Source organism: Sorangium sp. So ce381 (assembly GCF_051473845.1).
In the GTDB taxonomy this organism is placed as follows: domain Bacteria; phylum Myxococcota_A; class Polyangia; order Polyangiales; family Polyangiaceae; genus Sorangium; species Sorangium atrum.
On record NZ_CP150336.1, the window covers coordinates 1383415 to 1441085 of the forward strand.

The 57671-nt window shown below is 69.6% G+C and carries 43 protein-coding genes (1 of these 43 running past the window's edge); 18 read left to right on the forward strand and 25 right to left on the reverse strand.

The genetic code is table 11. The features are described from left to right. From WMF29_RS05095 to WMF29_RS05105, 3 genes are all read left to right on the forward strand, one after another. On the forward strand, positions 1-3252 hold the 3' portion of the coding sequence (locus WMF29_RS05095; protein ID WP_437327751.1) for an RHS repeat-associated core domain-containing protein. 3144 nt of this gene lie to the left of the window's left edge; only the last 3252 of its 6396 coding nucleotides appear in the window; its start codon lies off the left edge, out of view; it ends in the stop codon at positions 3250-3252. Positions 3253-3257: 5 nt separating this feature from the next. After that, positions 3258-3527, forward strand: coding sequence for a hypothetical protein (locus WMF29_RS05100; RefSeq protein ID WP_437327752.1), 270 nt, complete (start codon positions 3258-3260; stop codon positions 3525-3527). A 269-nt stretch (positions 3528-3796) separates the two neighbouring features. Continuing rightward, positions 3797-4513: an energy transducer TonB family protein gene (locus WMF29_RS05105; protein WP_437327753.1), complete on the forward strand. Its 717-nt coding sequence runs from the start codon at positions 3797-3799 to the stop codon at positions 4511-4513. 13 nt (positions 4514-4526) lie between these two features. Here the strand turns inward: WMF29_RS05105 and WMF29_RS05110 are convergent, their stop codons facing one another. From WMF29_RS05110 to WMF29_RS05120, 3 genes are all read right to left on the reverse strand, one after another. Further along, complete coding sequence (locus WMF29_RS05110) at positions 4527-5426, reverse strand: hypothetical protein (RefSeq protein ID WP_437327754.1); 900 nt, start codon at positions 5424-5426, stop codon at positions 4527-4529. Between the two features lie 683 nt (positions 5427-6109). Then, a complete protein-coding gene (locus tag WMF29_RS05115; RefSeq protein ID WP_437327755.1) occupies positions 6110-7750 on the reverse strand; it encodes a hypothetical protein in 1641 nt (546 codons plus the stop codon). A 20-nt stretch (positions 7751-7770) separates the two neighbouring features. Further along, the gene (locus tag WMF29_RS05120) at positions 7771-8790 is read right to left on the reverse strand and encodes a hypothetical protein (RefSeq protein ID WP_437327756.1); all 1020 of its coding nucleotides are present in this window, start codon (positions 8788-8790) and stop codon (positions 7771-7773) included. A 346-nt stretch (positions 8791-9136) separates the two neighbouring features. On the opposite strand from WMF29_RS05120, the gene WMF29_RS05125 reads away from it, so the two are divergent. Together WMF29_RS05125 and WMF29_RS05130 are read left to right on the forward strand one after the other, a co-directional pair. Next, a complete protein-coding gene (locus tag WMF29_RS05125) occupies positions 9137-10228 on the forward strand; it encodes an RNA polymerase sigma factor (protein ID WP_437327757.1) in 1092 nt (363 codons plus the stop codon). Positions 10229-10356: 128 nt separating this feature from the next. Beyond that, positions 10357-11259 (forward strand): helix-turn-helix transcriptional regulator, encoded by a 903-nt coding sequence (locus tag WMF29_RS05130; RefSeq protein ID WP_437331079.1) that lies wholly within the window; start codon positions 10357-10359, stop codon positions 11257-11259. 599 nt (positions 11260-11858) lie between these two features. On the opposite strand, the gene WMF29_RS05135 is transcribed toward WMF29_RS05130, so the two are convergent. Next, on the reverse strand, positions 11859-12773 hold the full coding sequence (locus WMF29_RS05135; RefSeq protein ID WP_437327758.1) for a hypothetical protein: 915 nt from the start codon (positions 12771-12773) through the stop codon (positions 11859-11861). Continuing rightward, positions 12746-13714: a ferritin-like domain-containing protein gene (locus WMF29_RS05140; protein ID WP_437327759.1), complete on the reverse strand. Its 969-nt coding sequence runs from the start codon at positions 13712-13714 to the stop codon at positions 12746-12748. The genes WMF29_RS05135 and WMF29_RS05140 overlap by 28 nt, the downstream gene beginning before the upstream one ends. 226 nt (positions 13715-13940) lie before the next feature. On the opposite strand from WMF29_RS05140, the gene WMF29_RS05145 reads away from it, so the two are divergent. After that, the gene (locus tag WMF29_RS05145) at positions 13941-14270 is read left to right on the forward strand and encodes a DUF2325 domain-containing protein (protein ID WP_437327760.1); all 330 of its coding nucleotides are present in this window, start codon (positions 13941-13943) and stop codon (positions 14268-14270) included. Positions 14271-14332: 62 nt separating this feature from the next. Here the strand turns inward: WMF29_RS05145 and WMF29_RS05150 are convergent, their stop codons facing one another. The 8 genes from WMF29_RS05150 to WMF29_RS05185 all read right to left on the reverse strand — a co-directional run bounded on the left by WMF29_RS05150 (position 14333) and on the right by WMF29_RS05185 (position 25974). Next, a complete protein-coding gene (locus WMF29_RS05150; protein ID WP_437327761.1) occupies positions 14333-16501 on the reverse strand; it encodes a caspase family protein in 2169 nt (722 codons plus the stop codon). A gap of 46 nt (positions 16502-16547) precedes the next feature. Continuing rightward, entirely contained in the window at positions 16548-17330 is a 783-nt protein-coding gene (locus WMF29_RS05155; RefSeq protein ID WP_437327762.1) for a matrixin family metalloprotease, read from the reverse strand. 176 nt (positions 17331-17506) lie between these two features. Continuing rightward, on the reverse strand, positions 17507-21025 hold the full coding sequence (locus WMF29_RS05160; RefSeq protein ID WP_437327763.1) for a caspase family protein: 3519 nt from the start codon (positions 21023-21025) through the stop codon (positions 17507-17509). Between the two features lie 323 nt (positions 21026-21348). Beyond that, positions 21349-21567, reverse strand: coding sequence for a hypothetical protein (locus WMF29_RS05165; protein ID WP_012233609.1), 219 nt, complete (start codon positions 21565-21567; stop codon positions 21349-21351). A 34-nt stretch (positions 21568-21601) separates the two neighbouring features. Then, a complete protein-coding gene (locus tag WMF29_RS05170; RefSeq protein WP_437327764.1) occupies positions 21602-22186 on the reverse strand; it encodes a PH domain-containing protein in 585 nt (194 codons plus the stop codon). Between the two features lie 307 nt (positions 22187-22493). Further along, the gene (locus tag WMF29_RS05175) at positions 22494-22757 is read right to left on the reverse strand and encodes a GIY-YIG nuclease family protein (protein ID WP_437327765.1); all 264 of its coding nucleotides are present in this window, start codon (positions 22755-22757) and stop codon (positions 22494-22496) included. After that, entirely contained in the window at positions 22754-25114 is a 2361-nt protein-coding gene (locus tag WMF29_RS05180) for a tetratricopeptide repeat protein (RefSeq protein ID WP_437327766.1), read from the reverse strand. Before WMF29_RS05180 ends, WMF29_RS05175 begins: the two co-directional genes overlap by 4 nt. Positions 25115-25125: 11 nt before the next feature. After that, entirely contained in the window at positions 25126-25974 is an 849-nt protein-coding gene (locus tag WMF29_RS05185) for an SDR family oxidoreductase (protein ID WP_437327767.1), read from the reverse strand. 1232 nt (positions 25975-27206) lie between these two features. Here WMF29_RS05185 and WMF29_RS05190 point away from each other — a divergent pair. Beyond that, a complete protein-coding gene (locus WMF29_RS05190) occupies positions 27207-27572 on the forward strand; it encodes a VOC family protein (protein ID WP_437327768.1) in 366 nt (121 codons plus the stop codon). Between the two features lie 25 nt (positions 27573-27597). Here the strand turns inward: WMF29_RS05190 and WMF29_RS05195 are convergent, their stop codons facing one another. Further along, positions 27598-28656 carry a TetR/AcrR family transcriptional regulator C-terminal domain-containing protein gene (locus tag WMF29_RS05195; RefSeq protein ID WP_437327769.1) on the reverse strand — a complete coding sequence of 353 codons (1059 nt, stop codon included), beginning with the start codon at positions 28654-28656 and terminating at the stop codon, positions 27598-27600. A gap of 106 nt (positions 28657-28762) precedes the next feature. On the opposite strand from WMF29_RS05195, the gene WMF29_RS05200 reads away from it, so the two are divergent. After that, positions 28763-29944 (forward strand): FAD-dependent monooxygenase, encoded by a 1182-nt coding sequence (locus WMF29_RS05200; protein WP_437327770.1) that lies wholly within the window; start codon positions 28763-28765, stop codon positions 29942-29944. A gap of 80 nt (positions 29945-30024) precedes the next feature. Here the strand turns inward: WMF29_RS05200 and WMF29_RS05205 are convergent, their stop codons facing one another. Further along, positions 30025-30357: a cupin domain-containing protein gene (locus WMF29_RS05205; RefSeq protein WP_437327771.1), complete on the reverse strand. Its 333-nt coding sequence runs from the start codon at positions 30355-30357 to the stop codon at positions 30025-30027. Positions 30358-30426: 69 nt separating this feature from the next. On the opposite strand from WMF29_RS05205, the gene WMF29_RS05210 reads away from it, so the two are divergent. After that, positions 30427-31362: a LysR family transcriptional regulator gene (locus WMF29_RS05210; RefSeq protein WP_437327772.1), complete on the forward strand. Its 936-nt coding sequence runs from the start codon at positions 30427-30429 to the stop codon at positions 31360-31362. Between the two features lie 41 nt (positions 31363-31403). On the opposite strand, the gene WMF29_RS05215 is transcribed toward WMF29_RS05210, so the two are convergent. Together WMF29_RS05215 and WMF29_RS05220 are read right to left on the reverse strand one after the other, a co-directional pair. After that, positions 31404-31886, reverse strand: a complete 483-nt coding sequence (locus WMF29_RS05215) for a hypothetical protein (protein ID WP_437327773.1) — start codon at positions 31884-31886, stop codon at positions 31404-31406. A 246-nt stretch (positions 31887-32132) separates the two neighbouring features. Continuing rightward, positions 32133-33134, reverse strand: coding sequence for a hypothetical protein (locus tag WMF29_RS05220; RefSeq protein ID WP_437327774.1), 1002 nt, complete (start codon positions 33132-33134; stop codon positions 32133-32135). A 47-nt stretch (positions 33135-33181) separates the two neighbouring features. Between WMF29_RS05220 and WMF29_RS05225 the strand changes: the two genes are divergently transcribed. Continuing rightward, positions 33182-33757 carry an exonuclease domain-containing protein gene (locus WMF29_RS05225; RefSeq protein ID WP_437327775.1) on the forward strand — a complete coding sequence of 192 codons (576 nt, stop codon included), beginning with the start codon at positions 33182-33184 and terminating at the stop codon, positions 33755-33757. A gap of 120 nt (positions 33758-33877) precedes the next feature. On the opposite strand, the gene WMF29_RS05230 is transcribed toward WMF29_RS05225, so the two are convergent. Continuing rightward, positions 33878-34573, reverse strand: a complete 696-nt coding sequence (locus WMF29_RS05230) for a hypothetical protein (RefSeq protein WP_437327776.1) — start codon at positions 34571-34573, stop codon at positions 33878-33880. Positions 34574-35605: 1032 nt separating this feature from the next. On the opposite strand from WMF29_RS05230, the gene WMF29_RS05235 reads away from it, so the two are divergent. Both WMF29_RS05235 and WMF29_RS05240 read left to right on the forward strand, forming a co-directional pair. Next, positions 35606-37867, forward strand: coding sequence for an SdrD B-like domain-containing protein (locus WMF29_RS05235; protein WP_437327777.1), 2262 nt, complete (start codon positions 35606-35608; stop codon positions 37865-37867). A gap of 538 nt (positions 37868-38405) precedes the next feature. Beyond that, a complete protein-coding gene (locus tag WMF29_RS05240) occupies positions 38406-38723 on the forward strand; it encodes a hypothetical protein (RefSeq protein ID WP_437327778.1) in 318 nt (105 codons plus the stop codon). 183 nt (positions 38724-38906) lie between these two features. On the opposite strand, the gene WMF29_RS05245 is transcribed toward WMF29_RS05240, so the two are convergent. Beyond that, positions 38907-40202: a trypsin-like serine protease gene (locus WMF29_RS05245; RefSeq protein WP_437327779.1), complete on the reverse strand. Its 1296-nt coding sequence runs from the start codon at positions 40200-40202 to the stop codon at positions 38907-38909. Between the two features lie 627 nt (positions 40203-40829). Here WMF29_RS05245 and WMF29_RS05250 point away from each other — a divergent pair. Beyond that, positions 40830-41969 carry a hypothetical protein gene (locus WMF29_RS05250; protein ID WP_437327780.1) on the forward strand — a complete coding sequence of 380 codons (1140 nt, stop codon included), beginning with the start codon at positions 40830-40832 and terminating at the stop codon, positions 41967-41969. A 120-nt stretch (positions 41970-42089) separates the two neighbouring features. Here WMF29_RS05250 and WMF29_RS05255 read toward each other — a convergent pair whose 3' ends face one another. Beyond that, positions 42090-45143: a DNRLRE domain-containing protein gene (locus tag WMF29_RS05255; protein WP_437327781.1), complete on the reverse strand. Its 3054-nt coding sequence runs from the start codon at positions 45141-45143 to the stop codon at positions 42090-42092. A gap of 1008 nt (positions 45144-46151) precedes the next feature. Then, complete coding sequence (locus tag WMF29_RS05260; RefSeq protein WP_437327782.1) at positions 46152-48314, reverse strand: penicillin acylase family protein; 2163 nt, start codon at positions 48312-48314, stop codon at positions 46152-46154. A gap of 416 nt (positions 48315-48730) precedes the next feature. Here WMF29_RS05260 and WMF29_RS05265 point away from each other — a divergent pair, with 416 nt between their 5' ends. Next, positions 48731-50299: an FAD-dependent monooxygenase gene (locus WMF29_RS05265; RefSeq protein ID WP_437327783.1), complete on the forward strand. Its 1569-nt coding sequence runs from the start codon at positions 48731-48733 to the stop codon at positions 50297-50299. A 103-nt stretch (positions 50300-50402) separates the two neighbouring features. On the opposite strand, the gene WMF29_RS05270 is transcribed toward WMF29_RS05265, so the two are convergent. The 3 genes from WMF29_RS05270 to WMF29_RS05280 form a co-directional block, all read right to left on the reverse strand. Continuing rightward, positions 50403-50960, reverse strand: a complete 558-nt coding sequence (locus WMF29_RS05270; RefSeq protein WP_437327784.1) for a dihydrofolate reductase family protein — start codon at positions 50958-50960, stop codon at positions 50403-50405. Between the two features lie 330 nt (positions 50961-51290). Continuing rightward, on the reverse strand, positions 51291-51608 hold the full coding sequence (locus WMF29_RS05275; RefSeq protein WP_437327785.1) for a DUF1330 domain-containing protein: 318 nt from the start codon (positions 51606-51608) through the stop codon (positions 51291-51293). Further along, positions 51598-52329 carry an SDR family NAD(P)-dependent oxidoreductase gene (locus WMF29_RS05280; protein WP_437331080.1) on the reverse strand — a complete coding sequence of 244 codons (732 nt, stop codon included), beginning with the start codon at positions 52327-52329 and terminating at the stop codon, positions 51598-51600. Before WMF29_RS05280 ends, WMF29_RS05275 begins: the two co-directional genes overlap by 11 nt. Positions 52330-52439: 110 nt before the next feature. Here WMF29_RS05280 and WMF29_RS05285 point away from each other — a divergent pair, with 110 nt between their 5' ends. Beyond that, entirely contained in the window at positions 52440-53375 is a 936-nt protein-coding gene (locus tag WMF29_RS05285; protein WP_437327786.1) for a LysR family transcriptional regulator, read from the forward strand. Between the two features lie 97 nt (positions 53376-53472). Here the strand turns inward: WMF29_RS05285 and WMF29_RS05290 are convergent, their stop codons facing one another. Next, a complete protein-coding gene (locus tag WMF29_RS05290; protein ID WP_437327787.1) occupies positions 53473-54381 on the reverse strand; it encodes a LysR family transcriptional regulator in 909 nt (302 codons plus the stop codon). A gap of 138 nt (positions 54382-54519) precedes the next feature. On the opposite strand from WMF29_RS05290, the gene WMF29_RS05295 reads away from it, so the two are divergent. The 3 genes from WMF29_RS05295 to WMF29_RS05305 are packed head-to-tail and all read left to right on the forward strand — an operon-like array spanning position 54520 to position 56232. Next, positions 54520-55383, forward strand: a complete 864-nt coding sequence (locus tag WMF29_RS05295) for an inositol monophosphatase family protein (protein WP_437327788.1) — start codon at positions 54520-54522, stop codon at positions 55381-55383. A 28-nt stretch (positions 55384-55411) separates the two neighbouring features. Beyond that, positions 55412-56050, forward strand: coding sequence for an NADPH-dependent F420 reductase (locus WMF29_RS05300; RefSeq protein WP_437327789.1), 639 nt, complete (start codon positions 55412-55414; stop codon positions 56048-56050). 47 nt (positions 56051-56097) lie between these two features. Further along, positions 56098-56232, forward strand: a complete 135-nt coding sequence (locus WMF29_RS05305; protein WP_437331081.1) for a hypothetical protein — start codon at positions 56098-56100, stop codon at positions 56230-56232. Positions 56233-57671 lie beyond the last annotated feature (1439 nt).

Here is a 57671-nt window from a genome sequence, read left to right on the forward strand (position 1 = left end):
AAGCTCACCTATGCGCGCGACGACTTCGGGAACATCATCGGCGTCACGGCGGAGGACGCCTTCGGGCACAAGCGCACCTCCAGCGTGGACTTCGACGAGGAGGGCATCTTCCCCGAGAAGTACGTGAACGCGGCCGGGCATGCCACGCTCGTGGACTTCGACGACGCGCTCGGCATGCTCCTCAAGCAGGTTGATCCGAATCAGCTCGTGACGACGTGGGCGCACGACGGCTTCGGGCGGCTCGGCCGCGAGACGCGCCCGGATGGCACGACGACGACGGTCGCGCTCTCCCGAACCAAGGACGGTGGCCCGGCGCAGGATGCGTGGCGGGCGAGGCAGCGGAGCATTACGACCGGAGGGGCCGACGATACGGTGGAGTTCGACAGCGTCGGTCGCCCCATCCGGTGGCTAGGATACGGGCCCGAACCGGAGCCGTCGGAGGGCTCGGGCGGTGCGAAGCGCATCATGCAGGAGATCGGCTACGACGCGCTGGGCGAGCACATCGCGCGGCGCTCGGTGCCGGTCAGGGAGGAGACGCCCGAGAGCGCGATCCTGTACGATCGCTACGAGTACGATGCCGTAGGCCGCGAGGTGCGCCATACGACGCCGTGGAACGCGGTCACGACGACGGCGTACGATGGCCTGCAGGTGCGCGTCACCGACCCGCTCGATCATGTGACGGTGACCGAGCAGGACCCGCTGGGGCGCATCAAGACCATCACCGACGCGGCCGACGGGATCACCCGTTACGCGTACGGCCCATTTGGCCTGCTGCACACGGTCACCGATCCGGGCGAGGCAGTGACGCGCACGACGCGCGACGCATTCGGCCGCGTCCGGCAGCTCGACGATCCCGATCGGGGCACGACGGTCTCGATCCATGACGGCTTCGGCGAGCTGATTTCGTCGACCGATGCGCTCGAGCGAAAGGTCTCGTGGACGTACGACGCGCTCGGTCGACCCCGCTCGCGTGTGGACCAGGACGGCGGCGAGCGCCTGACGACCACGTGGACATGGGACACCGCGGCGCACGGCGTCGGCAAGCTCCACACGCTCGCGAGCCCCGACGGGGAGAAAACGTACGTGTACACCGGCCGCGGCCAGCTCGACACGATCGCGCTCCGCATCGACGGCGAGCGCTCTCCCCTGGAGGCCAGGGTGGGCTACGACGAGCTCGGCCGCGTCGAGACGGTCGCGTACCCGGCGCCGGCCGGCGCGACGCCGTTCGTCGTGGCGCACGGCCACGACGCGCACGGCCACGTGATCGCCGTGCGCGACAGCGGAACGAACCTCGCCTACTGGCGCTTGACGGACGTGGACGATGCGGGGCGCTTCCGGGAGGAGGTGTTCGGCAACGGCGCCGTCACGGAGCGGAGCTACTTCGCGGACAAGCAGCGCCTGAGGCACATGGCGACGCAGAGCGGCGCGGGGGAGGTGCAAGACCTGGACTATGGGTTCGACGATCTCCTGAATCTCACGCGCCGCACCGATGCGCTCCAGCCCGAGAACACGACGGAGCGCTTCCGGTACGATTCGCTCCATCGGCTGACGTGCGCGTACTTCGGCGATATCGAGAGCTCGGCGGCGCCCTGCGCGCTCCGCTACGACTACCGCCCGAACGGCAATCTCACCTTCAAGTCGGACGTCGGTGATCTCTCGTATGACGACCCGCTGCACCCACATGCGATCACCGGCGCGGGTACGGACACCTTCGCGCATGACGCTGTCGGTAATCAGACGGCGCGGCCCGGCGGCACCACGGTGCGCTATACGCCGTTCGACCTGCCGGAGCAGATCACGCAGGGCGCGAGCACCATCACGTTCGGCTACGACGGCGACCAGCAGCGGATCCGCAAGACCAGGCCGGAAAAGGAGACGCTCTACTTCGGCGATCTGTACGAGCGGGTCACCGAGGCGGCGTCAGGCACCGTGCAGCATCGGTATCACGTCCACTCGCCGGAGCGCGTGGTGGCGATCGTGACCCGGGGAGGATCGGACGACGGCACCCGTTACGTGCATGTCGACCATCTCGGCTCGGTCGATGCGGTCACCGACGAGGACGGCGACGTGATCGAGCGGCGGAGCTACGACCCGTTCGGGCAGCGCAGGAACCCCGTGTGGGCAGAGCGCCCGCCGGCGTCGTTCCCGAGCGAGACGACGCAGGGGTTCACCGGGCACGAGAGCGACGACGACCTCGGGCTCGTGAACATGAAGGGCAGGATCTACGATCCCAGGATCGGGCGGTTCTTGACGACCGACCCGATCGTTTCGATTCCGTCCTTCGGGCAGAGTTGGAATCCGTACAGCTACGTGCTCAACAGCCCGCTCAACTTCGTGGATCCGAGCGGGTTCGAACCGGATCCCCCGGTTCCGGCCGATCCGGAGTATACCACGGATCCCGAAGTACAGCGCATCATCGAGTCCGGTTGCATGGGCCTCGAATGCCTCAAGACGGTTCCCAACCTGGTAGAAGGTCCGCGGGAAGCTGCGGAGGTCGGCGCGGCGGCCCCGCCTGTCGATGTCAGCACGACCGGAAACTCGTCCGGGTATGTGCCCCAGCCAATGACCACGGCGCCGATCGACTGGTCGCAGAACCCCTATGTCCAGATCGAGGGAGGGTTCGTCGCCGGGTTGCTGCTCGGGTCCGTTCCTTTCGCCGGCGTGGGTCACGAGCTGCTGGACGCCGGGGGCGTGCTCTCCCACGGAACACCAGAAGCCAGGATGGGCATGGCCATCGGACAGATCGTCGGGGGAATCGCCCTCACGCTCGGGGGCTTGACGGGGGAGGTCTTCGGAGGCGTCACGAGCGCCACCGGCATCGGCGCGGCGATCGGTGTGCCTGCGATCGCGGTGTCGGCCACGCTGGTCGTTGGCGGCGTCGGCAACATCGCGGCGGGGATCCAGGGGTTGACGCAGGTGCTCATGTCGAGCGGGTCGGGCAGTACGGGCCCGCAGGGCGCACCGCCCACGGCAAGGGGCGGCGCGCCAGGGAGCCGACCTGCACAGCCATTCACGAAGGCTGGGAAGGACGAAATTTGGAGGCAGAACGCGGAAAAGCATCAGGGAGTAAACAGATGCGACAACTGTGGTGCCGACGTCGTCAAACCTCAGCAACACACGAAAGCTGTGAGCCCGCCCCATAACGAAGGACATGTCGATCACGTAACCTCCCGGGTAAATGGAGGCTCCGGCACCACCGAGAACGGACAACTCCTATGTCGACACTGCAATCTGGAGAAGGGACCTAAATGAATCTCATGAGATTCGAAGAAGATCCGCACCTTGGTGTCATCACGACGGCGCCGGTTGTAGCAGGGGCCCCGATCCTGATGATCTCTCATGACGCCGACGATGGTGGATGGCAATTTTTATGTGGAAGCACCACCGACCCGGGTGATGGTCGTATCGTCCATCTGGAAGAGATTATTGCGATGGATCCGACGGTAGAGGAGGTGGCCGACCTGCCCTTGGGGTGGGTAGCCTTTCGGAGCAAGGTGGGAGGAGCATGGACTCGAGAGCCTCAATAGGTGGGCCCGGGGCCAAGCAGTGCATGGTCGGGTTCTGATGCGTGCCTCCAAGCGTTCCCTGATAATCTCGTCGAGCAATGCACTCGGGCGAGACATCGCGTGGGCGTGCGACGAGCTCAGCCGACTGAGGGAAAACTTGGAGCAAGGCGAGCAAGATGGCATGTTTGAGTTTGAAGAAGTGTGACTTGGGCAGTCGGCGCATCCGGCGAGAGTACCATTGTGCCCGATGTCTTGACGGTCGAGTCTTACGGCGGAGCGTGTTGCGACGGATGCGCAACACGTCGTGGGCCGCACTGAACCTCTTGGTCATGGCAGCTCTCGCGGTCTCCTGCTCCAAGATCGTGCCTTCGGCGAGGCCCACCGCCCCGCATCCCCGACTGAACGTCGAAGAGTGGCGAGTCGCACAGGCGCTGTGCGATGTCTATGTTCCCGACGTGCAGGCAGGGAACACCGTCGCGCTCGGCGGGGCACGTGTTCCCTTTGCCATCTATATCGCATCCATGCACGAATACCTCCACTACGCATATGAGGAGGAGTTGGCGGCCGCGCGCGAAGCATACCCCGCGCTCCGCGACGCGACCGATCTCGCAGTGCGAGTCGAGATCGTCATAAATCAGGCGGATGGCAGCCTCGCGAAGCTGGGGGTCGTCAAGTCCAGCGGATCCGTCGTCTTCGACGTGGTCGCGCTCGCTGCATTGCGACGCGCCGTTCCCTTCGACGCACCGCCACCTTCGCTCGCATCGCCCGGCGGGAAAGTCTATGTGCACTGGATATTTCACGCCGACCCGTTCGAGGCATGTGCGCCCCGCAATGCGGTGCCCTTCGTGCTCGCCCATGAGCCTTCCTCGAAGAGCGCCACGGCCTCATGCATCGGACGCTTGTCGTCGCTGGATGTCGACCCACGCGTACGCACTCCAGCAGTCCGATGGGAGAATCCCCGAGAAACGCCGAACTGTAAAGCCAAGGCTCTCTCGTTGGACCCTTGATCGATGACCACACCTATTCGCGGAACTGAAGCGTCTTGACCGCGGTGCCGTCCTCCCCCGCGATCTCTTCGCCAGACCAATCCCAGCTCACTCCGCCCTTGCCCGGCGGTCCCAGTTCATACCTGACGCCCTCGAGCGTGAGCTGGTCCTCGTCGAGGTAGGCGATGCCGATCGAGTCGCCGCCGCGTCCAGGGCCGCCGTAGCCGCCGTCGCCTCCTCGGCCTCCCTCGCCGCCGCCACACGACCAGGTGCCGTCCCCCACGGCCCCGCCCGGTGCACCTCGACCGCCGTCGCCGCCTCGCTCGGGCGGCCCGCCGTCACCACCTCCCCCGGCGTTGTCCGTCGTGAGCAGGCTGTCGCGCACGGTCAGCTTGGCGTGAAGCACGGCGATGGCGATGCTTGGACGGCCGTTCCCGCCCGGTTGGCCGCCTCGACCTCCGCAGCCCCCCGCGCCGCCCGAACCGCCCGCTGCGCCCCCCTTGGAGGCCACGTCGCACACAGCGAGCCCGCCGCGACGCCCGCCTCCTCCGCCACCGCCCTGGCCCGGCATGCCGCGGCCCCCCTCGGCTGCCTTGTCGCCCTCCCATCCGGTCTCCGTGAGCCGCCCGATGCCCTTGCCAGCTGCGCCGGCCGCGCCCCACGTGCCGCTTTTCCCGGAGAAGCCGCTGGCGCAACCACCGTCTTCGCGGTTGCCGAGTCCTCCCTGCCCCTCGTGGCCGGGGTTCGGCGCGGGTACGGGCTCGCCGGCCTCTCCATCTCCAGCGCCGTTGGCGCGCCCGTCGCCTCCCTTGCCGCCGACGCTCGGGAGCCCGTCCTCACACGGGTTCACCACCGCGGGTCCGCCGGCGACGGTGGCTGCCGAGCACGCATCCCCCCCGTAGATTCCGTGCCGCCCGTCCGGGGCTTGATTCAACCCGGGCCACCTCTCGCCATGGCCGCCACCAACTCCGTAGGAACCGTGGATCGCGCCCCGGGTGAACTCGACCGCGGAGCCCGAACGAACGAGCATCCCGATATGGGTTCCGCCGGAGATGTCGACGTGGTCGATCGTCGAGACGCCATCGGCCGCCCCGGTGTCGCCTGCGCCTGCCGGCTCGACCGTCAGAACAATGGGAGATGGGCGCTCCCGGATGGTGATGCCGGTCGTGACACTCTCTTTGAAGCGTTCAAATGTCTGGCAATGAAGGCCTCCGTAGAGGTCCACGCCAGAGGGTAGGATGACGGACTCTTCAAAGACGTCGCTGCACACGAACACCCTTCCTCGACCGATGCGCGCCAGGGCAATCGCGCGCCGGAGCGAGCCAACCGGCCTGGCCTTGGTGCCTGGATTCGCGTCATCGCCGCCAAAGAAAAAAGTGTTGACGAATATGCCGCAGCCGTCGTCGAACCGATCGGCCGCAAGGTGCTCGAGGCAGAGGGCTTCCGGCGGTGCTTCGTCCTGGCACGACGATGTGAGCGCACACGGCGGATCATCGGCGCCGATGGGGCCTGGCGCGCTCTCGCAGCCAACCGTGGCGAGAGAGAGGGCAAGGGGCAAGACCATCGTGTCTTTTGACATCATCGGTATTCCTCGACGGCGGCGCCGCGGTGAGCGACTCAACGGGGCGGCTCGTTTGCCGCACCGAAACGATAGAGTTGACCTCGTGGGCCGCGCGCGCCGCTGCCCACCTCCTCATTGACATCGGCGTTGCCTGCGGGGCCGCCTTCTCCAGCTCCCCCAACCTCGAAGGTCGTGCCGGGCAGGATGGCCAGATGGGGGACCACGTACGCGATGCCGACGGCAGCGCCGCCGAGCCCGCCGCCCGCATCACCTCCGCGGCCGCCGTCGCCGCCGAGGCCACCAGCACACGCCTCCCACATGTTCGTGTTAGTGAAGCCCTTCCCCCCGTGGCCGCCGAACCGGCCAACGCCGCCTGGTTGACCAGTTCCGCCGACCCCGCCATTGCCGCCGTTGCCTGCGACAACCTTCGTGGCGTCGAGTTCTAGCTCCGAGTCCTCCAGTGCAACGATGGCGATGCTCGCTCCGCCATAGCCGCCGCCCCGGCCTCCCTGGCCGCCGCAACCCCCGCTCCCCCCCGAGCCGCCGGCCGCACCGCTTTGAGGGCGGTCTCCAGGACACGCAACCATGGGCCCACGCGATTTGCTGCCGCCGCCGCCGCCCCCCCCTTGGCCGGCGCCGCCCTTCTTTCCATCCTCACCCCGGACGCCCACCCATCCGTGGATGTCGAGGTAGCCTTCACCTGCCGCGCTGTCAGCGCGGCCACCGCTGGCACCGGGCGCACCGTCTCCCCCCTTCGTGCACGGATCGCTGCCCGCGCCGAGCCCCGCAATCCCGTAGCCTTGCGGATTTTCCGCAGGCTCCGGCTTTCCTGGCATGCCATCGCGGCCGACGTCGAGTCCGCCGTCGCCGCCGTATCCGCCCGTCGACTCGCTCCCATCGTCGCACATGGTCACGACGGGCAGGGCGCCCACGGCGGCGTCCGCGGTACATGCGTCCGCGCCGTGGTTCCCCTGCTCGCCGTCCTTCGCGCGGACGCTGAGCGCGTCCTTGCCCGCCTCCCCATCCTTGCCGTTGCCCGCGATGACATCGCTCGACGCCACCCTCGCCTTGGCACCCGGGCTCAAGATCATCGCGATCGACGACTTCCCGTCGCTCGCGGAGGCGTCGGCCGCCACGGCGTGCACGCCGAAGATCACGGAGGTCGCGTCGTCCCCTGCCATGCCCCCGTCGTTCCCTCCGAGGACCCGCAGCGGGATGCCCACCGCCGGAGCGATGATCGTCGGGTGATCCGGCCCGCCGAACGACCCCTCGTACGACCACCCGCCGTCTTCGCAGCGCCGCCCGCCCCAGAGATCGACGCCCGAGGGTAACGCAAGCGCCTCCTCGAACCTCCCGCCGCACGCGTACACGCGCCGGGTCGCTGCCTCGCCGTGGCCTCGCCCGTGCGCGGCGAGCCCGACCGCGTGTTGCAAGGTCTTCACGGGCGCATCCTTCGTGCCGGGGTGCTCGTCGTCGCCGTTCTCGCTGACGAACACGCCGCATTTGTCGAGCGCTGGCGCTGTGCTGGGCTCTCCCGCGCACGGGTCGAGCGGAGGCTCCGGCTCGGGAGCACACGCCAGCTTTTCCGAGCAATCATCGGAATAGCCAGCGCAAGCCGTCAGCGTACCGGCTCCCCACAAGCAGACTGCGAGGGCGATGACCGACCTCACGGCGCCTCGGCCTGTCAGCGCTCCCATTCTCTCGGCAGCCCTCGTGCTCACCATTTCCCCTCGATTCGCGCGCCGAGTTCGCTTCCATTCGCCACGGGCGAGACATTGACTCGATCCCCAGCCGGTTTGACTCCCAGGAACGAGAAGTCCGTGAGGAATGACGCGGCGGTCATGGCCCCGAGGACACCGCCCGTGATCACCGCGGCCAGCCCGGCGCGGCCGTACGTGTTGCGCGCGTCCTGAAGGCGCGCCAGCTCGCCACACGGCGAGTTTCGAGGCGCGTGCCAGCACATCGACGCGCTCGATGACGGCTCGGCCTGGAGCAGGTCACGCCGGGCGCTCAGGTCGTCATCGAGCTTGCCCGCCCGAACGATGAGGATGGTGCCCACCGCCACGCCAGCCGTCGTGACGGCGATCCCCGTGATGCGCAGCGTCCCCGGCCAGGAGGCCCACGGGCTTGGAGTCTGCGCGCGCGCGGCGGGCAACCTGCGCGTGGAGGCCGGCGCCGATGTCGCGGTCTCCTTGGCGCGGCTCGCCTCGTTGGCGCGGCTCGCCTCGTTGGCGCTGCTCGCCGCCGTACGGGACAGCTGCATCGTGATCTCATGCTCCGCGCCTGCCACGGCGAGGAACGAATGGAGCGCGTCCTCACGGCCCGGCGCGCGGGCCCGGACCATGTGTTTGCCCGGCTCGAAGAAGCGCGTGTAGGTCCGTGCAACGTGGTCGATTCGCTCGCCGTCGATGAACACCTCGGCGTCGGGGGGATCGATCCCGAGCACGAGCGTCGCGATGTGCTTCGCTGCCTCGCGCTGTCCTGCCTCGAATCGCCGCCGGAGCGCGTCCGGCAGCGCTTCGCGCTGTTCCAGGCTCCTGGCAAGGTGCTCGGCCGCGTCGCGGTACCTGTGCAGCGCGACCTCGCAAAGGCCGAGCTCGCCGACGACCTCCGCGCGCTCTCGCTCGGTGCTGGTCGTCGGGTCTGCGGCGTCGAAAGCAGCCTTGTAGGCCGCGTGCGCCTCGACCCACTGTCCGGCATTGCGCGCCCTCTGACCACGGCGAACATGGTCCTTCACCGATGAACTTTGGCTCGGTTTCGCCTTCGCTTGAATACCGTCCGCGCCGGCCGAGCGCGGGAGTCCTGTCGTGACCCCGAGCGCAAGAAAGATCGAGAGCGAATGCGCGATGCAACGCATCCAGTCACGCTAGTGATGCCGTCCTCTTGGCGTCAACCGACAGAAATCGCCAGATTAGATCCGTTTTGGTGAGAATTTTTGGCCGGATGATTGAATGCGCTCAGCCGACCGCCATGCCTGGCTGAATGGGGTTAACTATGCTACATTTGTGCACATTATCCGACCAAAATTGGTTGTCGGCTCATTTCTTTGAAGCCTTTCGACCCGCTCAAGTGTGCTGCATACCGTGGACAAGCCAGCACCCGTCTCCCCCGGCTTCGAGCTCTTCCGGCGCCTCGCGCGGCGCCACGGCGTGCCGGCGCGAAACGCCGAGGATGTCGCCCAGGAAGCGCTGCTGCGGGGGCTGGAGGCCGACAAGCGGCTCGACCCGGGGGGAGACCCAGCCCCGTACCGCGTCACGATCGCCGTCAACCAGGCGCGCAACCACGTACGTGACGCCCGCTGCCGCGGCGAGGTGCTGACGTCGTTCGATGAGTGCGAGATCCGAGACGAGTGCCCCACCCCGGAAGAGCTGCTCCGGAGACGGCAGCAGGAAGAGTTCATGCGGGAGCTGATAGACCAGCTCGATCCCAAGTACAGGGATCTCGTGATCAAGCACGATCTCCAGGACGTCCCGCTCGCCGAGATCGCCGCCGAGCAGGGACTCCCGCTGGCCACGGTGAAGACGCGACACTGGCGGGCGCACAAGGAGCTCCGGGTGCAGCGGGAGCGATGGCAGGCGCAGGAGCGCTCGCAGGGAAGGGACGACAGCGCCTTCCTGTCGCTCGCGCTGGGTTTCGGCCGTCGCGCGTCGTGGGTGGCCTCGCTGCGCCATCTGGGGGTGAGAATCCTCGTTCAGTCGGCGCTCGTCCTGCTGACCGGCGCGATCGTCTCCGCTGTGCCGCCCCTGGCCGACCTGGAATCATGGCTCGGGGGGGCGGTGGTCCGCGTCCCTGTCACCCCGCCTGAAGCGAAGGATGCTGTGGCGTCCCCTGCGCGAGACGGCGCGCACGGCGCCGCGATTCCCGCCGCGCCTATCGCGCACGAGAGCTCGTCGGTCAGGGATCAAGGAAGCGCACGCGCGCAGGCGGCGGCGAGCAGCACGCCCGCTCCCTCGACCAGGACCAACGGCCGGCCCGCATCTCCGGCGAGGGCCATTCGACCGACCGTCATCAGCGAGCACGAGAGGAGCCTGATCGACCAGGCCCGGAGGGCTATCGAGGCCGGCAATGCCATGGCCGACGTCGAGGCGCTCCAGCTGCTGCACGCCCACGCGCGGGAGTTCCCCGATGGGCTGCTCGCCGCCGAGCGCGAGGCAATGCTCCGACAGCTGCGCTGAGCCCCCGGCAGTGCTCTGACGGCAAGCAGGCGGGGACGCTCGTGATGTCTTCGGACAGCACAAGGCTTCGATCCGCCTTGTTCCCGACAAGAACGGTCACGTCCAGGAAACGAAACGCGATGACTACGATGGAGGATCTGCTCGGTGCGATGTGGCTCATCTCGCCGCTCGGGCTCGCGATGATAGCCTGCGTCGCGATCGGCTTCGCGGTCACCGCGCGCGAAGCGCTGGGCCGCGAGCGCGGGCTCCGCGAGGCGCGCGAGCACGCGCAGGATGACGAGGCGGCAGCCCTCACCGAGGCGAAGGAGCAGGCAGCGGCGGAGCGGGATCGATACCGGCGCCTGCTGGACTGTCACATCGATGCGGCGCTCGCAGAGCTGACAGACATCCGCGCGCGCCCCGTCCCCAGGCCAGGCAGGGTCCTCGAGTCGTTCTGCGCGACGAACCCTTCGTGGAGGAGAAAGCTGGCCGAGAGCACGGGGCTATCGTCGAGGGAGGTGGAGAGGTTGCTCAGGAGCGACCTTCCCATGACGCCCGGCCTTGCCCGTCAGCTGGAGGAGTTCACCGGCACACCCGCCCGGTACTGGGAGCGCCTGTGGCGGCTGCACGACGACTACCGGACCGATGCAGAGGAGACCGCGGTGATCCAGGTGGGCGAGCCCGTCACCAGGCGCGAGAGCTCGGCGCGTCCCGCGTCGGCATCGTCCCCGGCGCCGAGCTCGGCGCCGCCGCCTCCGCCCACGATGCCTCCTCGCGCGCTCGACGTTCCTCCGCCCGTGGTGCCGTCTCCCGAGCTCGCGGCCAGGAGCCCGCGGGCGAAGCTCCCGCCGCCACCGGTGCCGCGGCTTCGATCGCCGATCCCTGTCCGCGCCCCCGCAGGGGCGGAGCTCGCCGGGCGAGCTGCGACGTTGACGAGCTTCCCACTACAGCGTGATGAAGCGGGGGCGAGCTCCGCCAGCGCGTCCGATTGGGAGGACGCAGAGCGCTCTCCGCTGAACACGACACTTCCGGGAGTAGGGAGCCATGGGTGAGCGCCACCGTGCCTCGGACGCGGTGGACCTGGACATGCGCCCCGTGGCACGCGTTGCATTCGATGCCATCGTGCAGCAAAGGCCCATGATCAGGGACAGGCTGCGCCGGCTCCAGGTTCCAGCGTGCGACCGAGATGACGTGATGCAGGATATCCTGCTCTCCGTATGGAGGACAGTCGAGGCAGGAGCGGTCCCTGCGCGCGAGCACCCGTCGATGAAGCAGGCCACGAGACGCTGGTTGGATGTGGTCGTGTGGCACCACACGACGCATTACAGGGAGTTCCAGCGTCGGTGGGAGAAAGGCCGCGATTCGTATTCGCATGCGGTGAACGATGACCCTATGCCGTCGCCGTTCGGGCAGGTGGAGGCGCGGCTCAGCCTCCGCCACCTGGACCGGATCGATCCTGCGCTGCGCGACGTCGTGGTGGACGCCGCTCTGGGACATACGGTGGAGGAGATTGCGGCCGAGCTCGGTCAGGACCCCAGCACGATCCAGGAGCGTCTGGCGCGAGGAAGAGAGCAGCTCCGGAGGACGCTGCGCTCGACTGCAGGGCGCCGCTGCCAGAATTCGTGCTCGCTGCCCTGGAGGACGGCCTCGGTCACTCCAGATCAGGCCGCGCCCTGCCCATGCCGATGGCCCACGCCATCGTGTAACGCGCGTTGATCTCGCACCGCGGATTCCAGCGCAGCGCGCCGTGCTCGTCCTCCCAGCGGAAGGCGTCGATCCCGAACGGCCCGAAATAGCCCGCGCCGGCGAGCGCCTGCCCCGCCTCCCGCGCGGCCTCGACGAGCCCCCGGCGCTCGCCATCGCCGAGGTCGCCCTCGCCGGCCAGGGCGGCCCCGAGGTACGCTCCGTTCGCGTCGCAGCGCTGGATGCACGGGTCTCCGAGGCGCACCGCGCCGCCGCGGGCGACGTGCCCGTGCAGCGAGAAGTCGCCGCGGCGCTCGACCCAGGGCTCGACCTGCAGGCCGCTGTCCGGCGACGCGGGGTCGAGCGACGCGACGACCCAGGGCCGCGCGTCGGGCAGCAGGGCGCCGCGGGCGACCCGGCGCCGGCCGCGCCCCGCGAACCCGAACGGCCGCTTGAGCAGCCAGTGGCCCGTCGGCGTGGGCTCCGCGATCGCGGCCTCGAGCTCGGCCAGCGAGGCGACGTAGCGCGCGCCGGGCAGCGTCTGGCCGAGGTCCGCGCAGAACCTCCGGTGGTTGACGCGCCGGAGCACGTCGAGCGGCGGCGCCTCCGCGAGGGCGACGCCGGCGCGGTCGACGAGGCGCCGGGCGCGGGGCGTTGGGCACCACGCGCGGCCGACGAGCGGCGTTCCAGGAGGCGCCGGCGGCACGAGGGGCGAGGGGAGCTCGGGGCTGAGCACGACGTCGCCGGGGCGCAGCAGGGCCGAGACCCGGCCGGCGAGATCGGGCGCCCGGCCGGCGACCGCGGCGCGCGGGGTGTACCCCGCGGGGCGCGCCAGCTCCTCGTCGGCGTCGAAGTTCAGGACCCAGGCGCTCGCTCGGTCCATGAGGCCAGCGCGTCGAGGAACGGCTCGGAGAGGCCGGAGCGGCTGCGGTCGCGGCGGTTCATCGGCTCGCCCCGCATCAGAAGCGGCGAGAGGGGCGGAGGGATGTGGCGGACCCACGCTTCGAAGTCGCTCGGCCCGCGCTGCGCGGCGTCGTCCGGCCCACGAGGCGCGGCTTCACCCGCGGCGGCCGGATCGCCTGCGGCAGACATGGAAGGCGCCGCCTGGCCAGCGCTCCCGCTCGCCTGCGTGAAGCGGCGGAACCAGCGGACCCCGAAGCGTACGTGCGGGATCTCCTCCGCGCCGACCTGCTCCGTGAGCGCGGCGCCCTCGAGGTCGCCGATGGCGCGGAAGCGCTCGGCGAAGCGCGCGGTGTGGTCGAGGTTGCCCCCCTCGAGGCCCATGCCCATCACGGCCACGAACTGCGCGGGCGACGCGGCGGCGGGCACCCGCGTCCAGAACCAGTCGCGCACAGGGAAGTCGCCGAAGCGGTGGCCGATCGCGGCGAGGTACGCGGCGTAGAGCCGCATGTGGCGCACCTCGTCGAGGGCGATCCGGACGAGGCCGCCGCGGAAGGCGCGCGGCGTCTCGGGGAAGGCGAGCAGCGCCCAGGCCATGAGCTCCGCCGCCTGGAGCTCGTGGTGCAGGAACGCATGGAAGAGCTGCGCGCGGCGCGCCGGGTTGCGCAGCGCCTCGGGCCCCGGGCTCTTCTGCGCGCGCTCCGAGATGCGCAGCGCGGCGGGCCGTCCAGGTCGCTCGAGGCGCCGCGGCGGGGCGGGCGCGGCGCCCGGCGCCGACAGCTTGGCATCCGACTCCCAGAGGGAGGGCACGGGCGGCGGAGCGAGCTTGTGCTCGAGGTCCGTCGAGAGGACGTAATCCCAGGCCCAGCGCTCGACGGTGCCGGGCGGGGGCGCGTCGCTGGGCGGTGCGGGGGGAGACGGCATGGCGGCAGGAGAGAGCGGGCCGCTCTCGTACCACAGCGCCGGCGCGCCCGCGCGCCCTCGTGGCCAGCGCTGCGGAGCCCGCGCGGTCGCCCTGTCACGATGACAAAGGTCCCGGCGCCTCACCGACAATTTGCCCGGAAATCCCCGGGAATAGACCAGAACGACGGGTTTTGCGCCGAGATGACCGCTCGAGAAGCGTGGCTTACGCCTTGCTCTGAGACACGGCATGAAGGCGGAGCGGCGTTCCCAGGCGGTCGACAGGAAGCGCGAGGATCAGACGGTGCTCGTCATCGGGGGCAGCGGCGGCATGTCGAGCCGCTACCGCGATGTGGTCGAGAAGCACGGCTGGTCGCTGCGCCATTACGAGAACCGCGTGCCGCCGGGCGCGCGCCACGGCGTGGGGAGGATCGCGCTCATCGTGATCATGGTGACGATGGTCTCGCACGCGCTGCGCGATCAGATGCAGACCCTCGCGGCGGACGGGGCGCCTGTCGTGTACCTGCGCAGCGCCTCCGTCTCGGCGCTGCGGGCCGCGCTCGAGCAGCGGGCCGCCTGACGAGGGGCGTCGCGCGCCGAGACGAGCAGGCACTCCATGTCACGTACTCGCTCCATCGAGGCTCACTTCCGCCGCGTGACGACGCGGAGCTGTCTCGCGGTCCACTCCTCACCCGGCGCGGACCTGGGGCGCACGTCGCGCAGCGTGTTCTCCTCCGCGTCGAGCGCCTCGCGTAGCCGGAACAGCGCGTCGTATGCGGCCGTGTCCCTCGTGGCCAGCGACCGGGTCACGGGGCTGTCGATCGACGTGTGCAGGAGCCACCAGAAATCCGCATCGCCGAGGGTCGCGAAGATCTTGATGACGTCGAGCGACGAGGCGCGCCCCTGGGAAAGGAAGAACTGCAATGCAAAACGGGCCTCGCTCCTGGCGTCGACGGTGGAATATCGCCGCGTGGGGAGGATGTGCCCCTCGGGCGGCGGAGGTTCGAGGGCACGGATCCCCCAGTCATCGCCGAGATCGACGATGGCGATGTTGACAGGGCTGTCGCTCTCGTTCACGACGTGGACGAACAGCCAGTTGTCAGGCTCGATGACGCACGCGTCGCCGTCCGGCTCGATCACGGTCCCGCCCTCGGGCGGCCTGCTCTCCGACCACCCCTGCGGCGGGGCGAGAAGCTCGATGCGGATACGGTCCTTGAGCCCCGAGGTCGGATCGGCGACCTTCAGGATGGCCTGATACCGGAGGAGATGGATCAGCCGATCGACGACGACCTTGGCGGCATCCGGTGCGCCGATCGCCACCGTCCCCACATTCCGGATGGGCTCTCCCGACGGGTCCCAGATCTCGTAGCGACGATCCTTGTCGAGAGCCACCTGGTAGTGCGGTGTCCCGCCGGAGACGAGCTCGAGGAACCCTCGCCCTCTCGCCTTGATCTCCGCGCCCACGGCGCCGAGCGCCCGATCCTGATCGATCTCGGGCGGCAGGTCGTTCCGGTGAAAGAGGTTGACCGCTCGCCGCAGCTCGATGGATCCCAGGTCCTCGAGGAGCGCGGGCGCGCCCAGCGCTACAGCATCGATCGCGGCGCCCTCCTCCAGCGACGCCCAGCTCTCCACGGCCATCACCTTGAAGACGGTGGCGACCCCCGCGCGCAGGTTGACCTGCGTGAAGTCCGTGGTCCCCGGGGGGTAGATCCCGAATTTCGCGCCCACGGGGGTGCCCATCACGAGACCGGCGCTCAGCTTCACGTTCCGGTTCGGAGCGTCGATCCCGTCGACCCTCGCCGTGTGCACGACCGGCCGCAGCTCGGCCCCGAGGACCTGCCGCTCCTCCTGACCCAGGAGCTGGGGAGTCTGCGACGGATACTTGCCGTGCACGCTCGCGAGCACGCCCTCGTAGAGCGCCTTCCAGGTCTGGTCCTTGCTGAGCCCCTCGAGCGCCTCGAGGAACGCCGCGGTCAGCACGCCCGTCGACTGGCCACCTTGCGAGCGCACCTCGAGCGCGGTCTCCACGTCGCGGCACGCCGCGAGGAGCACGTAGTCCCTGGCCTCGGGGAGCCAGGTCGTGGCGATCGCCGCGCGCCGCCCGCTGCCCGTCGCTGCGAGCCGCGTCCACGCGGCGAACAGCTCGTCGTCGGGGGCTACGCCGTCCGTCGGGCGCTCCGCGGTGTCGAGCGTGGGATCCGTGCCCTCGCGGGCGCCCGTCGCGCAGCGCGTCGCGATGCTGACTCCACGCGTCGCGCCGCCGGAGTGGCAGCTGTCGAGCACGATGGTCACGGTCGCCTGGTTGTTCCTCGTGAGCTGGTCGAGGTAATACGCGAGGTCGAGGTCGCGCAGGTAGCGCGAGCCGTCGCCGATGTCCGTCGGCACGAGCGTCTCGTCAAACCCGCCGGGCTTCAGGTCGGTGAACTTCGTGAGCACGCGGCCGCCGTGGCCGGAGTAGTGGATGTACACGTGGTCGCCCGGCTGCGTACGGGCGAGCAGCCCATCCAGCGCCGCCTTCATGTTCTTGTAGGTAGGCCAAGCGCTCTCCGGCCCACCGGGCACCTCGTCCCCGACGTTTGACGAGAGGAGCGTCCTGATGTCGTGCGGCATGGTCACCCGTGCGCGCAGGGCCTTCTCGACGCGGTCGACGTCGCTCACGCAGCCGTGCAGCGACAAGTACGTCGCGCCGTTCGGGAGAGAGTTCCGAAAATAGAAGTCGATGCCGATGAGCAACGCCCGGAACGTCGGGCTCGACGTCCGCGGTTCGCTCATCCTCGCGTCGTGGGGGCCGGAGCTGCGTTGGTCGTTCATGAGGTTTCTCGAACGGGTGGTTATCGATGTCGGGCTTCGGCGCAGATCACCTGGGGTAGGCGATCTTGATGAAGTCGATGTCCCGTTGCGACAGCCTGGTGTTCGACCTGGTTTCCACGCCGTTCCGGGTGAGGGTCGCGGGGAAGGCGTAGAGCATGATCGAGTCCGGATCGAACCGCGTCCCGATCAGCAGGTTTACCGAGTATTTGGCGATGACGTTGCGGTAGGTCGTCGCCCGGGGCCAATAGTTCGGCGGGCCGGAGAAGTACCTGTAGACGGCCTCCTCGTTCCACTGGATGCCGCCCTGCGGGTTCTGGTGCTCGTGGATGGCGCCGAGCGCGTGGCCAAACTCGTGGAGCGCGACGCGCGAGTACTCCTCGTCGTCGGTGTCGTCGCGCAGCCACCCGAAGTTCATCGTCGGCTGGTGGAGCGGAAAATACTCCTGCACAAGCGCGTCCGTGCCGATCGCCGACCATGAGCCCGAGTCGGCATAAAAGGAGATCCGGATCTCCGCGAACTCCGACTCGCCGAAGTCGAATTGGATGTTCGCGTGCTGCGTCCACTCCATCGCGTTTCGAGCGAGCTTTGCCTGCATCGCGGGCGTACCGTCGAGGAAACGGATCCTCAGGCGCTTGCCGGGGCGCCACCGCTTTTGCGCGATGAGCGCGATGCGCTCCGCCGGCGGGAGGTTCGGATCGTTCACGTCGATGTTCGGGTCGACGTCGTTCGCCGGATTCTCCTGCACGGCGATCCGCCTCGCGGTCTCTTCCAGCGCGAGCGGCAGTATCCGATCGTGGCAGATGTGGATCGGTTCTTCTCTCGTTTCCATGGGCGTTCGTCTACCCTTCTTGGAGGGCGGCGCGTGGCGGTCGTACAACGCGACACCCTTCGGACCATCATTTCGAACTGCGTACGCCACGGGTCAAGGGAGGCTCGTCGCCAATCTCGTTATCGCCGTCGAGCTTGGCGACATGATCGCGCTTCGACCGTCCAGATCCAGGCGCGCTACTCTTCTCTCGCTGTCAGGAAACTCCATGCCTCGTTCTCGTAGCCGGGAGGCGCGCCGGACTCGAGGTATTTGGCGTAGGCCATCGCCGCCTCCCCTCGGATGTCGCTCCTGGCGCGGGCACGGAGCGCCCTGCCCAGATAAAGAAACGCGGCGGAGTCCGTGGGATCCTGCTGCGTCACCCATCGCAGCTCGCTCACGGCGCGGTCCAGGTCACGCCTGCTCCTGAAGAGCACGCGGCCAAGGTGATAGTGCGCCGCGGTCGACAGCTTCCCCTCCTTTTCCTGGATGAACGCTTCGAGCGCCTCGATGCTGTCCTTGTAGTTCTCAAGCATGGAGTAGGCGATCCCACGCCACAGGAGTCGGTTGGGTATGTCAGCGCGCTCGAGCACGGCGAGCGCACGGCGGGCCGGCTCGCGATCGAGGTTCGTGAGGCACGCGCGGGCGCTGTCCAGGAGCCTGTCGTCGAACGCGATCTCCTCCATTCCCTCTCCGGTGATGTCCACGTTAAGGGTCGCCGGGATCATCCCGAACAGCCCTCGCCACGTCAGCGCGGTCGGCTGGGCTGCTCTCAGCACCTTGACCATCTCGTAGGTCAAGAGACCGTGAACCGCGTCGCCGGAGCCGGGCGGCGACAGGGGCATGAGCTTCTCGACCATCGGCCAGTCGTCGCTCGTGCTTGCCATGTTGATGGATCCATTGAGCGCGGTCAGCCTGCCGACGCGGGGGGGAACCTCGAAGCCCCGGGGCCCGATCAGGACGCGTCGAAGCGGGACCGGCCGCGGATCCGCCTCGACGTACCTCGCCCCTTCAGCGGATGTCCTGCTCGTCCAGCCGGCGTCCATGATGGTGACGAGCCGTGCCGAGCCCCGACCGGCGAGCTCGTCGAGCTCGCGCAGCGCGATGTCGAGCACGCCTTCGCTCCGCCCGTCCGCGCTCACGATCGTCGGATCACCTTTCGCGTCGAAGGAGCCGTTGCCGGCAAAATAGAAGAGCGCGGCAGCGTCCTCCGGCCTCGCGGCGAGGTCCTTGAACGCCGCGACGATCGCGGCGCGGCTCGCGGCGCCGTCGAGGAGCAAGCGCACGTTCTCCGACAGGAACCCGTACCGATCGATGAGCACCTGAACCAGCGCGTGCGCGTCGTTGACCGCGCCCCGCGGGCGGGGCACGCCCGGATGGCCATACGCGTCGATTCCGACGATGACAGCGAAGCGGTTGCCTTGCTCGAGCCGCGCGATGAGCGTGGTCACGTCCTTTGCCAGCGGCGCCTGCTCCGTCGGGGTAAAGGCGCCGAGGTATCCATGGAGCGAGCCGGCCGCGGCCTCCCGCTGTCCAGCGCCGATCTGGGCGACGCCGACCGCCATGAGCGCCTCCGGCTCGGTGGGTGCGCGCGCCCTCGCCGACGCGGCCAGCGCCTCCGCTGCCCGAGCGTACGCTCCTTGCTCGAGGAAGCCGCGACCGGCGGCGTAGTGCAGCTCGGGCGGCGGCGCGGGGAACGTGCGAAGGACCGCAGCGTAGCGCGCCTCGAGCTCGTGGCGCGCGAACCCGTCGAAGCGTCGGCGCCGGCTCAGCTCGAAGAGGGTGAGATGGTCGATGCTCACCGGCTCGAGGCGGTGGGACAGAGGTCCTGTCCCGCTCACGTGCGGATCTTGCTGACGCTTGCTCCAAAGGGTGTGCATGGTCGCCGCGATTCTGTCCCTGAGCTCTTCCAGCGTGGTGCTAGGTAGCGCCGTCTTGAGCTGCTCGACCAGCGCCCATGAAAAGAGCCCGCGGCGGCCGTAGCGCTCATCGATGGGCACGGTGATGGCATACTGTCCGGCGCCGGCTCCGAACAGGGCGGCGTAGGATGCACCGCGGGCGAGCTCGATCAGCTTCGGCGATATGTTCGTGTCCAGGATGAGCGTCTTGCGCCGTGAGCGGATGCGCTGGAGGCTCCTATGAACCTCGTCCTGCGCGATCGACGCGTCGGGGGGCCCGGCGTCCGCTGCTGCGCCGCCGCTGCTGACGCGGTAGGGAAGGATCATGGAGGCTCCGGCGGGCGAGGGGCCGCTCATGCCGCTGTAGAAGACGACCACCGCGTCATCCTCGGCCGCTGAATCGACGAGCTTCTGCAGCGCGCTCAGGATGCCGTCACGCGTTGCCTGGGGCCCGCAGAGCAAGGTCGCGTCGCCGGCGGCGAAGCCCCACCGGTCGATCAAGACCTCGCGGAGCGAGCGCGCGTCTTTCTCCTCCGCCACGTCTTCGCTCGTCCCCCGGGCATCGTGGTTGACGCCGATCAGCAGCGCGCGCCGGGTGCCCGCGCTCGCGCGGCGCTCCGGATTCGTCAAGAGATCGCGCGCAAAGGTCGCTCGCGGGTCGTCGGGGGCCTTCGCGAGGAAGAGCTCGAGAGCTTGCCTTGCCGCGCCCTCGCCGTGCGCCTTCGCGAGCGCGAGGCCCAGGTAGTACGCCGACTCGACGGCGCCCTCTCCGCCCTGGCTCACCACGGCCTGGAAGATCGGGATGGCGCGGTCGACGTCCCCGGCATCGAGGCGCGCGAGGCCGAGGTCGACCGTGTTTTCGACGAAGAGCGCGCTGGCCAGGTCCATGCTGACCCGATCGGCCAGGAGCCGCGCGATGTCGGCGAGATGGCGGCCGAGCACCAGCCGCTCCTCGATGTCGAGCGTCGACCTCCAGGCGAGTGGCAGGCTGTTGTCGAAGCCGTTTCCGCTGATCCAGGGGTGTTGCGGCGCGGGCTCCGTGGCCTCCGTCACGTTCTTGCTCACGTAATCGTAGAGGCTGCTCACGGTCACCTTGCCGGTGTCGTCCTCGGCGGCCTCGCCGCTCAGCCCTTTGAGGAGAAAGTACGTGAAGACGCCGTGGCCGCCGTCCCACTGCGCGCCTTCTTGCGCCGTCTCGTTCGCTCGCGTGGACGAGATCGTCGCGATCCCCGCCTGTGCCTTGCTGAGCGCCTCCGCCTGCTGGTTCATCACGTCGCCCGCGTTGACGCTCCGCGCCCGCGTCGAGCCGCCGATCGGCGAGCCGTGGCAGGTATCGACCAGGATGAGCCCTCGCTCGGCCAGCACGTAGTCGTTCAGGGCGTTCTGCACCTCCCGCATCGGCAGGGCCGTGGACCCGACGTCTCCGGGGTCGGTGTCCCATGTGATCAGATAGAAGATGTTGCCTCGAGCCCCTACGTCCGGCTGGCCGTGGCACGCGAAGTAGAGAACGATGATATCGTCCTTGGCAGTTTTCTTGAGGAAGCTCCGGAGCGCCCAGGTGATCCTGCCTGTCGTCGCCTGCTCATCGAGCAGGAGCTGGACATTGGCGCTCTTGAAGCCGCAGCTCGTCCTGAGGAGCTTGTCCAGATCCTCCGCGTCGCGAGCCGCATATCTCAAGTTGAGGCCCGCATCCTTGTACCTGGATATCCCCACGATCACGGCCCACTTCTCCGCGTAGGTGCCATAGAAGGAAGGGCTGATCGGCCGCACGTTTCGGCCGCCCGGAGGCTCGTTCGCGTCGCTTTCCTTGGGATCCGCCATTGTTCCCGGGGATTCTCGCCGCGCGTTCGGAGGTTGCGTGGCCATGCAGCCTCCGATGACCCGGCGCCCGCGCGCGTCGCGCTCCACCGCGGCCTCGCGCAGCTTGCTCCGCCGCGCCGTCGCGCTGCGCCGGCATCGAGGAGCGCGCGCCACCGCACGTCCAGCCGGCTCACGGCCGGCGGCCCGGCGTGAGCGACCGCAAGGTCCGCCGCGCGGCGCTCGGGGTCGCCCGGCGGCAGCGCCCGGCGAGCTCTCCGCGGTCGTCCGTCAGGACGTGGTGCGCGCTGCGAGCTCGCCGAGGGGCGTGACGCGCCGTGGCGCCCTCAGCGCACGCCGACGAGGCGCTGCATGAGCCGCTGGAACTCGGGGACCGAGAGGTCGATGTGCTCGACGACGCGGCCGTAGAGCGTGGCCGTGGGCACGTTGCGGCCGTTGAACTCCTTCTCGAGCTCGGAGAGCTTCCAGAGGATGATGCGCTCGGCGCGGGTCAGGCCGTCGCGCACGTCCGGGAGCTCGTCGAGAGGGGATCGCCTCGGGGGCATGGTCGGGCTCCGATCTAGGCTTCGTGGGGCGGGCTCACTGCACGACGCCGAGCACGCGCTGCTGGCGCGCGAGCTCCGCCGCGTTCTTGAGCGCCTCGAACAGCTCGCGCGACGCCGGCAGCCCCCGGATGACGAGCTCCGGGTCGCTCGCGTCCTTCGTGAACACGCGGATCTCGGCGACGTCGAGCAGCCGCTGCATGAACGTCTGGCGGAGGTCGATGTCGAGGACCCGCCAGAGCTGCAGGGTCTCGATCCGGCGCGTGAGCAGGCCGGCCTCGTAGTCGATCGTGCGATCGGTGATCTTGTAGCGGAGGCTCTTGCGCTTCCAGTGCAGGATGCCGAGCCAGATGAGGCCCACCAGCACGAGCGAGAGCACGCCCGCCGCCAGGTAGGACCAGAACCACGCCTTCCAGCTCGGAGTCCCCTCGAAGAGGACGCGCGCCGCGCCCGGCGCGGGGGCGAGCGCGCCGCCGGCGTGGGCGGGCGCGCTGCCAGCGTGGGCGAGCGGCGCGGCGGGGGCTGCGGCTACCGGCGCTCGCTCGTCGAGCATGCTGCCGCAGAATCGGCACTTGATCGCGGCGTCCTGGATCTGCTCCGCGCAGAAGGGGCAGGGCTTCACCCCGACGATTGTAGTCTACATCCCGGGCGTGAGATCCACGGCAACCACAAAGCCTCGCGCCGCGTTCTCCTACATCCGAACATTTACGCGGTCGTGGTCGTGGTCGTGGTCGTGGTCGTGGTCGTGGTCGTGGTCGTGGTCGTTCACGGCCTACCGTTGACGACCACGACCACGACCACGTTCACGGCCTACCGTTGACGACCACGACCACGACCACGTTCACGGCCTACCGTTGACGACCACGACCACGACCACGTTCACGGCCTACCGTTGACGACCACGACCACGTTCACGACCACGTAAACGTTCACGTTGCCCCCCGGCCCCCGGCGGCGAGAGCCTCTTTGCCCGCGCGTCCCAGCCTCCGGATCGCGGCCTCCCGCCGCTGCGCCTCCCCCCTGTCGGCCGCCGCCTCGACGTGGACCACCGCGAGCGGCCCCCGGCCGCGCGTGTACCGCGCCCCGCGCCCTGCCGCGTGCTGCGCGACGCGCGCCTCCACGTCGCGGGCGATCCCCGTGTAGAACGACCCGTCGCCGCAGCGCAGGATGTAGACGTGCCAGGCCGCGGTCACTCCTTCGGCCCCTCGTTGTAGCCGCGCGGCCGGTACTTCGGGTCCACGCCGCCGTGCGTCGCCCCGTTGTCGAGCGTGTCGATCGCGAGGTACGCGAGCCACGTCCCGGGGTGCTCCTCCGCGAGCCGCCGGAGCTCCGCGTCGTGCGCCGTGAGCCGCTGCTCGTCGTGCAGGCACTGCAGCGCGAGCGCGATCAGGCTCAGCTCGTTCGGGCCGAGCTCCATGCCGCGCTGGTAATGCGGGAAGGCCTCGTCGGGGCGGTGCATCCGGCACAGCGTGTCGCCCGTGTACACGTGCGCCATCGGCCACGTCGGGGCGAGATCCATCGCGATCTTGCTCTCGGAGAGGCGGGTCTCCAGGTCGCCGCGGGCGCCCTTCATCACCGAGTAGTTGAGGTGCGCCTTGGCGCTGTTCGGGACCGCCTCCTTCGTCGCCGCCCAGAAGTCGAGGTCGTTGCGGTAGTCCATCGCGTGCCGGTAGGCCTGCGCGCACTGGAAGCCGAAGAAGAGCACGAACAGCGCCGGCGTCACCCACGCCCTCCACGACCAGCGCGCGCGCGGCGTGAGGGTCGAGCCCGCGAGCGCCTCGTGGAGCCACGAGAAGGCGACGGCGAGGACGAGCGACGAGCCGATGGCCGGGAAGTACCAGAAGCGCTCGGCGCGCACCGTCGGCAGGACGACCGGGATGTTCGAGTGGGGGAAGTAGCTGACCACGACCCAGGTCAGCCCGATCGCCGCGATGCACAGCCCCGCGTAGCCGCGGCGCAGCGGCACCCAGGCGCTCCGGTCCGCCGTCGCCGGGCAGGGCAGGGGGCGCGCGCCCTCGACAAGCAGCCCGAGCCCGAGGAGGAACGCGGGCAGGAACGGCAGCGGCCAGAGCACGAGCGGCAGCGCCCGGAGCAGCGGCACGCGCTCCGCCGGGCGGAGCACGTGCCAGTCGTACGCGGCGAGCGCCGCCGCCGCGATCGCGAGGAGCGCCCCCGCGAGGAGCAGCGGCCACCTCCGCGACGTCGCCTGGCCGCCGTCGACGAGGAAGGCGGCGCGCACCGAGCGCCGCTCGCGCCGCTCCAGGTGCTCGCGGCGGAGGGCCGCGATCCAGAGCGCGAGCGAGCCGAGCGGGGGCAGCACCATCATCGCGGCGCCGGCGACGCTGCCGAAGAAGACGAGCCTGTCCGGCACCGGCTCCTGCGGGTACGAGTAGTCGCCGCTCAGCGTCCACGGGAACACGATCTGGGTGAGGCCCCGCCAGTAGACGCGCAGCGCGCCGGCGATCCGGTGCGGCATGTCCGCGGCGCCGAGCGGGTTGTTGAGCGGATCGCGCGGCAGGGGCGCCTGGTGGAACCAGACGAGCGCTTCGTGGAGCGCGCGCTTCACGAGCGGCGCGCCCTCGGGGAGCGGCGCGGCGAGCTCGGCAGGCATGGGCGCGGGGAACCAGCGCCGCCGGAGCTCGACGTAGAGCACGAACGCCGCGCCCGCGGCGAGCAGCGCGAGCAGCGCCCGGACGAACCGCGCCGGCCGCGTGGGGTGGGTGAGCGGCGCGGCGATCAGCGCGGCGAACGGGACGAGCGGCACGCAGACGAGCGCGCTCTCCTTGGAGAAGAGGCCGAAGAGCACGGCCGCGAACACGCCGAACGGCATCGCCCACGCGGGCAGCGCGAGGGCGGCGAGGGCGGCGATCGCCCCCATGCCCCCGAGCACGTCGGCGATGCCCACGATGCCGCTCACCGCCTCGGTGAGCACCGCGCAGCCGACGAAGAGGAGCCCGGTGAGATAGGCGAGCCCGCGCCGCCGCGTCAGCCAGAACGTGACGCACGTGAGCAGCGCGCCGTTCACGGCGTGGAAGAGGACGTTGTAGAAGTGGTGGAAGAACGGCTGCTTCGTGACCGCCCAGATCGTGCGCCAGAGGAAGTTCGGCAGCGGGCGGTAGGAGCCGACGCTCCGGTCGGGCGGCAGCCCCCAGAAATCGCGGTGGATCGCGTCGAGGAAGCCGATCCCGCCCTTCGCGTTCACGTACGGGTTGGCGAGGAGCGCCTCCTGCTCGTCGAAGATGTAGTTCGTCGACGGGGCGCGCGTGAAGAGGATGACGGCGATCAGCGCGAGCGGCGCGATCGCGGACAGGAAGGTCGGGTCGAGCGCGAGGAAGTAGTCGCGCACGCGCCGCGCGGCGTCCCCGAGGAACGACGGCTCGGCGGGCGGCCCTGCGGACGGCGGCATCCCGGAGGACGGCGGCGGCCCTGCGGACGGCGGCATCCCGGAGGACGGCGGCCCGTACGGCGTCGTCGTGTCGTCGTCGAGCGCGTCGGGCATGAGCTCCGGCACGTCGTGCTCGGCGGAAGGGGACGGGGGCGGATAGGTCACGCCGCGCCCTCTCAGCCCTTCGCGTCCGGTGGAGCGCTCGGCGCGCCGTCCGGCTCGGGGACGGACCAGATGTCGCCCCAGAGCGGCTGGCCGCCGTCGATGCCGTAGACCGCGCCCGTGATGAAGTCGTTCTGGTCGCTGGCGAGGAAGACGATGAGCCGCGAGACCTCCTCGGGGGTGGCGAGGCGCTTGAGCGGGGTGGCGCGCCGCGCGAGCTCGAGCAGCTCGTCGCCGTACTGCGACGTGCCGCTCGACCGGATGTTGCTGCCGGGCGCGACCGCGTTGACGCGGATGCCGAGCGCCGCCCACTCGACGGCGAGCGAGCGGGTCAGGTTCTCCACGCCCGCGCGCGCGGCGCCCGTGTGCGCCATGCCCGGGAAGCCGCGGCTCACCGACGCGGTGACGTTCACGATCCGGCCGCGGCGCGCCGGGAGCATCGCGCGCCTCGCGACCTCGCGCGTCATGTAGAAGGTGCCGTTCAGGTTGTTGCGCACGACTGCCTCCCAGCCCTTCGGCGTCATATCCATGGCCGGACTCGGGAACTGGCCGCCGGCATTGTTCACGAGGACGTCGACGCGGCCGAATTTCCCGAGGACCTGGCCCACGAAGGCGGCGATCTGCTCCGGCTCGCGGATATCGCACGGCGCGGCGAGCACGTCGTCGCCGGAGACGCCGTCGCCCGCGAGCGTCTTCGCCGCGGCCTCGAGCTTGTCGGCCCGGCGGCCGCAGAGGGCGACCTTCGCGCCGAGGTAGGCTAGCTCACGCGCGCACGCGAGGCCGATGCCGCTGCCCCCGCCGGTGACGATCGCTACCTGGTGTCCGAAGAGTCCTGGGGCGAAGATCGAGCGCACCTGGGTCACGCCCCGCGTTTACAACGGCTCAGCGGGCGCCGCCACACGCCGGGCGATCCGGGGTGGCTCCGGCGTCCCAGGCAGAAAGGCCCCGGCGTTCGAGGGCGCTCGCCCGTCCGGCTCCGGCGGCTGGCGCAGATGGCTCCACGGCTCGGCGATCGCCCGGCGCGTCTGCCAGGCTCCTCGCGATCAGCGCTTGGTCGGACCACCGATCCCGCTGCGCGATGTCGGCGCTGCTCACGTGAGCGACAGGGCCTCTCGTTCGAGGCATTGTTGAACGAATTGGCTCATTTGCGTGTACTCACGTCGTGCCTGGGCCCCGGAGCTGCCCTCGCCCAAAACCGGCCGCCGCCACCCGCCGATTGGCCGCCGCCATCCGCCGATTGGCCGCCACCACCCGCCGATTGGCCGCCACCATCCGCCGACTGGCCGCCACCACCCGCCGACTGGCCGCCACCACCCGCCGATTGGCCGCCGCCACCCGCCGATTGGCCGCCACCATCCGCCGATTGGCCGCCGCCACCCGCCGATTGGCCGCCACCACCCGCCGACTGGCCGCCACCGCCGTCTAGCCGACCACCAGTGCCTTCCGACGGGCCACCACGGCCACCTCCGCCCGCCGTGTGGCAGCTATGGGACACTTCGGTGGAGATCACCTCATAGCAGCACGCGCCATCTCGCTGCTTCGCGTCGCTCTCTACCGACAGGATCAATTCAGAGCAACGTTCCTTGATCAGGTTGAGCTCCTCCCACGCCTGGTCGCGGTCCAGGCACGCCCCGAGCTCCTCGGGCCACTCGAAGCAGCGAATGTCGTTCCCGGCGCAGCTCGGCGCTGCGATGAGGAGCGCGGCTGCGGTTGACGGACCGGCGCTCAGCAGGAGACCAGCAAGGAGCGTTCGTCGAAAGGATCGGTCGAGCAGCATGAGGTGCACCTCCAGCCCATACCCCGCCGCCTCATCAGCACAGCGGCAAGGTCGAAACAGGGTGCCTGGTGCCGGCTGCCATCGCAACCATGGATCACCCGCCGCGGCCGAGGAAGTCCATCCAGCACCCTCGGCTGCCGATGGGCCGACTTCCACGGTGCTGCGGGCTGTCTTCGCATGCCCCGCCGCGCGAACGTGCCAACCTTGGAAGGTTCGACGGAAGAACTCCCGGAAACGGCAGCGAGCATGGAAGAGGACGCGCGCGCCGCTTGACGATCCACGCTCCGGATCGAATGGCAAAAGGGGAGGGGATCACCGATGTCGATCGAGCTCAACCACACCATCGTACCCGCGCACGACAAGGAGGCTGCCGCGCAGTTCTTCGCGCGCATGTTCGGACTCGCGGTCGACGCGCCGTTCGGGCCGTTCTCCCCCGTGCGCATCAACGACGCGCTCACGCTCGACTTCGCCGACCGGGAGACGTTCGAGCCGCACCACTACGCGTTCTTCGTGGACGACGCGGAGTTCGACCGGATCTTCGAGCGCGTCCAGCGCGCCGGCATCCCCTTCAGCGCCGATCCGCACGCGAAGGAGATGGGCCGGATCAACCACCGGAAGGGCGGCCGCGGCTTCTACTTCCGCGATCTCGACGGGCACATCCTCGAGGTGCTGACGCGCGCGTGAGCTCGGCTTCGCGCCGCGGGCCCGCTCATTCGCGCGGCCGCAGCGTCTTCATGAGGCCGTCGATCATCGGCTGGAGGCCGAACTCGAACACGCGATCGAGGTTGAAATCGTACCCGCCCGAGAGCTCGTTCAGCAGCCTGGCGAAGCTCGGATACGGCCCCGACGTCGCGATCGCCAGGAACGCGGCCCCCTGCGATTCGTTCCACTGCGCTTCGGTCATCCCCGTGGTCGCCTCGGCCTCGCGCTCCGACTCCAGGTTCACGGCGACGCCGCGAACGTAGCTGTAGAGCGTCATGTGCGCCTCGATCCGGGTCACCGCGTCGAGCCCGGGGGCTTCCATGGCTCGCAGGATCCACTCGGCGTGCGCGATCACGTTGCGCAGCGCGACCGGCCGCGCGAGCGGCATCACGTGCGCGAGCCATCCATGCCGCCGGTACAGCGCCCACTGCGCGCGGGCCGCGCGGATCAGTGCCTCGCGCAGATCGCGAGGAGGCGACCTCGGCAGCGGGTGTTCGCCGAACACCTCGTCGATCATGAGGAGCACGAGCGCGTCTTTCCCCTCCACATACCGGTAGAGCGACATCGTCGGCACGCCGAGCTTCGCGGCGACACCGCGCATGGAGAGGGCGTCGAGCCCCTCGTCGTCGGCGAGCCGGATGGCGACCTGCACGATCCGCTCGCGCGTCAGGGCGCCGCCTCGTTCGGACGGCTCGCGCGCCGCGCGATCGCCCTCGGCCACCACGTGGCCCGAGCGCGGGATCGATCGGATGAGCCCCTCGTGGCGCAGGGTCGACAGCGCCTTGGTGGCGGTGGCGTGCGCGACGGCGAAGGAGCGGACGATCTGGCGCGTCGATGGGATGCGATCGCCCGCACGGAGGCGCCCGGACGCGATGCGGGCGCGCAATTCGTTCACGATCTGCACGTAGGGCGGTCCTTCGCCCGACTTGCGACGGTTCGTCGGCGCACCGCGCTTCACCGGAGGCATGGTGACTGTACTAGCACAGATGGCCCGTTGAAAGAACGCGCGATGCCGCCGGGATACAGCGCGCAGCCGCAGCTGTTCTAGCCTAGAATATTCGGCCATCGCGCCCTAGGGGGGGTGCCGGACGCCGACGTCGTCGCCATGCTCGTGCGTACGACGTACGCGACAGGTTGCGTACGACGTACGCAACCTTCCCCCCGAGGTCCCCATGTCGAACGGCACCGTCCTCGTCTCCGGCGCAGGCATCGCAGGCCCCGCGCTCGCCTACTGGCTCTCGCGTCGCGGGTTCACCCCCACCGTGGTGGAGCGCGCCCCCGCCCTGCGGGCAGGAGGCAACGCCGTGGACTTCCGCGGGCCGACGCACCTGCGCGTCCTCGGCGAGATGGGGGTGCTCGACGCGATTCGACAGCATCAGACCCACATGCGGGATCTCGCCATGGTGGACGAGGCCGGCCGCCGAATCGTCACGCTCCCCGCGGCGTTCGCGAGCGGCGACGTCGAGATCGAGCGCGGCGATCTCAGCCGCATCCTCCACGAGGCCGCGAAGGACGCGGCCGAGTTCGTGTTCGACGACAGCATCGCCTCGCTCACCGAGACGCCCGGCGGCGTCGACGTCACGTTCGAACGCGGCCGGCCGCGGCGCTTCGACTTGGTCGTGGGCGCCGACGGGCTGCACTCCCGCGTGCGCGCGCTCGCGTTCGGCGACGAGCCGAGGTTCCTGCGCTTCCACGGCCATTACGTGGCGACGTTCGCCGCGCCGAACCACCTCGGCCTCGATCACCAGGGCCTCATCTTCAGCGAGCCGGGGCGGGCCGCCAGCATCGCGAGCGCCCGCCGCCCCGAGGAGGCAACGGCGCTCCTGATGTTCGCCTCCAGGCCGCTCGACCACGATCCGCGCGACGTGGCGCAGCACAAGGCGATCCTCGCCGAGCGGTTTGCGGGGATGGGGTGGGAGGTGCCGCGTCTGCTCGAGGCGATGAGGCAGAGTCCGAGTCTGTATTTCGACGCCGTGGGGCGGATCGACATGGATAGCTATTCCCGCGGTCGCGTCGTTCTCCTGGGCGACGCCGGCTACGGCGGCACCCTCGGCGGACAGGGGACCGGCCTCGCCGTGGTCTGCGCGTACGTGCTCGCGGGTGAGCTCGCCGTCGCGAAGGGAGACCATCGCGCCGCGTTCCAGAGCTACGAGGCGCGGATCCGCCGGTATGCCCGGCGCTGCCAGCAGGGGGCGAAGCACGTCGGCTCGTTCTACGCACCGCCGACCCGCGTGCAGCTCGCGCTGCGCAACGCGATGTACCGGGCGCTCACCTCGCGCCCGCTCTCCCGCTGGTTCGAGAAGATGGTCACGAGCGCCGCCAGCGATCTCGTGCTCCCCGCGTACCCGGCGTGACCTCCTCCAGGTGCTGACGCGCGCGTGAGACACCTCGGCGGGGACGCGCTCACCGCAGTACTTCCCCCGAGGGCCGTCGCTCAGCGCGCGTCGATGACGTCGAGGCCGCCTGGGAGGACGACGAAGAAGACGCTCTCCTCCTCGGCGTATCCGTCGTGGCGCTCGCCCGGCGCCGTCCAGAGGTAGTCGCCTGGCGAGAGCACCCGCTCGCCGATCCGGAGCCTCCCCGAGACGAGGTATGTCTCTTCGCCGCCGGGGTGGTCGTGGCGGCGCGCGTGCGCCCCCTTCTCCATGCGAACGAGCACCGTCAGCCCGCTGCCGCTGTCGTGGCGGCGCAGGAAGCTGAACTGGATGCCAGGCGCGACGGTCTCGAAGGACTGAGCTTGCTGAGGGCGGAAGGTCGTCGTGTTCATGAATCCACTATGATCGTCGTATCGGCATGTGAGAAACTCATGTTTCGCATGGCTTCATGAGGGCAGCTCATGTCCCAGATGCTCGAGATCCGCCACCTCCGCCTCGTCCGCGCCATCGCCGAAGAGGGCGGGCCCACGCGCGCCGCGGCGCGCCTTCACCTGACGCAGTCCGCCGTGAGCCATCAGCTCGCCGAGCTCGAAGGCCGCCTCGGGGTCGTCCTGTTCACGCGTGTCCGGCGCCAGCTCAAGCTCACCCCGGCCGGCGCGCGGCTGCTCGACGCCGCGCGCATGATGCTCGTCGATCTGGCGCGTATCGAGCGGGACCTGCAGTACGCCGGATCGCGCAGGCACGAGGTGTTCCGCATCGCCGTTGAATGCTTCACCACGTACTACTGGCTCCCACCGGTCCTCTCGGCGCTCGCGAAGGACCATCCGCACGTCGACGTGCGCATCGTGATCGAGGCGCGGCGCGAGCCCGTCGCCGCGCTCCTCCGCGGCGAGATCGAGCTCGCCATCGTGAGCTCGCCGGTGCGCGATCGCGCGCTCGTCGTCGAGCCGCTCTTCGACGACGAGTGGACGGTCATCGTCTCACCGTCCCACCCGCTCGCTGCGCGTCCGTACATCACAGCGAGCGAGCTCGGTCACGAGAAGCTCCTCACCCACGACGCCCCGCGGAGCGACGTCGAGCGCCTTCGCGAGCTCATCGCCAGCGAGCGCGCGCCGATGCCGCTCGCCGCGCGCGTGCCGCTCACCGACGCGCTCGTGGATCTGGTCAAGGCCGGCCTCGGCGTCGGGCTCGTCTCCCGGTGGGCCGTCGCGCCGGACATCGCGCGCGGCGAGGTCGCTGCGCGCCGCCTCACCCGCGACGGCCTCCCGGAGCAGTGGGCGGCCGTCTACAGGCGCGACGCGGCTGCGCGCTTTCCGCTCGCGCGCTTCGTCGAGCTCCTTCGCGCGCCGTCTTCCCTCATCACGTCTTCACGCGCGCGCCGGCGACGGTCCCGCTGACGCAAGGCGCTTGGGGACGCCGCGTAGCCGCGCGGGCTGACTCAACCATCGCGCGCCACGCGGATCGCCTCCGCGAGGCCGGCGGCGGTGAGCTCGGGGTCCTTCAGGAGCGTCGCCGCCCAGGTCGCGAGCTCGCCGGTCGTCCGGAAGACGTTCGGCGCCCGCCCCGTGGTCAGCGCCATCATGATGGAGCGGACCGAGGAGGCGATGAACCCCTCCGACTCGACGAGCGTGGCCGTGCCCCTGAGGTGCCGGGAAGGGGAGCGCACCGCCCGCTGCATCGCGGCCCGGCTCTCCTCGTCCGGCGGTCCGGTGAGATGACGGGGGAGGACGACGACGAAGACCGCGCCGCCCGGCTGGCTCGCCGACCAGCGGGCGAAGAGCTCCCGCGAGCGATCGATCCCGACCGCGCTGGCCTTGTCCCGCCAGACCAGCAGCATGAGCCGCCGCCACACCGCCACCACGTACCCGTCCGTGCGCTCGAGCAGCTCGGCCGTCATCGGAGGAGGACGGGCCGTTATCATCGTGGAGGATTGTCCTTCCGCCGGGGGGATGGTCGTCAAGCCCATGCCGCTACTCCGACGCTCGCGATCCCGCCACTTCGGTTCGCCGCGTCACACTCTCTCGCGCAGCGATCCGGCTTCTTTTTCCTGCGCGCTCCGGGGGATCGAGGGGAAGCTGCGCGACGACCAGAAGCTGCTCCCCGGGGGCCGCCGGTGCCGAGAAGGAATAAGAATAAGGAGAAGGTCGAGCAGGCGGCATGATCCGCCTCACCCCTTGTTTCCCGCTCGCCGCTCGAAACGCAGCCTGAGCACCTCGTCCTCGAGCTCGTTCGCGATCGCCATCGCCCGCCGCCTCGCCTCCGCGCCCTCCTCGCCGGCCACGATTCGCGCCAGCATGTTCAGCGCCATCGCGCGCATCCGCATGTGCCCGCCGTCCCCCGCGTGCCGGCACGCCTCGCGCGCGAGCGCCGCGCCTTCCTCGGGGAAACCCTGCTTCCACCGCGCATACGCCAGCCCGTTCGCCCGCCGCGCCCGCGCGAAGGCCGGACCGTCCTCCGGGATGCGCCGGTAAAGCGCCTCCGCAGCCGCCGGATCCGGCTGCTTGCCGCCCCAGGAGCGGTTCCGCTCGAAGGCGCGTTGATCGATCCACCGGGCGAACAGGCAGGCTCGGTCGTGGGCGGGCATCGGCAGCTCGAAGAGCGGCTCGAGCTCGTCGAGCAGGCCGGCCACGCGCGCGACGTCATCACGGCTCGCCAGGAAGGCCTCCGTGAGCAGAGCCTCCACCCGCGCCTCGGGCGGGGCCTTTCCGAGCAGCGGCCGGATGCGGGCGAGGTGCGTCTTTCCGGCCTCGCGGTCGTCGCCGCGCAGCACGCAGGTGGCGTGGGCGAGGGCGAGGAAGACATGGGAGGTCGGATCCTCGCTCACCGGCGGCCGATCCCAGAGGCGCAAGAGGTCCTGGGCGAGGGGCAGGGGCAGGTCGGTGAACCGCGAGTGATAGGCGCCCATCCAGCGGGCGCGCTCGGTGAGCGCGTCCGGCAAGCCGAAGGCCGCGAGCGCGCGCGCCCCCCACGTCCCGCCGTCCCGCTGGCCACGCGTCCGCAGCCGGCGCAGGGCGCGCTCGATCGAGGTGACGTCGTCCTCGTAGCCACGCAGGGAGGAGAGCCGCTCGGCGACCGCGGTCAACGAGCCGTGCTGCGCGACGAGCCAGGCGACGTAATCCTCCCAGGAAAAGCCTGCGGGAGCGGCCTGTCCGGTTTCGTGTCCGGGCATTTTCTGAGAGCGGATCGTATCAAGGTTCAGCAGAAAGGAGGACGGACATGGGAAAGGATCCTGCATTTTTCCTGGTGATCGATCTGGAGGCGACATGTGACGAGGAGGGCCGCATCCCCGAGCGCATCATGGAGATCATCGAGATCGGCGCGGTCCTCGTGGACGGCGCGACGCTCGAGCCCGTGAGCGAGCTCGCCACCTTCGTGCGCCCGGTCATCCGGCCGAAGCTCACCGAGTTCTGCACGAAGCTCACCACGATCACGCAAGCAGACGTCGATTCCGCGCCCACGTTCCCCGAAGCCATCGCGGCGCTCGGGCGCTTCGTCGGCCAGCGGGAGGCGCTCTTCTGCTCGTGGGGCGATTACGATCGCAAGCAGTTCGAGATCGACGCGGCCCGCTGGGGCGTGCCCCTGCCGCTGCAGGGGCACATGAACATCAAGAAGCGCTTCTCCGCGGCGCTCGGGGTGACCCAGCGCTACGGCATGGCGAGCGCGCTCGAGCGGCTCGGACTCCCGCTCCACGGGACACACCACCGCGGGATCGACGACGCGCGCAACATCGCACGAATCCTGCCTTACGCGATCGGCCGCGTGCCGATCCCGGCGGCGGGGCCCGCGGGGTGAGCGCCTATCCGGATGCGACTGCGTGAGTTGCTCCACGACGAAGCGGGTGCGGTCGAAGGCCTCGAGAAGGTCAGCGCGCTCGACCGGAACGACGAAGTCGCGTGAAGCGCTGAAGCGGATCTACGCGGCCTTCGCCGGCTTCGGGTTCAGCTCGAGGAAGCGGCGCTGATAGGCGTACGAGCGAAAGCGGATTTGCAGCGGCGGCTTGTTGTTGCTCTGGATCTCGACCTTCGCGCCGTCGTCGTGCTCGGCGCAGTGCGGGATACGCAGCGTGTAGGTCGTGCCGCCGCCGGTGCGCACGGCGATGCTCCCGAGCGCGAGCCCGGCCGCGGCGACGGCCGCGTTGGTCCCTGTCTCGCCGTCGTGCGCCTTCGCCTCGATGCCGCGGGTCGCCGGCTTCGCGCACACGCAGCAGCCTTCCGGCCAGCGGATCGTCTCGCTCGTCACCGGCACCGGAAAGCCCGGCTTCGGATGGACGTAGTCGCCGGCGAGCACGGTGAGGACGCGCTTGTCGACGAGGTACGCGGCCTGGCACTTGTCGCAGAACGCCGGGTCGTCGGTATGGTTGAGCTCGATCTCCACGAGCGTCGCCTGGCAGCGCGGGCACGTCGCTGTGCCGGCCAGGTCCTTGGCGGCCAGGAGCGACCCGAGCGCGAACACCGCGAGCCCGAGGCCGCCGACGAGACAGAGCAGCCACAGCGGACCGGAGCGACCGATCATCGCGTGGAAACAGAGGAACGAGAGGCCGGCGAGCACCGCCGTGATCACGGCGTACTTGATGGTGGAGCCGGTGTTGCGGGTCACGGTGGACGTCATGAGCGCGACCTTAGCGCCGGTCGACCCTCGAGCGCGCGCCGAACGCTGTCGGGGAGAGAGGGCAGAGGGTAGGAGGGTATCGCGTCCAAACGCCTTCCGGCGGTCCAGTACCATCCTGCCCCACGTGCCCGTGGGCGTGATGCCCGGACCGCGACTCCGTCGGGTACTTCATCCGGTAGGCCACCTCACCGCTCCGCAGCATGCAGACGATCTCAGCAAAGCCCGCGGCCGCCGGCGGGCGGCCCGATGCGCACGTCCCCGGGCGCGATGGGCGCGGTGGGCGCGGTGGGCGATGAACGTGGGAGACGTGCGAGACGAACGATGTGCGATGAGCTGCGCCTGGCCCCCAACACCCACCCGCACGCGAGATCAAGAGCCACACAAAAAGCTCACGCCGCAAAAAAAAGGATCTAGACAGGCGACGCGAAGACTCGTTATCTTGAAAAATGGTCCCGTGCGCATTCTGCATCAAATCTCGTCAGGCACTCCCGCGTACCTGATCCGATCCTGTTCATCCCTCGGCTCCTGCGAAGGGTCGGAGAGGGCCGCTGGGCCCGCTGAGCGCGCCGCCCGCGCGGAGCGGGGCACGCGGCGACCCGCGGACCGCGAGCCGCGCACTGGCCATCGAACTCGATGCGACATCGACGCGGCAGACCGCGCTCTTCTCCGCGTTCCTCCCCACGGGTCGCGCGAAGACGCGAGCAGACGCGAGAGGACGCGGGACGACGAAAAACGTCACCACACGACCCAAAATTGTCACTTCGCAACTCGATGCATTTTTCTCGTCCGCCTTCAAAAAGATCTGGACATCTTCATCTCTGAGTTGCTAACTTAAACACTGTCACCTTGCGCATCCGCTCTCCGATCGAAGCAAAAGCACCCGCGTACTTGATCCGATCCTGATCAGCCCGCGGGGGCCCATTCCGACCGGAGCCCGCGAAACCGACCTCGCCTGACCCGTGTGTCATGGTGCCTGCTATTCGGATGACGCTCCAGCAATGGTTCACCTGTGAGGACCTCAAGGAGCTACCAATGAAGCAGATCGTAATCGCATCTTCTGCCGCGCTCGCCACGCTGTTCATCACCGCCACCAGCCTCGCCAACACCACCGCTCCGTCTCCCACGTGCACCGTGATCAAGCGGGGTGTCCTGGGTGACATCTACAACGCGGAGATATGGAGCCTCGCTCCGAGCTACCACGTCCCGTCCCCCTTCGAGGTCAACACCGGGTACTCCAGCTCGGTCGGAGAGAAGCGCGCCCTGTTCCGCTTCGATCTGAGCCCCATCCCCGCCGGCTCTCTCGTCACGTCGGCCAAATTTTACGCCCTGTCGTACACGAGCACCGCGAAGACCGTGTACGTCCACCAGGTGCTTGCCCCCTGGAGCGAGGCGCTCGTCACGTGGAACAACTTCGGCGGCATGGACCCCGCCGCGTTCACCTCGTTCGTGCCCAACGTCACGGGGTGGACCACCGTCGACCTCACCGGGATGGTGCAGAGCTGGGTGAGCGGGACGGCGCCGAGCTACGGGATCCTCCTCGAGGAGGGCGCCAGCGGAAAGACGTCATACAAGGGCAGCGCCCACACCGACCTGGGTTACCGGCCTCTCCTCGAGGTCTGTTACACGGTGCCGAAGGGCTCGATCGGCGACAAGGTGTGGTTCGACGCGAACGCGGACGGCATCGAGGACGCCTCCGAGCTCGGCATCTCCGGCGTCGTCGTCGACCTCTTCGGTGACACGAACTGCGACGGTGTCGCCGAGGGCGCCGCGCTCCAGACGACCGTGACCGGCGCAAACGGCATCTACCGGTTCTCCGAGCTCAACGCGGGCTGTTATGTCGTCGACGTCGACGACACGACGCTCCCGCTCGGCCACCTCCTGACGAGCGACGACGAGCCGCTCGGCGTGTCCCTCGGCGTGGGTGAGAACGTCGCCAACGCCGACTTCGGCTACGTGACCTACTCGTCGATCGGCGACACGGTCTGGCTCGACAGCGACGCCGACGGGCTCTACGAGCCGGAGACCGGCGAGCTCGGCGTCAACGGCGTCCGTGTCGAGCTGTTCCAGGGGAACCAGCTGATCGACTTCACCATCACCGGCACGAGCCCCTACACCGGCCAGCCCGGCTTCTACCTCTTCGACACGCTCCCGGCGGGCACCTACTCGGTGGTCATCACGCCCGACAACTTCATGGCGAGCGGTCCGCTCGCAGGGCAGGAGCCGACGGCCGACCCCGACGGCGGGCTCGACAACGTGGGCGTGGTCTCGCTCGGCTGGGCACAAGACCTCCTCGACGCGGACTTCGGCTACCAGCTCTCCTGCGGCAACGGCGTCTGCGGCGGCGACGAGAGCTGTTCCACCTGTGCCGTCGACTGCGGCGTCTGCCCGCCCCAGTGCGGCAACGGCACCTGCGAGGCCGGCGAGGACTGCGGCAGCTGCAGCGCCGACTGCGACGTCTGCCCGCCCGCCTGCGGCGACGGCACCTGCAACGGCAGCGAGAGCTGCAGCACCTGCGCGGCCGACTGCGGCACCTGCCCGCCGGTCTGCGGCAACGGCACCTGCGAGGCCGGCGAGGACTGCGGCTCCTGCTCGGACGACTGCGGCGCCTGCCCCGCGGTCTGCGGCAACAACGTCTGCGAGAACGGCGAGGACTGCGCGACCTGCACCGGCGACTGCGGCGCTTGCCCCGCGGTCCCCGGCAACGGCGTCTGCGAGGCCGGCGAGAACTGCTTCGAGGTCCCGAGCGACTGCGGCATCTGCCCGCCGGTCTGCGGCGACAAGGTCTGCGCGGTCGGTGAGACCTGCTCGAGCTGCGCGGCCGACTGCGGCGCGTGCCCGCCGGTCTGCGGCGATGGCGTCTGCAAGGCCGGCTCCGAGGACTGCTCGAGCTGCGCGGCCGACTGCGGCGCCTGCCAGTGCGCCTCTCCGGGCACCGGCTCCCCGGGTTACTGGAAGAACCACGAGAGCGCCTGGAAGGTCTCGCAGCTGACCATCGGCGGCAAGACGTACACGAAGTCCCAGCTGCTCGACATCATCAGCCGTCCGACGAAGGGCGACGTCACCTACATCATCGCGAAGCACCTCATCGTCGCCAAGCTCAACGTCGGTATCGGCAACCAGTCGAGCTGCATCGAGGACACCATCGCCGCGGCCGACGCCTGGCTCAAGAAGAACCCGCTCGGCAGCAACGTGAAGGAGGGTGGCAAGAACTCGCCCTGGTCGACCGGCGAGCCGCTCGCCACGAAGCTCGACGACTACAACAACGGCCTCCTCTGCGCGCCGCACCGTGACTGACCGATGATCGGACGATAACCGGCAATCGGCCAGCAAGCCGAGAGCTCTCCGAGGCCAGCGCCCGCTCCGAGCGGACCGCCTCAAGCGCGACCTGCGCTGGCCCCTCCTCCCCCTCTCCGGTCTCGCCTCGATCCCCAGGGCCGTTCTGGCCGTTCCGTGTCAACCCCCTCTACAGCCAACCGTGCGCCGGCGGATCACCGCCCTGGACGCGCGGCCCCAGCCGGCTCCCGTTGAGAGTGGAACGACGCCGCGCGCGGCTCCGAAAGGCAATCTCCTCCTAGTTGCCGTCCCACCGTACAGCCACGCTGGACGCGCTGGTGGAGCTGGAGAACCCTACGCGATCCGCATTCCTCCCGGAAAAGTGACGCTGTATCAGCAACTTATCCGTGCATCGGGGGCAACGTCCACTCCACGGCCTGCGGGGCGAGCGCCGCGCTGCAACGGAGAGTCTTCGCCTGCGCCACCGTTCTGTCACGAGCGCGGGTCACGCTGCAGGAACATGCTGATCGATCCACCAGCCACAGTGGGACGACACACCGTGACCCTGTACCTCGGGCCCGTGGAGGACGAAGGCCCCGAGGCCAGCGAGTCGCTTGGCGAAGCCATCTGGTTCGACCGCCGGGATCCACGATCCATTCGCCGTGCTCAGGAGATCATCCAGGACCGGCTGGGACTCTCAACCGCGCCGACGCTGTGCGACGAGCCTTCGCCCGGACTCGGGGCAGCGCTGGGCCGGATCCACGCGGCCCTGGTCAACGTGATCGAGCGCTGGCATCGGCGCAACGCCGGCGAAAATCATCTTGAGCTCGAGCCTCGAAGGACGGGATCCAGCCGCAAGGCATCTCCATCCTGTTAGGGCGTGTCGGCAAACGCGGGCCGGGCGGTCTGGTTCCGACGAGCTCTGTTGAGAATCGGGAGCGTCGACAGCTCGGCTCCAGGGGGCGACAGTGGCGTATTCATGCCTCGCGCGGCCGGCGCGGGGGCGATTCGGCGCTCAGCTCGCGGCGCGAGGAGCGCTGGCCGCTCCGCGCGCTCGCTCCTACAAGCGCTCGATGAGGAAGCTCCGGGTCTGGTTGTCGAAGTTCTGGGGGGCGAGGTTCGCGTCTGCCGTGAGGACGCGCCACTCGGCCGAGTAGCGCCAGAGCCCGTTGTAGAGCGTCAGCCTGAAGCCCGAGGGGACGCGGACGGAGCTGGCCCTCTGGTCCCATGGGGTGCTGTAGAAGAGGGAGGAGCCGACGCCGTACACGACCGAGGCGCCCGAGAAGTTGGCGTTCTCGTAGAAGGTGACCACGTCCGGCTGCGGGTCCGAGGCGTTCGCGACGACGATGCTCGAGATGGTGTTGTCGAAGCCCGCGGCCACGAGATCCGTGTCCGAGGTGAAGACGCGCGCCTCGCCCCCGAAGTCGCCGTGCATGAAGGCCGTGACCCGGAGCCCGGCGGGGACCCTGATGGCGCTCACGCGGTTGTCTCCGATGATCGTCATGTTCGGCAGGTCGTAGCGACCGATCCCGAAGCCCTGCGAGATACCGGAGAAGTTCGAGAGATCGTGGAGCACCACCTGGCCGCTGGGGTGGACGGTGGGGCCGCCGGCGATCGTGGCGTCGATCCAAGCGCGGTGGCGCGCGACGTCGACGCCGAGCTGCCTCGCGTGCAGGTTCGTGCCGTCCTGCCCGTTCGAGGCCGTGAACACGGCGACCTGACGCCCGTCGACGAACCACGGGCCGCCGGAGTCGCCGCTCCAGCCCGCGCCCGTCACGCCCGTCGCAATGAGCTCCTCGGCGGAGTACCAGCCGTCGATGTGGATGGTCGCCTTCTTGAGCGACGGCGCCATCACCAGCGGCGTGCCCTCGCTCCCCCAGCCGTAGGCCGTGGCGTCCCTGCCGGTCGCGACCGACGTCGCCTGGGCCAGCTGGACGAACGGTCCATCGGCGTTCTCGGTCAGGTGGAGCAGCGCGATGTCGGCGTCGGCCGAGTGCACCTCGACGGCGTCGACCGCGATGCGCCGGCCCTCGCGGTACGTGTTGCTGCCGACGCGCACAGCCGACGTCTCGCCCTCGTCCGCGATGCAGTGCTGCGCGGTGAGCACCCAGCGCGCCGCGACGAGGGTGCCGGTGCATTGGTAGAAGTCGCCGGTGCTCCCGCGCACGTCGAAGACCTGGACGGCCCAGGGGCTCGCCTCGGCGACCTGGCCGCCGACGATCGCGGACGAATGCGACTCGAACTCCTCGAGCGGCTCGTCCGACGCGCCTTCAATCGAGCAGCCCGTGGAGAGGCCGAGCGCGGCGCCCGCGCACACCGCGAGACCAAGCTGATGACCAAGTTCTCTCTTCTTCATTCTGCCTCCACATCATGATTCTGTTCAGACGATCGTTCGCGCCGACGGAGTCCGCCTCCGCCAGGAGCCAGCGTTCGTCAGCAATCAACGTGACGGGGCCTGTGATGGCGGCGCGCCAGGCTCGGCGACGGCGTCTCCGAGCAGACCCATGGGGCACCTGGCTGAAACCGGTGAAGGGACGGCCGGAGCGGCAGGCCCGAAGGCGGGCGTACGAAATCCGCCCGCGACGGCTCAAGAATCACGTCCAGAGTATGCTGCGCTACTCCGAGCGGCGCCAGGCGACGATCTGGAACAGCCGCGTTCGAGGCGTGGAACGAGGCGGCGTCCCGCTGTTCGCACCGAATTGCATTTTTATGCTGGGCGCGCCGACTCGGTCAGCGCCGTCCACGGCCGACAGGGATCCCCTTTCACGTCGCCTCAAGGCGCCGGGCGTTGATGAATTCGATCGACGCCGCCCTCGATACGCGGCACGTTCACCGACCGTCGTTTCGGCCCGTCCTCCGGATCCCATGACCCCGAAAACGAGTGGCCCATGAGGCTGAGGACCGGCGTGCAGCAGGCCGTAGACTGCTCGGCTGCAACCCCGATCACGAGCGACGCGACGTCCCCGAAAGCGAAGGGGATCTCATGAAGAGAGCGACCAATCGTCCTGCAGCAGGCCTCGGACCGAGCTTGCCGGGGGTGGTCTTGCTGTGCGCCCTCCTCGCAGGGTGCGGTGACGACGAGATGAAGTCGAGCTCCTCATCCATGTCTTCAGGCGCCGGAGGCAGCGGCGGCTGCATCGCCTGCAGCGGCGGCGGAGGCACGAGCGGCGGAAGCGGCGGCGGAGCAGGAGGCGGCGACGCGCCAAGCGCCAAGGGCTACCCCGATCGCTTCACCGTCGGCGCGCCCGGCGTGGGCACCTACGCCCAATCCGATCCCCAGCTCCCGGTGCCGCCCGGGTACACGGAAGTGTGGCCCAGCGACGACCAGAGCAAAGAGTGGGATCTGTACGATTGCGACGGCACTGTCAATCTGGACCACATGTATTTCCACGCGTTCATTTACATCGGCACCGGCTGCCACGGCACGGTCAACATCACCAACTCGATCATCGCGCCGCCGCCCGGCTCCACGAGCCGCAGCATCCTGGTCAACGCCGACGAGTCCGCGCCGCTCACCTTGAACATCAGCGATACAACCATTCGCCCCGAGCCGGTCGGCCTCGGAGGTACGAACGCCGCCCTCACCGAGCATGCCGTGAACGCCTGCGCGACGTGCACCATCCGCTTGACCCGGGTGGACGTGGCCAATACCGGTGGCATGTGCCTTTGCAGCCAAAACACGACCGTCGAGCAGAGCTGGTTGCACGACAACTACATCGCGCACCTGGCGGACCCCTCTCTCTCGCATACGGGCGGTATCTTCCCGTACGGGGGCAGCGGGCCGCTCGAGATCAGCCACAACCGACTCGAGCCCGGCGTCGACGCCGCCACGGGCAACGAAGTGCCGAACTATTGGCAAGCCATCACTGCCGTGCTCTTCACCCAGGGCGTCGATGGCTCGACGCTGCAGAACTACGATGTCCACGACAACTTCGTCTCGCTCGGCGCCTACGACTTCTACCCCGAGAACGGCAAGGACATGATCCTGCGCGACAACGTCTTCGGCCCGAGCCACTGGGGCTACACGACGTCGTGCGCGACGTGTACGTACGCTGATTGGTCCAACAACGTGGTCGGTGACATCGACGGCAACCCCACGAACGAGGTCGTCCCCCGGCCTTGACCTCAGGGCTGCCTCATCGTCGATGTATGGATAATTGATGACGCGCGGGAGTCCGGAGCAGGGCGGGGGAGCCGAAATGCGATTCTCGCACGACTCACCCCTGTGCTCGGCTGCGCGGTGCTATTGGAAGGTCACCGAGAGCGTCGGACGCCTCGCGGCATTGGCCACCTCGCTCGAGCAGATGCGCAGATCCTTGCCGGTCGCGGCGTTGGCGAGCACGAGGCCTTGATTGGCGGCGCTGCTCCGGACCCACCTCTGCACGCTGCCGGGGTCGAGCGCGATCGATTTGCGCTGATAGCCGCTGGCGTCGATGTTCAGGAACTGAAAGGTCGGCCCCTGCACGTCGCCCGAGCCGATGCCCGGCGCGGTCCAGTCGCTGCCCGCGCCCCCGCTGGTGAAGCCCAGCGTCGCGGAGCTGTAGCTCCACGGCGTCTTCATGAAGTTGCCGTTCAGGGCTTGCGGCCCAACCCAGCTCTCGAAGGTCACGTCGAGCGTGGCGGCCGTCACCGTGGCGGTTGTGGGGATCTGCGATACGTCGAAGCGAATGAGCGCCTTGGTGGTGTAGCTGCGCGTGTCGGCGAGGAGCACGTCGTAAATCTTGTAGACCGTACCGACAGGGTTGCTGGACGAGTAATTCAGACTGGAGATGCTCAGATCTTGCACGCCGGTGTAGCCATTGACGCCCTGAGTGAAGGTCAACGTCTGCGCTGTACCGCTGGGCGTCGGCGTCGTCGGCTGCGTCGGCTCGGTCGGCGTCGGCGGCGTCGGCTCGGTCGGCTCGGTCGGCGTCGGCGGCGTCGGCTCGGTCGGCGTCGGCTCGGTCGGCGTCGGCTCGGTCGGCGTCGGGGGCGTCGAGGAGCCCGCCGTGACAGCGCCGGTGGCGCTGACCTTGAAGCTCAAGGTCTTGCTGGCGCCCGACACCTGCAGCGCGCCGCCCGCGCTCACGCGGATGCGCCATTTTCCGCCGGAGGCGACGGCCGTGACCGCATATCCGGAGCTGGAGGGCGCAACGTCGACCAGCACGTGCTCGGCTGCCGTTTGCGAGACGAGGTACTCCGCGCTCGACACGGCGCCGGTCGCGGCCTGATCGGCCGAGAACAGCACGACCTGATTCTGCGGCGCCGAGAGCTCGACGCCCACCACGTTGCCGGCGATGACGTTGCCGTCCGCGGACGACAGCCGCGTTTGCTCGCCGAGCGTCGCGCCCGCCGAGACGACGGTCAGCCACTGCTGCGCCGCCGCGCGCACCGGAGCGTGCACCTCGAGCCGCGCCGTCGAAGCCGGAAGAGCCGTCGTCGTCGTGCTCGCGCTCTTCGGCAGCAGCGTGCGCACGCTTCCGACCAGCGTCGTACCCACCACGACGTCGAAGCGCTTCTGTGTCGCATCGGCGGTGGTCACCTGACGCGGCGCCACGGGCGTGTGAAAGCTCATCCACTGGTCCGCGCTGGCCTTCGCCACCGTCGTGCGGTCGAACAGCACGAAGCTGCCTGGACGGAAGAACACCACGTCGCGCGTGAACTGCGAGACCGGCTTGACCGTGGGGCTGCCGTACTGGTCTCCGAGGCCCGTGGCGCGCGCGCGCACGAACGCGCCGCGGTCCTCGTACCGCTCTACATGGGCGTTCGAATCGACCGGTGAGAGCGAGTTTTGTCCGGGGTTGTACCGGTTCGTGGCGTCGTCGACGAAGAAGGTGTTGTGCAGCCGGCGCTGGCTCGTGCCGTAGCTGTCGTCGTTCACCAGGTTCTCGCAGGCGTTGCCGCAGTTTTGGGGCAACCAGCCGGTCGCGTTCATCAGTACCGGCTGATCGCCGACCACCACGCTCAGACCGCCGGCGTTGAACATCTGCTCACCGGAGTAGGCGGCGTTGATGTACGCGCCGCCGGACAGCGCCCCCCACACGGCCGTCTTGTCCCAAGACGAGCGCATGCCGACGTGGCCAGGGCCGGCCGCGAAGTGCGACAAGGCGCTCGACTGGTACCCGCTCCTGGCGGCGCCCGTATCGCCATACAAGAACTTGGACCACGGCGCCGAGTCGTCGCCTGCCGCCGCGATCACGTCGGCGGCGAAGCCGCGCGCGACGGCGGCCGAGGTGTCACCCTGCTGCTCGAGCATGGTCGCCAGACCGAGGAACAGCGCCGCAGAAGGACGCATGTCGATGCCCGCGCGAATCGTGCCCTGGTCGTCCATATGCTTGAGTGAGGGCCACGTGAAGTACCGGGCATAGGTCGCCTCCTCGCGGGCCAGCGGCAGCTCCTTCCACCAGTCGAGGCCGGTCGCCGTCTTGGTCGCCCACAGCGCCTCGACCATGTACAAGACGGCCCGGCTGCCGTAGCCCCAGCCCTCCGGCCAGCCTCCGCCGCCCATCATGCTCGTGAACTTCGGCTTCACGAGCTGTCCCCACATGCGCGTTACGACGTCGCTCCAGTACACGCTGGCCTTGGCGTTCTCGCCCTCGGTCGCCAGCGCCGCCGCGGTCTTGGCCAGGTAGTAGCCGGCGAAGTAGTTGCCGATCGGGTCGTTCTTGATCAACCCGCTCTCGTCGTACCAATCGATCCACGTGTTCATCGAAGCTACCAGGCGCGTCTTGGTCGCGGCCGGCAGCGCCGGGTAGAGCCAGTCGTAGCCGAACGCCATACCGACCACGTAGTTTCTGATGCCGTAACCCAGGTCCGTCGACGGCTTCTGCCCCCCGGACGCGACCGGGGTGCTCATGGCCTCCAGCAGGCGAACGCCGGCCTCGCCGTAGCGAGCCTGCGCGGCCGTGTCGGTCGTCACGCGATAGCAGATGCCCAGCGCGCGCACGACCGGCGGATACTCGTCACCTTGATAGCCTTGCCCGACGTTCGGGTAACCCGGGTAGGAACTGCCGCTCGGCGGGTGCATCGTGCCGGTCGTGTAATCGTCGCAGCGCTTCTTCAACGCCGTCCAAGCGGCGTCGCCAGCCGCGGCGCGCGCCTTCAGGCGCGCGATGACGGGGTCGGTCAAAATGAGCCGCGCGGCGGGGCGCGCTACCAGCATTTCCTCGCTCGCGCCCACGTCTTCTTCTGCCAGTTCAACCGGTTCGTCCGAATCGGGGCCGCCCAAGCAGCCGAGCGCGCCGGAGATTCCGGCCAAGAAGGTCAAGGCAAGGAAGTGGCTGATTTTACGCATTGAGTCTCCTTTGACTGAAGGCACACACGTGCCCCGTCGCAGACTTGCTTCGTCTGTGGGGTTACCCGTTCAGCGACTGACTTCGAATCGAGGCCTGGGCGGCCCCTCCGCAGTCACGTCCTTATCGAGCGGCGCTCGACGATCGTCATCGCCACGAGCGCGGCGATGAGCTTCCCGGCGGCAAACGACCGCGACCCGAAGCCTCGAGAAATCGAATGCATGGCTTTTTCTCCCCCGGCGTCGTCGAACCGCTGTGGTGGACAGGACCGTGACGGGCGAAGGCACCAGGGGGCAGAAGAGGAGCCTCCCGCTGCATGCCTTCGCGCCGCGAACCATCGGTGCAGACCATCCAGCACCAGAGGGTGCGGATACCGGCGCTCTCGTACAACGACTTATTCTCGGATCGATACGTCCGGTCAAGACGAAACACTTTCGAAGATCGAGCGACCGCCCAATTAGGTCGCATACTTCGGTCGTTCTTCACATCAGGGTTGCAAATTTCGATGCAGAGCTGAAGTGATCAGCCCGCCCGCCGATGTGAAGTAAGGTGTAGAGAAGCGATCGTTCGCTCGCTTGGATGTATGGATATAGACGAAATCCACAGAAATGTTGGTGAGCACCCAGCGTGACTTGGTTATCCATGTCAGCCAACGATCTTTATTGGCCTGACCCCGCATTGGCTGGCTCGGCGGCGGCTCCCGCGGCGCGATGGAGGTCGCGCGCTTCGTTGGCGGCACCGCTACGCCGCAAGCAAGAAGCCGCTCGCAGTCCTGATCGAGCGCTGCGCCGAGGGGTAGCTACCCGGGTCGCGGCTGGCCAGAGGAGCGAGCGCCTATCGGCTACAGGCTGCGTCGTGTGACGTCCTGCGCCGGAGGGACGCTCAGCCCTTCCCGCTCGTCGTCCCAGGCAACCGCGCTGATCTTCCAGCCGGCGGGCGTCTTGACCAGCTGGATGGACTTCGTGCCCCTCGCCTCGAAGCGCTGCCCCGAGAGCAGCCCGGACTTCCGGGGTGGGCCCCGGAGGACGCGCCGGCTACGGCGCCTCGACCACCGTGCGCGACTCCTTCGCCTGGATCACGTCGGGGAGCAGGAACGGCACCGGGTGCGTCTGGTTCTTTCGCCAGAGCTCCGCCTGATCGCGGAAATGTGGGCTCTCGGCGTCCCAGACATTGCCTCCGGGAATGGCGTTCCACGCCTTCGGCCCCGCCGGGTCGAGCTCCACGACGAGCCGTTGCGACGGGCCGTGGACGTACCGGAAATCCGGAGACTCGTCGAGCGCCCACGAGAGGCGGTAATCCGAGGAGTCCACCGCGAACTCGTCGCCGCCGCGCGGAAAGCCGCCGCTCCAGAGGGGATCGCTCGGCGGAGGGATGCTGAGGCTGCTGAAGAAGGGGACGAGCGCGTCGAAGGTGACCGTGTGAAAGGCGCCCCAGCGGGGCGCCGCAGCCCCGGAGCCGCCCTGTCGATCGAGCCAGGCGAGGGCGTCGAGCAGGGCGCGCAGCACGCGCTCGTCCCTGGACTCGACCGCTGGCGTGCCCATGTCGTCCCACAGCGCGCTGTCCTGCACGGCCGGATCGAAGGTGGCGAGCTGCTCCCGATCGGCGGAGAAAAGGTGGAGGAGCGCCTTCGCCGACAGCTCCCGGGAGAACGACGAGAAGCCCATCTGGCCGAGCTCGTCGCCCAGCACCCGGCGCACCACCCGGACGAGCCAGAGGTTGAAGACCAAGGTCGCCTCCGAGGCGCGGGCGTCGATCGCGCCGGGGCCATCGCCCTCGTCCGGGAGCGGCATGGCGGTGTCGAGATCGATGCCTGCGGCCGCCTTGTAGTCCGCCTCCTTGCCCCAGCCGTCGAGGAGCGCCCGCAGGGCGGCGAGGCGCAGCGGGCCGTATGCGGCGTCCGCGACGATCGCGCTCAGATCGGGGTGAGTACCGGGCGTCGAGCGCTCCTCCTCGGCGCGGTCCATGGCGCGGAGGAGGTGAGGCACGAGCCTCGCGCCGAGCGCCGACTTGATGTCGCCCTGGATCGCCGCGCAATCCTCCGGCGACAGAGGTCCCTCGTGGGCATCGATCCGCTCCTGGATGCGGCCCTCGCGAAACCCGATGTCGAAGCTGCAACCCAGGTACATGGGGGTGCCGTCGGGGAGCGCGCCGTTCGATGGATCGTTGTCCAGGGAGTCCCCGATGGGGTCGTTGTTCGCCGTGGCGATGTATCCCGCCGGCGGGTTCTTCGCCCGGGGGATGAGGTGCTCGGAGAGCGTCCCGGTCCACTCCGCGGTCCCGTCGCCGGGGAGCACCATGCAGGGGAGGACGCCCGTATAGGTGGCCGCGTCCCAGGCGAACGCCTCAGGAGACCGCGTCGGGATCGCCGCGTGCGTCGTCCAGAGGATGTCGCCCGCGGTGTCGCCCATCACCCAGTTCTGCGCGCCGACGCTGAATTTCGAGAGCGATTCCTGCGCATCATCGACCGAGCGAGCGCGCAGCAGGCCGAAGATGGCCTCCAGCTCCCTCGTCGGCCCGAGCCCCGTCCAGCGGACGCTGAGCGCTCCCACGGCCGGGTCCGGATCCACCACCGCGTGGTCGACGATAATCGGCAGGAGCGGGCCGTGATGGGGCACGATCGGGACACGGTAGGTATAGGGCTCCCTGCCAGCGATCGCGATGACCTCCTCGACCGTCTGGAGGGGCACTGGATTGCCCTTGAAGAGCACGGCCTTGCCGTCGGGCGTGAGCTTCTCGGCATAGACATCGGTGACATCGTACATCGCGACCGTCGCTCCCCACCCGACGTGCTCGTTGTGGCCCAGGATGATCCCCGGAATCCCGGGGAAGGCGACGCCCCCGACGTGAACATCGCGGCTCGCGTCCTTGCCCTCGGGCGCGGTGACATGGATCGAGACGGCATACCAGACGGCCGGCGCGCTCAGCGACAGGTGGGGATCGCTGGCCACGAGCGCGTGCCCCGTTGCGCTCCGGCTCGCGTGGATGGCCCAGTTGTTCGAGCCGAAGCCCTCCGGGGCGACCTTGCTCCTGGCGCGCTGGACCGCGCTCAGGTAGCCGGTCAGCGACGAAATGAGCTTCGCGCGGCCCGGCGCGGCGCGGCCCGGTCGTCGCGCGCGAGACGCTCTCTTCGCCCCCTTGTCCTCCGCCTTCTGCGCCTTCTCCCGCGCCGGGGAGGCGGGGTAGCCGCTGCTGGTCACCGCGGGCTCGGAGGGGGCGAACCCGTGAGCCCGGTGACCAAGGCGAGGACGCAGTGTGCCGAAGAGAATGACAGTCGCATGAACGCTCCTTGGTAGGATAGAAGCGAGCCACCCCGGCGGTGTCGTCGCGCGACGCGGTGGCCGGAACATCACGTCGTCAAGCGAGGTAGGGTTCGGAGCTCCTTTCGCGGCAGCATGGGCCAGGGCACGACCGGCAAGAGGGAGCGTGCCTTGGCGCGGTGTCTGGGCCAGCATGACACGCAGACGCCAGCGCGGCCCGCGCCGGACCGCCGCCGCGCCAAGCTGTCTGAATCTTACCTTGGTCCCCCGGGTCGCCGAGGAGGCCAGCCGGCCCGAAGCGCTCGATCCCCACCAGCAGCGGTGTTTGTACGTAGTACTCGATGGATTCATAGCCGATGGACAAGCAAGTCGATGTCGTGGTCGTAGGCGCCGGGCCGGTCGGGCTCCTGCTCGCGATCGAGCTCAAGCTGGGCGGCGCCGGTGTGATGGTGCTCGAGCGGCTCACTGCGCCGAGCGTCGCCCTGAAGGGGACTGCAGTCGGACCGCTCGGCGTGGAGGCGCTCCAGCGCCGGAGCATGGGCCCAGCGCTCGCCGAGGCCGAGGATCGCCACTTCGCGGCCATGGGACCGGTGGGCGTGGAGAGGCGGGGGCAGGCACACAGGTCCAGGGGGCATTTCGCCCTTCTCCCCCTCCGATCAGAAGCAGTGGGCGAGCCCGAACGGCGCATGCTCTGGGTGAACCAGCAGGGCGTGGAGGCGATCCTGGGCGCGCGGGCGGCCGCGCTCGACATCGAGGTACGGCGCGGGTGCGAGGTCACGGGCCTGGACCAGCACGACGATGGCGTCGCGCTCCACTGGGCTTCCCCGGACGGGCCGGAGCATGCGCGCTGCGCCTGGCTGGTCGGATGTGACGGAGGGCGCAGTTCGATCCGCAAGATGGCCGGTTTTGCCTTCCCCGGTACGCCGCCGAGCCAATTCATGTACCAGGCCGTGCTCGACCTCGACCACCCCGAGCGCCTGCCGCGCGGGTCGACCCGCACGCCGGAGGGCGTCGTCATGAACGGACCTCGGCCTCGCTGGCTTGCGATGCACGACTTCAGCGGTCCGCCGGTTGATCGCAATGCGCCCGTCACGCGCGAGGAGATCGAAGGCGTGCTGCGCCGAATCAGCGGCGCGGATGTCCGCGTGACGGCGATGGAGCAGGCGAATCGCTTCACGGACAGCGCACGTCTGGTCGACACGTACCGCCGGGATCGCGTCCTGCTCGCGGGTGATGCGGCGCACATCCATTCGCCTTTGGGTGGCCAGGGGCTGAGCCTTGGGCTGGTCGACGCGGCCAACCTCGGCTGGAAGCTCGCCGCCGTCGTTCGCGGCGACAAGCCGGACAGCCTGCTCGACAGCTACACGTCCGAGCGGCGGCCCGTGGCCGAGGCCGTGCTGGCCAACACGCTCGCCCAGGTCGCGCTCACGCGGTCCGACCCGCAGTCGAGCGCAATGCGGCAGATATTCGCGAAGCTGATGGAGATCGACGCCGTGAATGGCCATCTCGACGGACTGACGAGCGGTCTGGCCACGCGCTACGACCTCGGCGCGGAGCGAGACCTGGTCGGACGCCTCACCGGCGATCGCCCGGTCGGCCGCGCCGACGCTCGAACATCGCTGTTCGCAGAGATGGCGGAAGGCGAAGGAATATTGCTCGACGCGTCTCCTGACGGGCACGCGGCCGGTCTCGCCGCCGGGTTCACGCGGGTGCGCTGCTTACCGGCCGACGCAGGCCCGTCGATGCTGATCCGGCCCGACGGGTGCATTGCTTGGGCCGGCGACGTGGGAGGCGTCGAGGGGTTGGTGGACGCGCTTGAGCGCTGGTTCGCGTCCGCCGCGCCCCGGCCAGGCGGCTTCCAGGAACGGTCGTGCTCGGCCGGGCCATCGTCCTCCGCGCCGTCGCGATCGGAGCAGCGAACGTAGCCGACAACGTCACCTCTGGCGATCAGAATGTCACTGGCGCGCGGCAAGGAGGCTCCCGACGACGCGCTGGCCCGCGAGCTGGGCGCGATGGGGCTGCTCTGAGTCAGCGCGCGCGCCGGTAGTGCACGGCGACCGCGCCGCAGCGGAGCGGCTTGGCCGAGACCAGCTCGAGCCGTCGCGTGCTGGGCAGCCCGCTCTGGTACAGGGTCGGGCCGTGGCCCGTGATCCTGGGGTGGACGAGGAACTTGTACTCGTCGATCAGATCCAGCCGGTCCAGCTCGGTCGCGAGCTTGCCGCTACAGAGGAGCACGCCGGCCGGGGTCGCGTCCTTGAGCTTCTGCACGCCCGTGCGCAGGTCGCCGGCGATGTGGTGGCTGTTGGTCCACGGGAAGTCCTTTCGCGTCGACGACACCACGTACTTCGGCTTGGCCTCCAGCTTGACCGCCCACTCGCGGATCGCCGGCGGCGCCTCCTCGTCGCCGCGGGCGACCGCCGGCCAGTAGCTCTCCATCATCTCGTAGGTGACGCGGCCCCACAGCATCGCCCCGCCCTCGTCCATGAGGCGGGTGAAGAAGGCGTGTGTCTCGTCGTCGGCGATTCCCTCCTGGTGGTCGACGCAGCCGTCCAGGGTGACGTTGATGATGAAGGTCAAGAGTCCCATGCGGCGAGTCTAACACTCCTGGCGATGGAACGGCAGGCCGTCGCAGAACTTGTCGCTGAGGATGTGCGCCAGGAGCGAAGGTGTCGCGAGCGCGCGGCAGGATCTGCGGCGGCAGCGGTGCGGTCCCGATCGTCGGCTCGGCAGTGTCCGCCGCGCCGGCGTCGCGGTACTTGGCGCGGGCGATGACCATGCGGACGTGGCTCGGGCGCCGAGGCACTCGCGATCCCGAGGCCCACGGTGGCCACACGCCTCCGCCTCGCACGCCGCCTCTTCGCCCGCTCGCCTTGAGACCAGCCGCGATCGAGCGGGCGTGTCAGACCGCGCTGGCGCTCACCCCGCCGCCGCTTCGAGCTCGCCGAGGACGAAGACCGCCGCGACCGCCGGCTCGAAGAGCTCGGCGCGCACGGCGCGGTAGTGCGGGTCGGCGAAGAACCGCTCCTGCGCCGCGCGGTCGGGGAACAGGAGGGTGAAGACGCGGTTGATCCGCTCATCCCCCTTCAGCACGCGCGCCACGACGAAATCGTGGCCGAACGCGCCGCCGTAGGACAGCAGGATCGGCATCATGCCGGCGCGGTAGCGGGCGTAGGACGCCTCGTCCGTCACCTGGAGCCCCATCAGGAGCACGTGCTGCCGGCCGTCAGCGCCCATGGGAGTAGCCTCCATCGACGTCGAGCGTCGTGCCTGTCACGAAGCCGGCCCTGGCCAGGAACAGCGCCGCTTCCGTCGTATCCCGCACCTCGCCGACGCGCTGCAGCGGGTGGATCGAGGCCAGCGAGTCCGCGCCTTCGCCGATGAGCGGCGTGCGGATGATGCCGGGCGCCAGCGTGTTCACGCGGATGTCGTGGGCGGCGAGCTCGGCGGCCAGCGAGACGGTGAGCGCGTGGACGCCGCCCTTGCTGGCCATGGCGGCCGAGGCCGGCATCCGCGCCATGGCCTGCTGCACGAGCACCGTGCCGACATTGATGATCGAGCCTCCGCCGCCCTCGATCATCAGCGGCACCGCCGCCTGCGTCATCAGGAATGTCCCTTTCACGTTGGTGGTGAAGAACCGCTCCAGGTCCTCCTCCGTGCTCTCGAGGAACGGCTTCACGCCGAAGATCCCGGCGTTGTTGATCAGCACGTCGACGCCGCCGAAGCGCTCGAGCGCGGCCGCGGCGACGGCCCGCGCCGTGGCGCGGTCACCGACGTGGCCCGGCACGGCGACGACGCGCGCGCCGCCGTCGAGGCTCCGCCGCGCCTGCTCGAGCTTCTCCGGGTCGCGGCCGTTCATGACGACGCTCGATCCCTCGGCCAGGAAGCGCCTTGCGAGGTCGAGGCCGATACCGCTGCTGGCGCCCGTGATGATGACGCGATCGATTCTGGTGGACATGGAGTGTCGCTCCTTTCGCACCGACAACCTAGGACCACCCCTCGAACCGAGAAAGTGGTATGTTTCTATCAACTTCATAACTCCAGGTTCTGATCCTGCGGGGCACCGCCATGACCTACGATCAGCTCGTCGCCTTCCTCGCCGTCGCGGGCGAGGGCACGTTCAGCGCCGCGTCCGCGCGGCTGCACAAGTCCCAGCCGGCCGTGAGCAAGCTGGTGCGCAACCTCGAGCGCGAGCTGGGGGTCGAGCTGTTCGATCGCCGGGAGTACCGCGCCACGCTCACCGACGCCGGCCGCCTGTTCCACGAGCGCGCCGCCGCCGTCATCGAGGGCACCGAGGCGCTGCGCAGCTTCGGCATGCGCCTCTCGGGCAAGGCGGAGCCGATCGTGCGGCTCGCCGTCGAAGCGGTGACGCCGCTCGGCCCCGTCATGGACATCTTCCGGGCGCTGCAGGCGCGTTATCCCCTGGTGCGCATCGAGCTCGGCACCGAGCGGCTGGCGGGCGCCGCCGACGCGCTGCGCGAGGACCGCGCCGATCTCGCGGTCGCCACGAAGCTCGGGATCGACGGCTCAGCGGTGGAGACGGCGCGCTTCTGCGATGTGCGGGTGATCCCTGTGGCGCGCTTCGATCACCCGTTGGCCACCTGCGGCGCGCCGATCCCGCCCGCGCTGCTGCGGGCGCACGCGCAGATCATCCTGCGCGACAGCGCGCGGGGGAGCGCCTCGCCGTCCCTGAACGTGCTGGAGGGCGGCCTGCGCTGGACGGTCACCGACGTCGCGGCGAAGAAGGAGGTCATCCTCGCGGGCATGGGCTGGGGCGGGCTGCCCGAGCACGTGGCCGCCGGCGCGCTGGCGGCGGGTGAGCTCGTGGCGCTGCAGGTCCCCGAGTTCGTGGCCGACACCATGGAGCTCTTCGTGATCCGCCGCCGCGACCGCCCGCACGGCGTCGTCGCGCAGGCGCTCTGGGAGGAGCTCGGGCGCTGCGGCCACGGCGCCGGGGCGCCGGCGGCGGCCGGGGAGGCCCCGCGCCGCCGGAGGAGGGGTTGAGGGCCGCGCCGGCCGGAGCCACGGCGGCGGAGCGCGCTCGCCAGGCTGGTCGACGCCATGCCCGTGAGCGCCGGCCGACTGGCACGCTTCTCCTCGATCACGCCTCTCCGCGACAGATCGCTCGGAGGATCTCGCGCGTGTGTCCGCGCAGCCATGCATGCGCCTTGTCGCCCTCGCAGCGCTGGTGCCACAGCTGAACGATCCTGAGCTCCGGCGCGTCGAGCGGCAGCGGACGGGTGCCGAGGCCCAGCGCCCGCACGACGGGACCGCAGACGCGCGCCGGCAGCGCGACGACGAGATCGCTCTCGTGGGCGAAATGGATGGCCGCGGCGCACGTGGGAGCCGCCGCGACGACGCGCCGCCGCAGCCCCAGGGCCTCGAGCGCGTCGTCGATCGGATCGCGCAGGCGGCCGCGGCGCGAGACGGTGACGTGAAGCGCCTCGGCGTAGCGCCTGGCGGTGAGCCGGCCGCGCGCGAGCGGGTGAGCCCGGCGGAGGGCGACGACGAGGCGATCTTCGCCGACGAGCTCCCCGCGGATCTCGGGGAGCGCGGGCTCCGTCGAGCCGATCTCGAGATCCACGCGCCCTTGGCGCAGGTCATCCGTATCTCCCGCGGGCTCGGCCAGGAGCCGGACCTTCACGAGAGGGGCCTGCTCCTGCACCGCTCGCAGGAGCCGCGCGCCGAGCGCCGTCGTGAGGGCGTCGTGGCAGCGGACGGTGAAGGTCCGCTCGAGCCTCGCCAGGTCGAGCTCCCGCTCGGGCGCGAACACCGCGTGCGCTCGCTGGACGATGGCCTGGACCTCCTGTCGCAGGGCCAGCGCGCGGGGCGTGAGCGCCATCGTCCGGCCGGCGCGCACCAGGATCGGGTCCCCCGTGGCGTCCCGGATGCGCCCCAGCGTTCGGCTCATCGCGGGCTGGGACAGATGCAAACGGGCCGCCGCAGCGCTGACGCTCCTCTCCTCGAGCAACGCGTCCAGCGCCGGCAACAGGTTCAGGTCGATATGCATGGAGGTAATTCTTCCTCATATCAACTATGCATTGGACGGCATGAGTCGTCCAGGGTTTATTCCTCCGCGCGGTGGTTCAGCGGTTCAGTGGCTCAGTGGCTCACGAGCACGCGCGAGCCGCTCGCCCGAGGAGGATTCATGTCGATTCATTCCGATCATTCCGAGCAGATGAACAACGATGCGATGGGGCGAGGCCGAGGCGCGGGCCGCGCGGAGGACGAGTCCCTGCTGCCCGCGGTCGTCGCGGCGCTCTCCGTGGCAGGCGAGCGGCTCGTCGGCCGCTTCTCGACAGAGCCGCGCCCGAGGAGCCGAGAGGACATCTTCGCCGCGCTCGGCGCCAACGATGCGGTCTCCCTCGATGCGCTTCGCGAGCCCTTGTCGCGCGCTCGCCCGGAGGCCCGGTGGGTCGAGGACGAGCTCGAGTGCGGGCCCCTCCCGCCAGGGGAGTGGTGGGTCACCGACACCGTCGAGGGGAACATCAACCACGTTCACGGGATGGCGGACTGGTGCGTCACGGCGACCCTCGTCCGCGACAACGAGCCGGTCCTGACAGCGGTGCACCTGCCCTTGACCGGCGACACGTACACAGCCCGGAAGGGCGCCGGCGCGACCCTCGGGACCAGGAGGATTCGAGCGTCGGCGAAGACGGAGCTCGGCGCTGCCTTCGTCGGGACCGGCCAGGCGAGGCCGGGCGAGGACGAGGAGACGTACCGGCGGATTGGCATGTCCGTCACCGCGATGCTCCGAAGCGCGCTCGTCCTGCGCGTCTCGGTCCCGGCCACCCTCCAGCTCATTCAGGTCGCGGCCGGCCGGATGGACGTCTTCTGGCAGTACAGCCAGATCCGCTCCGGGCTCCTCGCAGGGGCGCTGCTCGTCGAGGAGGCAGGGGGCGCGGTCACGGACACACGCGGGGAGCGCTGGAGCCTGGCCAGCGAGGACTTCCTGGCTGCGGCGCCCGGGCTCCACGCCGGCGCGGCCTTCGTCCTGTCGACCATCCGATGAGGGGAGGGGGCTGAACATGGATCACGTCATGGGAAACATTGGAATCCTCGGTTCGGGCCGCGTCGCCACCGTCCTCGCGAACAAGCTCGCGGGCGCCGGGCACGCCGTCACGATCGGCGCCAGAGACCCGGCGCAAGCCGCTGTGAAATGGTCGGGGGCGCGCGTCGAGCTCAGGGATCACGCGGAGACCGCGCGCCTGGCCTCGATCGTCATCAACGCCACCCCGGGGGACACGAGCGTGGAGCGGCTCGGCGCCCTCCGCGACGCGCTGAAGGGAAAGATCCTCGTCGACGTCTCCAACGCGACGCTGCGCGGCCGAGACGGCCTCCCCGGCAGCCTGCTTTACCCGAACGGCAGCGTCGCCGAGCGCCTGCAGGCTGCGCTGCCCGAGACGGCCGTGGTCAAGACGCTGAACACCATGCTGTTCACCGTCATGGCGGATCCCACGAGCCTGCGCGCGGCCCCGACCGCGTTCCTCTCCGGCAACGACGAGGGCGCGAAGGCGGTCGTCGGACGGTTGCTCGGCGATCTGGGCTGGCCGGCCGGCTGGATCGAAGATCTCGGAGACATCGAGACCGCTCGCGGCCCCGAGGCGGTCGCCTTGCTCGTCCCCTCCGTGCTGCGAAGGCGAGGGCTCGCGCCGTTCGCCATCGCGCTCGCCCGGTAAAGGGCGACGGGATGGCGACGCGGCTCTCGTACCTGTTCTGGGGCACGATGCCCGACGAGCAGCTGCGCGCGGCCGCGCAGGCGGGGGAGGACCATCTGGCGCCGCGGCGTCGCGCGATGAGGGCGAGGCCCAACAGGGCGACGATGAGACCGAGGTACCCGGACCTGCTGCCAGCGCGGTGAAAGCTGCATCGTGCGTCGTTGCTTGTGTCGTCGGTCACGTCATTTCTGCTGCTGTCGGCGGCAACGCTGGAGGTCCCGCCGCCCCCGCCATTCGCTGCTCGGCCACCCGCGCCCGGCTCCGGGCCGCCGTTTGCGCCCACCCCCGGATCCATACCGCCATTTCCGCCCGCGCCCGGCTCCACATTGCCGCCTCCGCCCGTACCGAGCCCGGCGCTGTCGCTTCCACCCGCATCGCCGCCGCCTGCGCCGGGTCCGGGCGAGGGCTCCCAGCGGAGCAGCCGCGAGACGACGCGCCGCGTGCGCGCGGCAGGGCCGAGCTTGTAATAGCTCAGGAGGAACCGGCCATCCTCGCCGCGGGCCAGCATCGGCGCATTGCAATCGTCATCCACGAGCAGCGCCTCCATGCCCAGCGTCCCATCGGGGGCCACGGCGCGGATCCGGAGCCGGTGCGTCTCCGCCTCTTCCCACACCACCTGGTAGCTCGCGCCGCCCCAGGCCACGGCCGCCGCGTAACCAGCGCTGGTCGGCGAGATCAGGAACGCTTCGCCCCGCCAGCCGCCCGTGCCGTAGATTCGACCGCGCACCGGCCTATCACCGCCCTCCGGCCAGCCATCGACGGACTCCGTCCAGACAACGAGCGTGTCCGTGCCGTCCGTCGCCCCGGCGATGGCGGCCGATGCGCTCGACAGCAGGAAGCTCTCCCCGACGTCCCCCGTGCGGCTCACGGGGACGAGGCGCAGGCCCGCATTCCAGTAGGCCACCAGGTAGTCCTGCCCGGCGTGGAGCGGCATCGCGTGCGACTCCGCCCCGACCGAGGGCGCGATGGGGAACACCGGGCCAGCGCTCCCCGAAGCGTCGAGCAGACGGCCCGACGCGGTGTACACGAAGGGCTCCTCCGCGGTCCTCTCCACGAAGGTCACCAGATAACCGTCGCCGTTGCCGGCGACCGACGGTATCGCCGACAGGTGGAGCGACGAGATAGCGACGCTCTCCCCGAGCGCGCCGTCGCCCGACACCCGCCGCAGGTGATCCCCGCCGGCGCCGATCGCGCTCCAGGTGAGCATCGACGCGCCCTCGCCGTTCGAGGCCAGGTCGATCGCGAAGGCGCTGCTCGCGAGCTCGATCCCGACCGGGGTGACAACCTCGCCGGCCGCGCTCACGCGCACAGCGCGCGCGGTCGTCCGCTCTCCTTCCGGTTCCGGGTCCGGCTCGTCGGTCCAGGCGACGAGGTAGCTCTCGCCGGTCCAGACCACGCGCGGGGGGCCTTGCCTGCTTGGCAGGGGGCTGAGCCCGAGCCGACCCGCGGCCACCTCGAGATCCGGGGTGATCAGGCTGCCCTCGATGCCCTGGCCGTGGAACGCGAGCAGGAAGCGCGAGCCGTTCCACGCGAGCGAGCTCCGGTCCGGATCCCGGACGGAGCGAGGCGACCCGTCCGCGAG

Excerpts from the sequence above, each read along its gene's own strand:
- WMF29_RS05165 (WP_012233609.1), bottom strand. The coding sequence starts at position 21,567 with ATGCCCCCGAGGCGATCCCCTCTCGACGAGCTCCCGGACGTGCGCGAC.
- WMF29_RS05190 (WP_437327768.1), top strand. The coding sequence starts at position 27,207 with ATGTCGATCGAGCTCAACCACACCATCGTACCCGCGCACGACAAGGAG.
- WMF29_RS05230 (WP_437327776.1), bottom strand. The coding sequence starts at position 34,573 with ATGACGTCCACCGTGACCCGCAACACCGGCTCCACCATCAAGTACGCC.
- WMF29_RS05225 (WP_437327775.1), top strand. The coding sequence starts at position 33,182 with ATGGGAAAGGATCCTGCATTTTTCCTGGTGATCGATCTGGAGGCGACA.
- WMF29_RS05205 (WP_437327771.1), bottom strand. The coding sequence starts at position 30,357 with ATGAACACGACGACCTTCCGCCCTCAGCAAGCTCAGTCCTTCGAGACC.
- WMF29_RS05235 (WP_437327777.1), top strand. The coding sequence starts at position 35,606 with ATGAAGCAGATCGTAATCGCATCTTCTGCCGCGCTCGCCACGCTGTTC.
- WMF29_RS05290 (WP_437327787.1), bottom strand. The coding sequence starts at position 54,381 with ATGCATATCGACCTGAACCTGTTGCCGGCGCTGGACGCGTTGCTCGAG.
- WMF29_RS05195 (WP_437327769.1), bottom strand. The coding sequence starts at position 28,656 with ATGGCCGAATATTCTAGGCTAGAACAGCTGCGGCTGCGCGCTGTATCC.
- WMF29_RS05270 (WP_437327784.1), bottom strand. The coding sequence starts at position 50,960 with ATGGGACTCTTGACCTTCATCATCAACGTCACCCTGGACGGCTGCGTC.
- WMF29_RS05145 (WP_437327760.1), top strand. The coding sequence starts at position 13,941 with ATGAAGGCGGAGCGGCGTTCCCAGGCGGTCGACAGGAAGCGCGAGGAT.
- WMF29_RS05215 (WP_437327773.1), bottom strand. The coding sequence starts at position 31,886 with ATGATAACGGCCCGTCCTCCTCCGATGACGGCCGAGCTGCTCGAGCGC.
- WMF29_RS05220 (WP_437327774.1), bottom strand. The coding sequence starts at position 33,134 with ATGCCCGGACACGAAACCGGACAGGCCGCTCCCGCAGGCTTTTCCTGG.
- WMF29_RS05250 (WP_437327780.1), top strand. The coding sequence starts at position 40,830 with ATGAAGAGAGCGACCAATCGTCCTGCAGCAGGCCTCGGACCGAGCTTG.
- WMF29_RS05265 (WP_437327783.1), top strand. The coding sequence starts at position 48,731 with ATGGACAAGCAAGTCGATGTCGTGGTCGTAGGCGCCGGGCCGGTCGGG.
- WMF29_RS05150 (WP_437327761.1), bottom strand. The coding sequence starts at position 16,501 with ATGAACGACCAACGCAGCTCCGGCCCCCACGACGCGAGGATGAGCGAA.
- WMF29_RS05210 (WP_437327772.1), top strand. The coding sequence starts at position 30,427 with ATGTCCCAGATGCTCGAGATCCGCCACCTCCGCCTCGTCCGCGCCATC.
- WMF29_RS05295 (WP_437327788.1), top strand. The coding sequence starts at position 54,520 with ATGTCGATTCATTCCGATCATTCCGAGCAGATGAACAACGATGCGATG.
- WMF29_RS05245 (WP_437327779.1), bottom strand. The coding sequence starts at position 40,202 with ATGAAGAAGAGAGAACTTGGTCATCAGCTTGGTCTCGCGGTGTGCGCG.
- WMF29_RS05140 (WP_437327759.1), bottom strand. The coding sequence starts at position 13,714 with ATGCCGTCTCCCCCCGCACCGCCCAGCGACGCGCCCCCGCCCGGCACC.
- WMF29_RS05160 (WP_437327763.1), bottom strand. The coding sequence starts at position 21,025 with ATGGCGGATCCCAAGGAAAGCGACGCGAACGAGCCTCCGGGCGGCCGA.
- WMF29_RS05285 (WP_437327786.1), top strand. The coding sequence starts at position 52,440 with ATGACCTACGATCAGCTCGTCGCCTTCCTCGCCGTCGCGGGCGAGGGC.
- WMF29_RS05100 (WP_437327752.1), top strand. The coding sequence starts at position 3,258 with ATGAGATTCGAAGAAGATCCGCACCTTGGTGTCATCACGACGGCGCCG.
- WMF29_RS05305 (WP_437331081.1), top strand. The coding sequence starts at position 56,098 with ATGCCCGACGAGCAGCTGCGCGCGGCCGCGCAGGCGGGGGAGGACCAT.
- WMF29_RS05280 (WP_437331080.1), bottom strand. The coding sequence starts at position 52,329 with ATGTCCACCAGAATCGATCGCGTCATCATCACGGGCGCCAGCAGCGGT.
- WMF29_RS05130 (WP_437331079.1), top strand. The coding sequence starts at position 10,357 with ATGGAGGATCTGCTCGGTGCGATGTGGCTCATCTCGCCGCTCGGGCTC.
- WMF29_RS05275 (WP_437327785.1), bottom strand. The coding sequence starts at position 51,608 with ATGGGCGCTGACGGCCGGCAGCACGTGCTCCTGATGGGGCTCCAGGTG.
- WMF29_RS05300 (WP_437327789.1), top strand. The coding sequence starts at position 55,412 with ATGGGAAACATTGGAATCCTCGGTTCGGGCCGCGTCGCCACCGTCCTC.
- WMF29_RS05200 (WP_437327770.1), top strand. The coding sequence starts at position 28,763 with ATGTCGAACGGCACCGTCCTCGTCTCCGGCGCAGGCATCGCAGGCCCC.
- WMF29_RS05135 (WP_437327758.1), bottom strand. The coding sequence starts at position 12,773 with ATGGACCGAGCGAGCGCCTGGGTCCTGAACTTCGACGCCGACGAGGAG.
- WMF29_RS05155 (WP_437327762.1), bottom strand. The coding sequence starts at position 17,330 with ATGGAAACGAGAGAAGAACCGATCCACATCTGCCACGATCGGATACTG.
- WMF29_RS05115 (WP_437327755.1), bottom strand. The coding sequence starts at position 7,750 with ATGGGAGCGCTGACAGGCCGAGGCGCCGTGAGGTCGGTCATCGCCCTC.
- WMF29_RS05105 (WP_437327753.1), top strand. The coding sequence starts at position 3,797 with ATGCGCAACACGTCGTGGGCCGCACTGAACCTCTTGGTCATGGCAGCT.